The sequence below is a fragment of the Neptunicoccus cionae genome, from assembly GCF_002860325.1.
Classification (GTDB): domain Bacteria; phylum Pseudomonadota; class Alphaproteobacteria; order Rhodobacterales; family Rhodobacteraceae; genus Amylibacter; species Amylibacter lutimaris.
This window is the reverse complement of record NZ_PKOJ01000001.1, coordinates 1,020,728-1,078,398: the sequence shown is the minus strand read 5'-3', so window position 1 is coordinate 1,078,398 and position 57,671 is coordinate 1,020,728. Positions and strand designations below refer to the sequence as shown.

The window sequence follows — 57,671 nt, the reverse complement described above, 5'->3', positions numbered from 1 at the left end:
CAGAGGATTGCGGCCAAAGGCGTGACAGTGCTGGATGATGGCACCCTGCCCGACCGCCGTGGCTCTATCAGTTTTGACGATGAAGGCACCCAAAGCGGGCGCAATGTTTTGATCGAGGACGGTATCCTCGTCGGGTATATGCAAGACCGCCAGAACGCGCGGCTGATGGGGGTAGAACCGACAGGGAACGGGCGCAGGCAAAGCTACGCCCACGCGCCGATGCCCCGTATGACCAACACCTATATGCTGGGCGGCTCGATCAAACCCGGCGACATCGTGGCCGATCTGAAAGACGGTATTCACGCAGTCGGGTTCGGCGGCGGGCAGGTGGATATTACCAACGGGAAGTTCGTTTTTTCCTGTACCGAAGCTTACCGCGTGAAAAACGGTGTCGTCGGTGCGCCGGTCAAGGGCGCGACCTTGATCGGGGACGGGGCGACTGCCTTGAAGCATATCCGCGCAATCGGAGATGACATGGCGCTTGATCCGGGCATGGGAAATTGCGGCAAGGCCGGACAGTGGGTGCCTGTGGGTGTCGGCCAGCCCAGCCTGCTGATCGGCGGGTTGACCGTTGGTGGCAGCGCCGTTTAACGGCTTTGACCGAAATACATTGCAGGAGGGGGCTGCCGCCCCCTCGGCTGCGCCTCACCCCTGCGGATATTTATAGAAAATGGAACAGGGATTTTAACACTTCACAGGTTGTTAACCTTCAAGTGACAGCCTGAGCGTATGAACACCCCGAATGTGATTCCTTTAGACACGACAGGCAGGCACGACTGCTTGTGCCTGATCCGCAGCAGGCGGGTCGGGCCGGCCACGTTCTACCGTTTGCTCGACGAACACGAAACGCCTGCTGCCGCACTTGCCGCCCTGCCCGAACTTGCGGCAAAAGCCGGTGTCCCGGATTACGTCCCTTTCAGTCACAAGGCCGCCTATGACGAGATGGCCGCGGGCAGTGCAATGGGCTTGCGAATGGTCTGCGTAAACGAACAGGACTATCCCCCAGCCTTGCGCCAGATGCCCGATCCGCCGCCGGTTCTGTGGATGCAGGGCAACATGGTTCTATCAAAAAAGCCTGCGATAGCTATCGTCGGCGCGCGCAATGCCTCCAGCCTCGGAACCCGCATGGCGCGGTTACTCGCGCGGGAGTTGGGCGAAGCAGGCTATAGTATAGTGTCCGGCATGGCGCGCGGCATTGATGCGGCGGCTCATGATGCCTCCCTGCCGACCGGAACGCTCGCGGTGCAGGCGGGCGGTATAGATGTGATCTACCCGAAGGAAAATACCGGTTTGTTTGCGCAGGTTGCGAAGATCGGTCTTTGCCTTTCAGAGCAGCCGCTGGGGCTTGTACCACAGGCACGGCACTTCCCTCAGCGCAACCGGATAATAGCCGGGCTGGCCGAAGCGACGCTTGTAGTTGAGGGCGCGATGCGATCAGGTTCGCTGATCACTGCAAGGGATGCCGCTGATTTCGGGCGTGAGGTCATGGCTGTGCCGGGAAGCCCGCTTGACGCCCGCGCTGCAGGTTGCAATGCCCTGATCCGGGACGGTGCCTGCCTGATCCGCTCCGCACAGGATGTGATTGACGCGTTGCAAAAAATTGCACCGGCCAGCCCCGTTCAACAGGAACAGACGGTACAACCTCAACAACCACCCGAAAACCTCGGCAGGCGCATTCTCGAACGGCTCGGGCCAAATGCGGTTCCGGAAGATTGCCTGATACGCGATTTGGGGCTGACGGCGGCGCAGATCACTCCTGTCCTGACCAGTCTTGAACTGGAGGGCCGGATACTGCGCCATCCGGGCGGTTTTCTGGCTATCGCCGGCTAAGGGATTGTGCAGTTAATCGGCTCTCCCCGGCACAGTTAAAACCACAGCCCGCAAACCAAATGCGCGACCCCCATTGACAACCCTCCCCGCAACAACACATTTTCCGCACGCCTCAAATCGGGCAGCACCTACACTGATTCACAGGAAATAATATGCCAGTTGTCGTCGTCGAATCTCCGGCTAAGGCCAAGACAATAAACAAATATCTGGGCGACAACTTCACTGTTCTGGCGTCTTACGGACACGTGCGCGACCTGCCTCCCAAGGATGGTTCGGTGGACACGGACAACGATTTCGAGATGAAATGGGAGGTCGCCAGCGACAGCCAGAAACACATTCGCGCCATTGCCGAGGCCCTTAAAGGTGATGACGAACTGATCCTCGCGACTGACCCTGATCGCGAAGGAGAAGCGATCAGCTGGCATCTGGAAGAGGCGCTGAAAAAGCGTAAGGCGATCAAGAAATCCACCAAAGTGGAACGGGTTGTTTTCAACGCGATCACTAAGGATGCGGTGACAACGGCGATGAAAAACCCCCGTCAGGTGGACATGGAACTGGTAGAGGCCTATCTCGCCCGTCGTGCGCTGGATTACCTTGTAGGGTTCAACCTGTCTCCGGTGCTGTGGCGCAAGCTGCCCGGCGCGAAGTCTGCCGGACGGGTGCAATCCGTCTGTTTGCGTCTGATTGTAGAGCGCGAAATGGAAATCGAGGCGTTCAAGCCCCGCGAATACTGGACCGTCAAGGCGATCCTTTCCACCCCGCGCGGTCAGGAATTCGAGGCACGTCTGACGGTTCTGGGCGGCAAGAAGCTCGACAAATTTGACATCGAGACGTCCGAGGCAGCAGAAATCGCAGTTGCGGCGATCAATTCACGCGATCTGTCCGTCGCAAGCGTCGAGGCAAAACCCGCCAGCCGCTACCCCTCTCCGCCGTTCATGACATCTACCCTGCAACAGGAAGCCAGCCGCAAGTTCGGCATGGGGGCACGGGCCGCAATGTCCACGGCGCAACGGCTCTATGAAGCGGGTTATATCACCTATATGCGGACCGACGGCATTGATATGGCTCCCGAAGCCGTGACTGCCGCGCGCAAGACCATCGGCAGCTTGTTCGGGGATAAATACGTTCCAGAAAAACCCCGCGTTTACAAGAACAAAGCCAAGAACGCGCAGGAAGCCCACGAATGTATCCGCCCGACGGATATGGATGTGACCCCTGAAAGTCTGTCCCGTCTGGAAGCCGACCAGCGCAAGCTTTACGATCTGATCTGGAAACGCACCCTTGCCAGCCAGATGGAAGCAGCGCGCATGGAACGCACCGTGGTGGAAATCGCCTCTGCCGACGGTCAGGTTGGCCTGCGTGCCAACGGGCAGGTTGTGCTGTTTGACGGATTCCTCAAGGTTTATGAAGAAGGCCGCGATGATGTGGCCGACGGGCAGGTTGTGGATGACGATGACAAGCGTCTGCCACAGATTGCCCAAGGGGACGAGACCAAGAAATCCTCTGTCACACCCGAACAGCACCACACACAACCGCCGCCCCGTTACACCGAGGCGACACTGGTTAAGCGGATGGAAGAGCTCGGCATCGGGCGGCCCTCCACTTATGCCAGCATCGTAACCACGATCCAGACCCGCGAATATGTGCGCAAAGACAAGAACCGCCTGATCCCCGAGGATAAAGGGCGGTTGGTGATTGCCTTCCTAGAAAATTACTTCCGCCAGTATGTCGGGTATAATTTCACCGCGAAACTGGAAGACGAGCTGGACGATATTTCCGGCGGCCGCGAGGATTACAAGGCTGTTCTTTCCCGTTTCTGGCGGGATTTCTCGGCTGCGATTGCGGAAACCGCCGATCTGCGCATCACCGAGGTTCTGGAAAAGATTAACGAGGTTCTCGCGCCCCATTTGTTCCCCGCGAACGAGGACGGATCAGACCCGCGCATTTGTAAAGCCTGTGGCAACGGCAAATTGTCCATGCGTACTGCACGCTCCGGCGGGGCCTTTATCGGCTGTTCCAACTATCCGGAATGCCGCTACACCCGCCCGATCTCGGGCGAGGTCGAGGGCGGCGATATAGCCGGACCGGATGGCAAGCAGCTTGGCTTTGACGATGACGGCGAACCGATCACACTGCGTTCTGGCCGCTTTGGCCCCTATGTGCAGCGGGGCGAGACCACGGAAGAAGTCCCCAAACCGCCACGGGCCTCCATCCCTAAGGGCACGGATCTGAGCGCGGTTGACTTGAAACTGGCGCTGGACCTGTTGTCCCTGCCCCGCTTTGTCGGCACCCATCCGGAAGGCGGCGATATTACCGCTGCTATCGGGCGGTTCGGTCCTTATGTAATGTGGCAGATGCCGCTGGAAGAAGGCAAGAAAACCACGCGCAAGATTTATGCCAACATGAAAGACCCGACGGAAGTGTTTACCGTCGGGATGAACCGCGCGGTCGAGCTGATTGCCGAGAAAGCTGCCAAAGGCGGACGCGGAGCAGCTGCGGAACCGCTGAAGGAACTGGGCGAACATCCCGAACATGGCGGCGCGATCAATGTGATGGACGGGCGTTACGGGCCCTATGTAAAATGGGAAAAGGTTAACGCGACCCTGCCCAAGGAAATGGAGCCGACCCAGATCACACTGGAAGAAGCTGTTGCGCTTGTGGATGCGAAAGCGGCCACAAAAGGCAAGAAAAAGGCCGCGCCGAAGAAGAAGGCAGCGGCCAAGAAACCGGCAGCGAAGAAAACCGCGGCGAAAAAGCCAGCGGCCAAGAAGACCGCCGCGAAAAAGGCTGCCCCCAAGAAGGCCGCCGAAGACAAACCGGCTGAATAAACAAAAAAAGCCCTGCACTATTATGGTGCAGGGCTTTTTAAACCGATTTGACAGTGTGGTGTCCCTTTAATCGAGGTTACTCACCGCCGCGACAAACGCATCCCCGCGTTTTTCAAAGCTGGTGTATTGGTCAAAGCTGGCGCAAGCCGGTGCCAGCAGCACCACATCGCCGGCCTCTGCGTCTGCGGCGGCACGGGCGACGGCCTGCTCCATCGTGCCGCAGATTTCAAACGGCTGCCCGTCCAGTTGTCCGGCAAACTCTTCCGCTGCTTCTCCAATCAGATAGGCTTTGCGCAAGCGCTCGAACTGGGGCTTGAGCGCGGCAATACCACCCTCTTTGGCCTGCCCGCCCGCGATCCAGCGGATGTTTTTGAAAGCCATCAGCGCCTTTTCTGCTGCATCTGTATTGGTTGCCTTGCTGTCATTCACAAACAGCACGCCGTTACGTTCTGCGATGATCTGGCATCTGTGAGGGAGGCCACCATAGCTGGCCAGATGGGTTTCCACCACACGGGGAGCCAACCCGATGGACCGGCACGCCGCATAGGCAGCACAGGCGTTTTGATGGTTATGTGCGCCGGGCAGTCCGCGCATGTTGCGCAAATCGATCGACGCAACCTGCCGCCCTTTGCGCCATTCCGCGAGAAAACCTTTGCGGGCAAAGACCGACCAGTCGTCGCCTTGTAGTTTGCGCTCGGCGGAAATGCGGATCACAGGCTCTCCGCTGTTCTGGGTTTCGCGTAGTTGCGCTGCGAGATAGCGGCCTTCCAGTTCGTCCACACCGATGATGGAACGGTCCGGCCCACCGGCAGTGAACAACCGCGCTTTGGCTGCAAAATAGCCGCCCATCCCGCCGTGGCGGTCCAGATGGTCGGGGCTGAGATTCATGAAAATTGCGATATCCGGAGCCAGTGAACGGGCCAATTCGGTTTGATAACTGGACAATTCCAACACGGTGATCTGTCCGTCCGATGCCGGCTCCAGATCCAGAACACCCCGACCGATATTTCCGCCCATCTGCACGTCACGACCTGCTTCTTGCAGGATGTGGTGGATCAGCGCTGTGGTCGTGGACTTGCCATTGGACCCCGTCACACAAATCACCCGTGGCAAGGTTTCAAATCCGTCCCACTCCGGCGTGCCATAGCTACGAAAGAACAGGCCCACGTCATTATCGACAACGGCACCCATCTCCCATGCCTTCGCAATCACCGGATGTGGTGCAGGATAGAGATGGGGAATACCCGGCGATGTCACCAGACAGCTGATCCCTTCCCAATTGCGGTCTTTGCCAAGGTCCGCCACCAGAAACCCTTCGGCGCGGGCGCGGTCCTGTGCTGCTGAGTTGTCGTCCCAGCACACCGGAACGGCACCGCCTGCCACCAGCGCTCTTGCAGTGGCAAGACCGGAACGGCCCAAGCCCAAAACGCCGACAGAATGGCCTTCATATCCACGAACTGGAATCATCTCACGGTCCTCTAACGCAGCGCATTGGCTGCTATTTCTAGCTGGTTAATTCACAGGGACGGAGCCTGCCCCCCTTCAAAGCCGGTCTTTTAGCGGATTTTCAAGGTGGCCAGCCCGATCAGCGCGAGGATCAGGGAAATGATCCAGAAGCGGATCACAATTTGCGGCTCTGCCCAGCCCCGCTTTTCAAAATGGTGGTGGATCGGTGCCATCAGGAATACCCGTTTACCAGTGCGTTTGAAGTAGAGCACCTGAATAATCACCGACATTGCCTCAACCACGAACAATCCGCCGACAATCCCGAGCACGATCTCGTGCTTGATGCTGACCGCAATCGCGCCCAACGCGCCACCAAGGGCAAGTGACCCGGTATCGCCCATAAAGACCGCTGCAGGTGGTGCGTTATACCACAAAAAGCCGAGCCCGCCGCCAATCAGCGCGGAGGTAAAGATCAGCAATTCCCCCGTGCCCGGTACATAGTGCACGTCAAGATATTCGGTGAAGTCGGTCCGCCCGACCACATAGGCAATTACGCCCAAGGTCGCCGCGCAGATCATCACCGGCATAATCGCCAGACCGTCAAGCCCGTCCGTCAGGTTCACCGCGTTAGCGGCCCCCACAATGGTGATCATCGCAAACGGGAAGTAGAACAGCCCTACCCCGATCAGCGCATCCTTGAACACCGGTAGTGCGATTTGCCCTGACAGGGCTTCGGGATGCAGTGTGGCCACATAGACCGACGCAATCAGGGCAATCACAAAGCCCAACGCCAGACGGGCCTTGCTGGAAAACCCTGCGACCGTCTGTTTCGTGACTTTGAGGTAGTCATCCATAAAACCGATCAGTGCGAAACCGATGGTCACAAGCAAAACCGCCCAGACATAGCCATTATCACTGCGCGCCCACAGCAGGGTGCTAAGCGTCATCGTGCCAAGGATCAGCACACCGCCCATTGTCGGTGTACCGGCCTTTTCAAGCAGATGGCTTTCAGGACCGTCCTCACGGATCGGCTGGCCCTTCTTCTGGCGCAACTTAAGGTAGTTAATCAAAGGCTGCCCGAACAGGAAGCTGAGAATCAGCGCAGTGAAAAACGCCCCACCGGCCCGGAACGTGATATACCGGAACAGGTTAAAAAAGTCGCCACCATCACTGTACTGGCTTAGAAAATACAACATTAAACGCTACCGCCTTATTTTTCTGCTGTCTGGCCCAGCGCTTTGATCGCTGTTACAACCTGCCCTACTTTGGACCCTAGCGAGCCCTTTACCATAGCAACGTCGCCGGAATCCAGCAGCCTGTTCACCCGTGCAGCCATAAGGTCGGCCGTCTCGAAATGCTGACCGCGTTTGCGATCCGGCAGGGCATTATGCAGGGCAGCCATAAGCGGGCCGCTGGTATGGATCGTGTCAACGGATTCAACCGCGGGATGATCCGCCAGCCCGCTGTGGAACTCTTCTTCCTGCGGCCCCAGTTCCAGCATATCACCAAGCATTGCCACCCGCCGTCCGCCTTCAGGCTTGCTGTCGGCCAGTACGCTTAACGCTGCGGCCATAGATGTGGGGTTCGCATTATAGCTTTCGTCGATCAGTTCCAGCACGCCGCCGGTATCGCCGCGGGTTACGGTGAAGCGCTGGCCACGACCGCTGGGCGCATGCCACTGGGCCAGCGCCAGCATGGATCGGGCAGGATCGGCGCCCACGGCTTGCACTGCCCCCAGCACAGCCAAAGCGTTCATCGCCAGATGGTGGCCGGGCGCGCCGAGTTTGAACAGGATTTCCTGTCCGTCGAGCAACGCTTCTACCGTCGTCACTGTTTCGGTGGTACGGGCTGCAATCAGCCTGAGGTCCGCCCGATCGGTTTCGCCAAACAACCGCATGCGCACGCCTTTGGCTGCATCAAGCAGGATCGGAAGTGTGGGAATGTCTGCGTTCAGAACCGCCACGCCCTGCGGACCGAGCCCTTCAAAAATCTCGGCTTTTGCCTGTGCAATCTGGTCGACGCTATCAAACGCTGCCATGTGAACCGCCGCAACGGTGGTGATGACCGCCACATCAAGTTGCGCCATGCGGGACAGCGGGCCGATTTCGCCCGGATGGTTCATACCGATCTCGATCACGGCAAAATCCGTGTCCTGCGGCATCCGCGCCAGCGTCAGCGGCACGCCCCAATGATTGTTGAAGCTTCGCACGGCAGCGTGAACCTTGCCCTGCGGGGCAAGGGCAGAACGCAGCATCTCTTTGGTGCCGGTTTTGCCGACCGAGCCTGTTACACCGATCACTTTTGCAGCGGTGCGGGCGCGCGCCGCCTGCCCCAAAGCTTCAAGGGCCTTCAGCACATCCGGCACAACCAGCAGCGGCGCGTCTTCCGGTACGTTCTTTGGTCGATGGGTCACCAGCGCTGCTGCTGCACCGGCTTGCAGCGCTTGCGCAACAAAATCATGCCCGTCGCGAACGTCTTTCAGGGCAACAAACAGGTCGCCCTGTTCCAGCTCTCGCGTATCAATCGACACACCGTTCGCAACCCAATCGCAGTTGGTTTGCCCGCCCGTCGCGGCGGCCGCATCCTGACTTGTCCATAGATTTTTCATGCGCCCAACCCGTCCAGAGCGTGAACCGCTACGCTGGCCTGTTCTACATCGTCAAAGGGAAGCACATCGTCTCCGATGGTCTGTCCCGTTTCATGGCCCTTGCCTGCAATCAGCAGGGCATCGCCCGGTTGCAACGCGTCAACGCCTGCAAGAATGGCATGAGCGCGGTCGCCGATTTCTGTGGCTTCAGGGCATTCTGCCAGCACCATGCGCCGGATCAGGGCAGGATCTTCGCTGCGTGGATTGTCGTCCGTAACAAAAACAACATCGGCATTTTCCCGCGCCGCTGCCCCCATCAAAGGCCGTTTCGCGGTATCACGATCGCCGCCAGCGCCAAAGACGACGATCAACCGTCCGAGCACGTGGGGCCGCAACGCGCGGAGTGCGGTTTTCAGTGCATCCGGTGTATGGGCATAATCCACAAACACCGACGCGCCGTTGGCCCGTGTTGCGGCCAGTTGCATTCGGCCCGGAACAGTTTGCAGTTCCGGCAGACAACGGAAAACTTCGGCGCTTTGGGCCCCGCAGGCAATGGCAAGGGCCGCCGCTGTCAGAACATTTTGTGCCTGAAACCCGCCGATCAGGTTTAACCGCGCTGTGTGCACCGTGCCGTTCCAAGAAAACCGCACTTCCTGTCCGGTGGCATCAAATCGCCCCGACAGGATCTGCATGTCCCCCTGCCCCGTGCCAAGGGTTACAACATCCTGTCCACGCGCTGTTGCCATATCCACAAGGGTCGCGCCCTTGGGATCGTCAATATTGATGATAGCAGAGCCTTCGGGGGGAAGTACCCGTGCGAACAATCCGGCCTTGGCGTTGAAATAAGCCTCGAATGTCTCGTGATAGTCCAGATGGTCCTGCGTGAAATTGGTAAATGCCGCGGCCGTCAGCCAGACTCCGTCAAGGCGGCGCTGATCCAGCCCGTGGCTGGACGCCTCCATAGCGGCATGGGTAATGCCTTCACTATCAAGGGTTTTCAGCAGCTTGTGCAGGGTTACAGGCTCTGGCGTGGTGTGGCTCATCGGGGCGGTATAGGCCCCTTCTACCCCTGTTGTGCCAAAATTCACGCCTTGCAGGCCCAGAAGCTCCCATATCTGGCGGGTAAAATTTGCGACTGAAGTCTTCCCGTTGGTCCCTGTTACTGCCACCATGGTTGCAGGCTGTGCGCCATAAAAACGGGCCGCTGCCAGCGCCAGTGCGCGGCGCGGATCGTCAGAAACCACAACAGGTATAGAAATTTCGCCGACGTCTGCCAGCGCGATTTCATAGCCTTCGGCGTCGGTCAGAATAGCAGCCGCTCCCATACGCAGCGCGTATTGAACAAAGGCACCGCCATGCACCGCCGATCCGGGCATGGCGGCAAACAAATCGCCTGTTTTACAGGTACGGCTGTCCACACAAATGCCGCTGATGTCCGCATCCGTTTTTGTGCCGTGTTTCGCTGTCAGGCCCAGTTTTTGCAGGGTAATAATGGTCATGACAGCGTCTCCTCGTCCGGGGTCAGTTTCCTGACGCGGTGTATTGAAGATTTCCCGCAGACGCAACATTGGGGCGCAATCCCAGAACCGGCATGATCCGCGCAACCAGCTCTGCGGCAACGGGCACCACGGTCCAACCCGCTGTGCGGCGTTCTTCGCCGTGCGCCTTGATCGAAGGTTCGTCCAGTGTCACCACCATTACGTATTGCGGATCGCTTGCAGGAAAGACGCTGGCGAAGGTGGAAATCACCTTTTTCTTGTAATAGCCACCACCGGGTTTGGGTTTATCCGCACTGCCGGTCTTGCCAGCAACTTCATAGCCCTTAACCTCTCCGAAAGAGGCGGTGCCCCGTGTCACCACGGCGCGCAGCATCTTCACCAGCTTGGCAGACGTTTCTTCCGAAATAATCTGTTCGCGGTCCGAAGGGATACTGTCCCGTTTCAGCAGGGTTGGTGTTACCTTGTAACCGCCGTTGCCCATCACCGCATAAGCAGAGGCAAGATGCAGCGGGGTTGCTGCGATACCGTGACCGTAGGAAATCGTCATGGTGGACAGCTCCGACCAGCGTGGCGGCAGCAAGGGTTTGGCATTGCGTGCCTCTGGCAGTTCCACCGTCGCCACATCAAAGAAACCCAGCTTTTGCAGCATCTGCTGCTGCGCCTGAGTCCCGGCTGCCATGGCCATCCGTGCGGTGCCGATGTTGGAGGATTTGACGATAATATCAGTGACCGACAGCTCTTTACCATAGTCGTGGAAATCACGGATCTTGAACTTACCCCAACGCAGCGGGCCGCGGGTATCAATCATGGTGTTTTCATTGGCCAGCCCGTTTTCAAGGCTGATCCCTGCGGCAAATATCTTGAAAGTCGAGCCGAGTTCGTAGACGCCCTGACTGGCGCGGTTGAACAGCGGGCTGTCGGACTGGTCACCCGACGTCAGGACGCGGGGCCGGTCGTTCGGATCAAAGTCGGGCAAGGACGCCATCGACAGGATTTCCCCTGTGTGAATGTCCATCAGGATCGCCGCCGCGCCCTTGGCCCCCATCAGGTTCATCCCGCCCGCGAGAACTTCGCGCATGGCGGATTGGGCGGTCAGGTCGATTGACAGCTCCAGCGGCTGCCCTTCACGGGCCGGATCGCGGAGGGTTTCGTCAAAATACCGTTCCACGCCGGCAACACCGATCACCTCGGCGGCGTTCACACCTTCCTTGCCAAAGCTCGCACCGCCAAGGATATGGGCCGCAAGACGGCCGTTAGGGTACAAACGCATCTCTCGCGGGCCGAACAGCAGACCCGGCTCGCCCAGATCGTGAACAGCCTGTTGCTGTTCGGGACTGATTTTCTTCTTGATCCACAGGAACTTGCGCTTGCCGGTAAAGTCTTTGGTCAAACGTTCCAGATCAAGGTCCGGAAACACGCTGACCAGACCTTTGGCGGCCTCGACAGGGTCAACCATCAGGGGCGGCTGGGCATAAAGTGCTGTCGTCGCCAGATTTGTTGCCAGAACCTCGCCGTTGCGATCCACGATATCTGCCCGCTGGTTGGCGATCTGCGGGATGGAGGCTGCAGATACAGGTTCGGACGGTTGAGAGGCAGACAGGCTGCCCATCCGGAAGCCGACAGTCATGAAGGCTGCAAAGAAGAAGATACCCAGTATCAACAACCGGCTTTCCGCACGGCGGCGCATTTTCATCTGGGTTTTTACGTTACGAAGGGCCCGTTCGTGGGCCTCGATCATATCGGGATCTTCACCCTTTTCACGGGCATCCAGAACACGGGCGAGCGGGCGTAGCGGCGTTCTCATTACGGGAATTCCTTGTCCGGTCCGGGTGTCGGCACGCTGCTGACGGAAACCGGATTCACCAGTTCGTTCGCCTCGATTTCAACTTGCGGATAGGCCACGAGTTCGACTTCGGCGAAATGTTCGGGCATCAGGGGTACCAGCCCCAATTCACCAAAGTTCAGGTCAACCAGATCCCGCAGGCGGTTGGGACGGTTCAGATAGGCCCATTCCGCCTTGAGCACAGAAATTGTCTCCCGCTCATGGGCAATCTGGCGCTGCAACTCTGCCACGCGGCGCAAACTGGCCTGCGTGCGGTAGTTTTCCTTGTAGGCCCAATAAGCGACGCTGATCACCACGCCACAACAGATCATATAGAGAAATGTTTTCATTGACTTACACTCTTCAAACTTAATCGGGGCAAACCCAGCCCGCCATAATCCACATCCCCGACAGGGGCATCGGTGCGCCGTGCCAAACGCAGTTTTGCAGAACGGGAACGGGGGTTTGCCGCCAGTTCGTCCTTATCGGCTGTCACTGCCTTGCGTCCCATGACTTCGAAACGGGGCGCATCGGTTTGAGCTTCCGGAGCCCAGCGGTTACCTTTGGGGTTCAACCCGCCGCGTGCTGCCAGAAACCGCTTTACGATCCGGTCTTCAAGGGAATGAAAGGTCACAACAGCCAGAATACCGCCCTCGGCCAGAACCGACTCGGCAGCATAAAGCCCGCGCACCAGTTGCCCCAATTCATCGTTCACCGCGATACGCAGGGCCTGAAATGTACGGGTCGCAGGATGGGCCTGACCAGGCTTGCCTTTGGGCAGCGTGGATTCGATGACATCCACAAGCTGGAAGGTGGTTTTGATCGGCGCAGTCTTGCGCGCAGCCACAACCGCCTTTGCGATCCGGCGTGAGGCCCGTTCCTCGCCGTATTGAAAGAATATATCGGCCAGTTCTGCCTCGGAGGCACCATTAACCACGTCGGCGGCTGTTTCTCCGGACTGGCTCATCCGCATGTCGAGAGGCCCGTCCTTCTGGAAGGAAAAGCCGCGCTCTGCCTGATCGATCTGCATGGAAGAGACGCCGATATCAAGCACGACACCGTCCATTCCAGCGGGCACAAGGCTGTCCATATCCCCGAAAGTGCCGTCTACCAGATGCAACCTGTCACCGTAGGTGTCAGCCCAGGCTGCCGCCCGCTCGAAAACTTCAGGATCGCGGTCAATCGCATAGACCTCTTCAGCACCGGCATCGAGAAAGGCACGGGTATAGCCCCCGGCCCCGAAGGTGCCATCCACCCAGCGCCCCTGCATTGGCGCGACCGCTTTCAGAATAGGGGTCAGCAACACGGGAATATGCGGGGAAGCAGTAGGCTCGTCCTGTTGCATTTCCGCGATTACCCCTCTGCCGTTTCCATATCCAACAGGATCAGAGGATCAAAATCCTCGTCCTCTTCGTCCATCCAGTCTTCCAGTGCTGCCGCGTGTTCTTCATAGGCAGAAGGTTCCCAGATCTGGAAAGTGTCCCCTGTTGCAACAAACGTCGCCTCATTGGAAATGCCGATCTTGCTGCGCAGTTTCGGGGACAGTACCAAACGCCCTGTTTCATCCACGCTCATCTGCACCGACTGGCCAGAGAACATATGCTCCAGCGCACGACGGCGCTTGGACCCGCGGGGCAGTGCAGCGATCTTGTCGTCCACTTCCTCCATGGAGGTCATTGTGTAGCCTTCGATAAAATTGCGGGCCTTGCCGCCGTAGACCAGAACAAGATTGGGGTTCTGACCTTCTTCCCAATCCGGATCGCCTTCCTCCAGAACACGACGAAAGGCCGCAGGGATCGAAACCCTGCCCTTGGCGTCCACTTTATGGACACTCTCGCCTCTGAACCGTCGTGCCACGAAGGGCGCTCCTTCTGTCCGTTGCCCAAGAAAATCAGGGGCTTAAAATGATAACGGCGAACCAAGCTGCTGCCACTGCTTGATCCGCCGCCCTCGTCCCGATTATGGGCCGCCCGACTGTGGTGCCACCTTTGGGGGGTGTCTGCTCGCATTCCACGTCGGATCTCATGTTCGATGTAGCTGGGCGCCTGTATGAAACCTGGTTTGGTCTAGCGGGATCTTGATGTCCCTTTTTCGTTCCCAACCTCATCTTGCAGTTAGGTATTACATGGGAATTTATGGAAACCAAGCCCTTTTTGTGGGAACGCTTGGTCGGAACCAGAGAATACAGCTCCAAACCGCCACATTATCGACAAAATTGAGAGAGATTTTAGCCGTAGTAGTAATTCCCAGCAACTACACCACTATATCTGGTATGGGGGAAAAGTTCCAATTTTTTCCCATATGATCCCATGACACCACAGTTCACTTTAGAACATACTGAGAACATAGAGATATTGTGAAAATCTTTCGATTCGCAAACGCGATTCTCGATCCGAATCTGGAATTTACCCGTCTATATATTGCGAGCAGGTCAGTTCGTCCCATAAAGTACCATAATAGCCATATCGGCACCAAAGCAGGTCGCCCAAATCACGCTATTTGCCACGAAGATCCTGTGTGTGCTTAGGGAAGGTAGCGTTTCGCCTCGGCTCCGCGGCCAAGTGTCTGCAACACCTCAGCCAGCTTTTGGCGCAGCTGGGGGGCGCGGGGTTCAACCGCCAGCGCCTCTTTATAGGCCCGCGCAGACGACTCCAACGCCCCTTTTTCTTTTTGCAAGTCACCAATCAGCCGCCACGCAGGCCAAAGTGTGTGCCGTTCCTCAAGCGCCTGATGCGCCTGTGCCAAAGCCCCGTCATAATCCTTTAGATAGGCAAGGAGCAGCGCCAGATTGAACCGTTTGTCCGCCTGCCCCGGCCCTCCGTCAGCCACTTGCCGGAACAGACTTTGCGCGGCGTCGATATTCCCTAGCTTGGTATGCGCCGCCCCCATGAGACCCAGAACTTGGGGATGGCTGGGGCTATATCGCAACGCCCGCTCTCCTGCCTGTAGGGCTTGCGCGGGCATATCCCGTTGTAACAGGCTTTTAGACAGCTTTGCCCATGGGGTCGCCTGTGGAACGGATTGCGCGTTCAATGTGCGGCGCAAAGCATCCGAGGCACCCGAGTCTCGCCCCCCTGTATAATCCAGAATTCCCATGGTCTTGTAGATCAGCGCTTCGGAGGGGGACAGGTTCAGGGTTTTGTCATAAATCGAAACACCCCCGACGACCGCAGGCTCCTTGGCGATCCGTGCAGTCGGATCGTCTTGGGGCCGTGGAATCTGGATACGGTGATCAGTCATGGTGACTTCGATCACGTCCTGCGTACGGCGTTCGGGCATGTGACAACTGGTACAATCGGGATTATCGCCCAGCGCAGGGTGGTTTTTTTCGGCTGCCCTCAACAAAGGCAATCCTGCCGCAGTGGTTTCATGACAGGACAGACAGGCGTTGCGATAGTGTTCCGCCCGTTGTTCCGCAGGCAGTTTCACATGGGGGTCATGACAGTTCAAACAGCCAAGCTGCCCTTCGCTTTGAAGGAAACATTCGCTTTGTTCCAGCCGATAGGGATGGTGGTTGATGTCAAAACGGTCCTGCTTGGCGCGGGTCATATCCTCGATATCCAAAAATACCTTATAATCGGAAACCAATTCGCCAGGTCGAAAAGAATAAATCCCGCGCCCCATGCGCAAGGGCGACGGGATCGCCACGCTTGGTTGCATGTGGCAGCCGTAGCAAATGCTGTAAAGCTGGTCACGGGGCAGTTTTGCGGGTTGAACAATAGCGGCGTGGATTTCATCCAGCTCTGCTTCACCGGAAATGGCTATGGCCACGTGGTTTGCTCCTGGCCCATGGCAGCGCTGGCAACCGATCCCCTGTGGCAGATCCACAGGAAAGGTATCTGGCTGGCCTTCGTTATCGCTGCCAGCAGGCACGTCGGGAAAGGCATTGTGACAGGCCATGCAGCGCCGTTTCACTTCACGCAGCACCCCCGTCTGGTCAAAAAATTCAAATCCTGGTGCCATCGCCCATTTGCTGTCTTGCGTGTACCATGCCAGCGGCAACTGATACATCAACCCGTCGTTTGTGCGATACAGATACACCCGCGAGTGATGGCCGGATCCCAGAACCCAATCCACCTTTTGTTCAAAGCGGTTGATCTGCACCCCGTCAGGCGCGATCTGATAGCGGATGAACCAATAGTCTTCGCCGCGCAATTCCATTTCGTAATGACGGTCGGACGGGGCGTGATAGTAGTGATTGTTCTCAAAATCCTCGATCACCGTGGCGCGGCCGGGCTTGTGAAAACTTTTGCCCATCCCCACCTGCTTAAAGCTTTCGGCTTTGTCGGAATGACACATAGCGCAGGTGGCGTCGGGCACATAGCCTGCGGCCGCGCCAGCGGTAACGGTAATGTCAAATTCCGCCAGCAGGTCTTTGGTGGCCGGATCAACTGTTTGGGCAAAGGCGCTTGGGGCCGACAGCAACACGCAAAACACTTTTGCCAGTTTACGCAGAAACACCGCAGAACCCATGGATCACACCCTGTAAAATCGGTTGCTTTGAATGGGATCAGCCTAGGCCCGCGCCCTGCACACTGCAACCGGTGCATCGGACCCAGACGGGGATTATTTTCGCGGATGGCCTGTAAGCCGGATTTTGTCCCGGGGTTGCCCCCTTAGACGACCATTCATCTGGGCCTGCTGTCACCAACAGGCTCTTGCAACCAACCCGGACCTGCTAGGGCAAAAGCGGCCCCGGATGTTGCCATCCACGCGGTCCCTATTTGGTTTTGCTCCAGGCGGGGCTTGCCATGCCAATGATGTTACCACCACCGCGGTGGGCTCTTACCCCACCGTTTCACCGTTACCCGTGCACGCACGGGCAGTCTTTTCTCTGTGGCGCTTTCCCTCGGGTTGCCCCGGGCGGGCGTTACCCGCCGCCTCTGCTTTTTGGAGTCCGGACTTTCCTCACTAACGTGCAGCCGTCCAGCCATCCGCGAAGCCTTTCTCTACCGTCCCATGCCCCCCGAGGTCAACGGCCTGGCAAGGCCATTGCTGCGCGAGCCGCACAATTAGCCCTACATCCAGAGCATCAAGCGGGCCGGAATGGAACGGGCGGAACCGCAAGCGAAAGGCCGACAGGACGGTTTCCCAACTTTGTCGCGTATCATCCGCCGCACGGTAGCCAAAATAGAACGCCGCCGCACGAAAGGCCGACCAGTCCGCACAACACTGTGCGGGATGCGGCCAGATCGAAAGCCCCCGCGTTGCAAGATCCTTCCAATCAAAATAGGGGCCGGGATCAATTTTGCGACCGGGTGCCATATCGGAATGGCCGATAACACGTTCAGGCGGAATGTTGTGCCGTTCGAGTATGGAAGAAAGTAATTCCCGAAGCGCCACCATCTGTGGTTCGGGGAAATGCGGGGTATCACTGTCAGGGCCGCGATTGACGATTTCAATACCGATCGAATGGGAATTCACGTCCGTAACCCAGCCCCACTGTCCGGCCCCTGCATGCCATGCACGCTCTGATTCCGCCACGAGCTGCGTGACCGCGCCTGTTTCATCTATGACGTAATGGGCCGAAACCTCTGCTTCGGGGTCGCACAGCCGGTCAATCGCCGCCTGTGCTGTTTCCATTCCGGTGTAGTGGAGAACCACCATATCCGGCTCAAGACCGTGCCGCCGCGCGCTACAATTGACCGAGCTGCGGGTCGCGTATTGCATTAGCTCGGCAGAAGGTTGCGATAAAGGTCCGGGTTCCAGCCACAGGCGAAGCCGTCACCATCCGTGTCCAGATTATTGCGGTCCCGTTCCGGACCACCGGATTCAAGGAACCGGCGCTGTGCTGCGTCCGGATCGTTCCGGTAACGGCTACAGTTTGACATGTTGCTGCTGGAACGGTTGTAGGTGCGCACGCCCACAGCCTGCTTTTGCGAAATCGCATAGGCGGCAAGGTTCACATCATCGCGCCGCTGGGGCAACGGTTCCGGGTCGACCACAGTGTAAGACTGGCGCAAAGCGGCAAGTTTAGCTGCATCCGACGCAATGGATTCCTGTTCGACCACGGCTTCGAAGTCCTGAGTATTGGAAATGCCGCTTGGAAGATTCTCCGGGGCAGCCCCTCCTCCGTCAGCAGGAAGCTGAACTGTAGAAACACCACCCTCGGCAGTAGCCAAGCGCTGGTTTTCCGTCTGAAGCGCAACAGGATCCGGCGTAATATTATCGAAATACTGGTCCTGATCATTGGGGGACTGCGTTGTGCATCCCGCAACAAGACCTGCCGCCAAAACTGTAAATACCAAACTGCGCATCTTACTTTCCTTGTTTAAAACCCAGAAAACCTACCACCATTTTTCGGCCTTGGAAACAAAACCGGCGGATTGCTCCAGCGCGTAGGCAGTGTTCAGCATATCCGCTTCTTCCCAAGGCTTCCCGATCAGTTGCAGGCCAAGCGGCAGACCCTGTGAATCCAGTCCTGTCGGAACAGAAACACCGGGCAGGCCGGCAAGGTTCACCGTCACGGTGAAAACATCGTTGAGATACATTTTTACCGGATCCGCATCCGCCATTTCCCCCAGCCCGAAGGCCGCGGAAGGCGTTGCCGGAGTCAGGATCGCATCTACACCGCTGGCGTAGACATCTTCAAAGTCTTTCTTGATCAGCGTGCGCACCCGCTGGGCGCGGCGGTAATAGGCATCATAGAAACCTGCCGACAGCACATAGGCCCCGATCATGACACGGCGCTGCACCTCGGGGCCGAAGCCTTCGGCGCGGGTGCGGGCATACATTTCGTGGATGCCCTCGCCTTTTTGCAGCTTCGCGCGGTGGCCATAGCGCACCCCGTCGTAACGGGCGAGATTGGAGGAAGCCTCCGCAGGGGCCAGTACATAATAGGCCGGAAGCGCGTATTTTGTGTGCGGCAGGGATACGTCAACGATCTCGGCACCTGCATCGCGCAGCATATCCGCCCCGTCCGCCCAGAGCTTTTCGATCTCGGCGGGCATCCCGTCCAGACGGTACTCCTTTGGCAAACCGATCTTGCGACCGCGAATATCGCCTGTTAGCGCAGCTTCAAAGTCCGGCACGGCCATATCCGCACTGGTGCTGTCTTTGGCGTCGTGTCCGGCAATGGCATTCAAAAAAATTGCACTGTCGCGCACGGTTTTCGTCATCGGCCCTGCCTGATCCAAAGAGGAGGCAAAGGCGATGATGCCCCAGCGGGACACACGGCCATAGGTGGGTTTCACGCCGACGATACCGGTAAAAGCGGCGGGCTGGCGGATCGAACCACCTGTGTCGGTGCCAGTCGCAGCCAGACACAGATCGCCGGAAACAGCTGCAGCGGAACCGCCCGAAGACCCGCCCGGTGTCAGCGGTGCATCAGAACCTTGCCGCCGCCACGGATTGACTGCGGCACCATAAGCGCTGGTTTCATTGGACGACCCCATGGCAAATTCGTCCATGTTCAGTTTGCCCAGCATCACAGCACCGGAGTCCCACAGTTTGGTGGTCACGGTGCTTTCGTATTCAGGTTTGAACCCGGCCAAAATGTTGGAGGCTGCCTGACTTTCTACACCTTTGGTGCAGAACAGATCCTTGATCCCGAGCGGGATACCACACAGATCGGGTGCATCCCCTTGCCCCAACCGCGCATCAGCGGCTTTAGCCTGCTCCAGCGCCATTTCCGGTGTTTTCACGGAATAGGCGTTCAGCGCATCGGAACCCGCAACTGCGGCGTTACAGGCTTCGGTCAGTTCAACGGCAGAGATTTCCTTGCTGCGCAGCTTGTCGCGTGCATCCGCAATGGTCAGGGTGTTCAATCCGCTCATGTCTTACTCCACAACCTTAGGCACTGCGAAAAAGCCTTCCCGCGCATCCGGCGCGTTGGACAGAATCTTGTCTTGCTGATCCCCGTCCGTCACCACATCGGCGCGGCGTTTCAGACGCATTGGCGTGACAGAGGTCATCGGCTCTACACCGTCAACGTCCACTTCGTTCAATTGTTCCATAAAGCCGAGGATTCCATTCAATTCTCCGGCCAGCGCATCAAGCTGGTCTTCGGGAACTTCAATACGGGCCAGATGCGCCACTTTGCGCGCGGTGTCTTTATCAATGGACATCGGGGTCATCCACTTTCTGTGTCACGGATATTTCAGGGCGAACCTTTATCCCCGCACAAGGGCCAAGACAACCCGTCAATCCGTAGGCCGACAGTTCTTTGCCATATATGCCTTATAATAGTGCAGGCCGGAACTGGCGCTATCCCCGCCGACCGGCGAAAAACTCCCGCAGCAGGGCAGCAGAGGCCGTTTCCTGCAATCCGTCATAGATTTCGGGGCTGTGGTGGCACTGGGGGTGGTCAAAGATGCGCGGGCCCTGCGCCACACCGCCGGATTTCGGATCAGCAGCGCCATAGTATAGTCGCGCGATCCGGGCGTTAGAGATCGCAGCCGCGCACATGGGACAGGGTTCCAGCGTCACATACAGATCCGCCCCCACCAGCCTTTCGGATGTTTGGGCTGCGCAGGCTTCACGGATCACCAGCATTTCTGCATGGGCTGTCGGATCGTTCAATTCCCGTGTGCGGTTGCCGGCACTCGCGAGCACAACGCCATCCCGCACAAGAACCGCACCGACGGGAACCTCTCCGCGCACAGCAGCCGCCTGCGCCTCTTTCAGCGCCACATCCATATAAGACGTAAACTCCATTCCCCTGCCATAGCGTGACGGGTTCCCTTGGACAAGCACGCCGATCCGCCCTATAGCGGGGCCATGAGCAATGAAATCACAGCCGAAGGCGAGCGTATCGCCAAATTCCTGTCCCGCGCAGGTGTCGCATCCCGTCGTGACATCGAACGGATGATCGAGGCCGGCCGCATCACCCTGAACGGCGAGCCCCTGACCACTCCTGCGATCAAGGTCACAGAGAAAGACAGTATTCTTGTGGACGGCAAGCCGGTTGCCGAAAAACAGCCCCCGCGCCTTTGGCTATATAACAAGCCGACCGGACTGGTCACATCGGCAAAGGACGAAAAAGGGCGCAAGACCGTTTTTGACGATCTGCCCGAAACCCTGCCCCGCGTGATGTCTGTCGGGCGGTTAGACCTGAACTCCGAAGGTCTGTTGCTGCTGACCAACGACGGCGAGATCAAGCGCAAGCTGGAACTGCCCTCAACAGGGTGGGTCCGCAAATACCGCGTTCGGGTCAAAGGCACTCCCACGCCCGACATGATCGAGCCACTGCGCAAAGGGGTCACGGTTGACGGAGAGCGCTTCCAGCCGATGGAAATCAGCATCGACAAACAGCAGGGCGCTAACGCGTGGCTGACCATTGCCCTGCGCGAAGGCAAGAACCGCGAAATCCGCCGCGCAGTTGAAACGGTTGGCCTGACAGTGAACCGCCTGATCCGCACCTCTTACGGCCCGTTCCAGCTCAAGACGCTCGGCTCGGGTGAGGTAGAAGAGGTGCGCGCCAAGGTTCTTCGGGATCAACTGGGGCTGGAAACGCCTCCGGCCCACGCCAAGAAGAAAGACACCCGCCGCGTGTCCCGCACAGTCAAATCCGGAGGTGCGAAATCCGGCGGCGCGAGCAAGTCCGGCGGACCAAAATCCAGAGCCGCTAAATCAGGCAACAAAAACGCTCCGCGGAAACCGCAGCGTTAACCGGAACAAAACCCGGGTGCGGCACGCCCGACGGGCGGCGCTGCACCTGCGAATTATTCGCTGAGCGAAAGATTTCCGGCCATTTGCCGGCCGTCTACCCCGTCAACCATTTCAAATTCAATCGGCTGGTTGTTTTCCAGTGTCTGCAATCCAGACGCTTGAACCTGAGAAATATGTACAAAAATGTCTTTGCCACCACCTTCGGGTTCGATGAAACCGTAACCCTTGTCGGCGTTGAACCACTTGACCATGCCTTTGGCCATCGCTGTATTCCCTTCACATTCGCCCGCAACACTTTGCTGCGGTTTTCCCGCATCGCCGCAAAAGGCGCGTCTGAACATAAATTGCAGCCCATGAGCGCGAGTTTATGACGCCACGTCACTTCAGCTTAGCCCAAGCCGCGATTCCTGCAAAACATAAAAGAATAGGCGAATTCAGGTGGTTAAACGGGGTGTTCCCGCATCCGCTTCACCCCTGCCCCATCTTATGCCGATAAATTGCCAGACAGGGACAACGGGAACCAAGTGTTAGCAGGATCGTTATAGTCAGGATGCGCGATAGCTTGCCCTGTGCAGGTTGGTTGCGTTAAATGCACATAAAAACCAATTTACCTTCAGGGGACATACAGCCATGGCAGAACTGCTGACATTTGAGAATCTGGCCAATCTGGGGGTTCTCATCTTCCTTCAGGCCGTGCTCGGCTTTGATAACCTTCTCTATATTTCGATCGAGAGCCAACGGGCGCCCAAAGAATACCAGAAATCCGTACGGTTCTGGGGCATCATCATCGCAGTAGCGCTGCGGATCATCCTGTTGTTCACAATGATCCAGCTTATCGACGCCCTGAAAGATCCGTTCTACATCTTCGACTATCCGGGCATCATCACTGGCGGCGTTAACTTTTCGACCGTGGTCTTCATCTTTGGTGGGGTATTTATCATGTACACCGCCTTTAAAGAGATTACCCACATGCTTTCCGTGCACGAACTTGGTCATGAAGGCGGGACGAAGGATGCGAAATCGGCCCGTCAGGTCGTGATGCTTATCGTTATGATGAACCTTATCTTCAGCTTTGACTCAATCCTCTCGGCTCTCGCGATTACGGATGTTTTCCCTGTTCTGGCAATTGCGATTCTCAGCTCCGGTCTGGCAATGTTGCTGCTGGCAGACGGAGTGACGACGTTTTTGCAGAAGAACCGCATGTATGAGGTGCTCGGCCTGTTCATCCTGCTGATCGTAGGCGTGGTGCTTCTGGGTGAGGCGGGTCCTGCCGCCGCCCACGCCATGCATAACGACGATCTGCAAATCCGCATCTTCGGCTATGCTTTGTTGCCAATGTCCAAGACAACTTTCTACTTCTCGGTTGTGGTGCTGGTTTTGGTTGAAATCGTCCAAACCGGCTACCAGCGCAAACTGGCAGCAGAGCGTCAGAGGGGCGGACATTAAAGGGACGCCCGATCCGGCAGAACAGTGCCATTTCTTTGGGCATCAGGGGCAGTTTTCCGCCGATCAGGCGGTGCTGCCCCTGCTATCTTACGGAAAAACCAGCGCAAAAGCCTAGTAACCACGGCCCTGCCCTCATATATTAAAAAGACAGAGACTTAAGCGGGACCAACACCGTATTGACGGGGGAAAGATGTCTGCACCAACCTTGCAGTGGCTATCATATATCGTACTTTGTTTTGCGATCCTGACGGTATCCCTTGGCAGCTTGGGAAGCCTGTCCTGATGGCGCAGAAATTCGGTGGCGCCCACAGCCCCGCAGGAAGCCCGGACAATGCCGCCCCTGCGATGACCCCGTCCAATAAATTTCGTGGCCGCAAGGTGCACAAATCGGACATCCGTTCAAAACTGCTGTTTGCCCTGCCCCTGCCCCTGCTGTTCTCGGGCATCGGCGAAATGCGCGCCCAGAACGCGGGCGGGATGCTGGCGGAATTCGGGGCGCTGGCCATTTTACTGCTGGCAGCCTGGCTGTTGCGGGACGGTTTGCGCGCACAGCAAGCGTATGACAGCCGCAAGATCGCCCGCCCCCCTGCCATTCCGCGCAAGATGTTTGCCAGCGCCTTGACCGGTGTAGGCGTCTTTGTGGCGGCTGCTTTTGGGATGGGGGCCAGCCTGCCCGCGGCAATTGTTTATACACTCATCGCAGTTGCAGCCCATTCATTCAGTTTTGGCATTGATCCCCTGCGTAAAAAGGGCATGGAAGGCATGTCCGATTTCGAAACAGAGCGCGTCGCCAAAGCTGTCGACAAGGCTGAAACCCTGCTGTCCGAAATGGTTGCCGCTGCGCGGCGCATCGGGGATCGGGGCATCGAGCAGCGCGTAGACGCGTTGGCGGCTTCGGTGCGCGATATGTTCCGCACTGTGGAGGATGATCCCCGAGACTTGTCCGGCGCACGCAAGTTTTTAGGCGTTTACTTGCGCGGTGCGCGGGACGCGACCATCAAATATGCAGATCTCGCCAGCAAAACCAGCGATGCAGAGGCAAAGGCAAAATACGAATCCTTGCTTAGCGATCTGGAAGCCAGCTTTAATACCCAACGTGAAACGATGATGTTGGACAACCGCACCGATCTTGATGTGGAAATCGAAGTTCTGCGCGACCGACTGAAACAAGAAGGCCTGAAGGCCAGTTAACAGGAGACCCCCCTATGTCCAACATCCGCGATAAGGCAGAAAGCTCGTTGAAAGATGTGGAAGAAGTCAACGCCGTGGTCCTGCCCGAGCCCAGCAACGAGCTGATCGTCGTGTCCGATGTCACGCCGGACATGCAGAAATCCATCAAGTCGCGGATGGACGAAATCAACATGGACAACACCCAGTCCATCATTGAATTCGGTTCCAAGGCACAGGCAGAGTTGCAGGAAATCAGTCAGGAAATGCTGTCGGGCGTGCGCAACAAGGATGTCGGCCCTGCCGGTGAATCCCTGCGCAATATGGTCTCTTCCATCCGCGGGTTTTCCATCGACGAGTTGAACCCCAACCGAAAGTTATCCTGGTGGGAAAAGCTGCTGGGCCGTGCGGCCCCTGTCGCGAAATTCATGGCTAAATACGAAGATGTTCAGGGCCAGATCGACAAGATCACGGACGAGTTGCTGGAGCACGAACATGTGCTGCTAAAAGACATCAAATCGCTCGACAAACTTTATGGCAAAACGCTCGCATTTTATGACGAACTGGCGCTTTATATCGCTGCGGGTGAGGAAAAGCTGAAGGAACTGGATTCCAAAACCATTCCGGCGAAAGAGAAAGAGGTTGAGAAAGCCTCCAAGGACAAGGGTGTTCTGCGCGCACAAGAACTGCGCGATTTGCGCGCTGCACGGGATGATCTGGAACGCCGTGTCCACGACCTGAAACTGACCCGTCAGGTCACAATGCAGTCCCTGCCCTCTATCCGGCTGGTTCAGGAAAACGATAAATCTTTGGTAACAAAGATTAATTCCACACTGGTGAATACGGTGCCGCTTTGGGAAACCCAACTAGCGCAAGCAGTGACAATCCATCGTTCCCGCGAAGCTGCGGAAACCGTGCGACAGGCCAACGACCTGACCAACGAACTGCTGGAAAGCAACGCTGCCAACCTGCAACAGGCGAACCGCGAAGTGCGCAAGCAGATGGAACGGGGCGTGTTTGACATTGAAAGCATCAAGAAAGCCAACCAGTACCTGATCGACACGATCCAGGAGAGCCTGGCCATCGCGGATGAAGGCAAGGCCAAACGGGCCGAGGCGGAGAAAGAACTGGTTACAATGGAAGCAGAGCTGAAAAGTACCTTGGCTGCGGCCAAGGCAAAATCCACCGGAACCGGCGATACTATCGGCACCAGCACCGATTCTTAGGCGCAGGACAGGGCAAGCCATTCAGATATGAAACTATCGCGATTATTCCTACTGGCCGCCCTCTTCGGGGCAGGGTGCGACGTGGCAACAGCTCCGCCGCCGCCCGAACCTGCGCCCGTCCCGCAACCTAAACCGGCAGAGCCGGCGGTTTCCGAAGAAAGCAAACGGATCGCAGCCTATTACGCTTCGGTGCAGGCGCGGCTGCTGGCACAGGGTAAACTGCGGCAGGATTTCAATCCGCCGGATGCGCCGTTCAATGCCGACACTCTGGTGCGCAACTTTGAAAAAGTAGCGCTTTACGACGAATACACCAATCAGGAAGGCGTATTTATCGAAGAACAAACATCTTCCTACCTGCGACGCTGGCAAAAACCCGTGCGGATCGGGCTGCATTTCGGCAAATCCGTCACACCGGCCCAACGCCGCGAAGACCGCAAGTTCGTCAGCGCCTATGCCGCCCGTCTGGCGGGACTGACAGGTTTGAACATCCGGCTGACCAGCCTCAAGAACGCAAACTTTGTCATGCTGTTCCTGAACCGCGACGAACAGAAGGTCGAGCCGGGCAAGCTGGCAGCCGACGTGCCACAATTACTGCCTTCCATCGTGCGGGAAATCGAAACCAGTCCGCGTAATATTTTCTGCGTCGCCTATGCCCTGTCCAATGCGGATAACCCGACCGATTATTCCGGCGCGGTCATTCTGGTGAAGGCGGAACACAGTGACATCATGCGCAAATCCTGCATCGAAGAAGAAATGACCCAAGCGCTGGGTCTGGCCAATGACGATCCCACGGTGCGCCCTTCCATCTTCAACGACGACGAGGAATTCGCCCTTCTGACGCGCCACGATGAAATTCTGCTGAAAATGCTCTATGATCCCCGTCTGCGGGTCGGGATGACGCCAGAGCGCGCCCGCCCGTTGCTGCATGCTGTGGCGCAGGACGCATTGAAGCAAAGCCATATTTAACTGGAGACTGACCCATGGGTATTTTTGACTTTCTGACCGGAGAATTTATCGACGTCATCCACTGGACCGATGACACACAGGACACGATGGTCTGGCGGTTCGAACGGGAAGGCCATGAGATCAAATACGGTGCAAAGCTGACAGTACGCGAAGGTCAGGCGGCAGTGATGGTGCATGAAGGTCAACTAGCGGACGTGTTCCAGCCGGGGCTTTATATGCTTGAAACCAACAACATGCCAATCATGACCACCCTGCAATACTGGGATCACGGCTTTGAAAGCCCGTTCAAATCTGAAATCTATTTCATCAACACAACCCGTTTCACCGATCTGAAATGGGGTACCAAAAATCCTATCATTTGTCGTGACCCCGAATTCGGCCCCGTGCGGCTTCGTGCATATGGCACCTATGAAATCAAAGTAGCCGATCCCGCGCGGTTCATGTCTGAAATCGTCGGCACCGACGGTGAATTCACCATGGATGAAATCAGCTACCAGATCCGCAATATCATTACTTCGGAATTTTCCGCCGCGATCGCAGGCTCCGGTATTCCGGTTCTGGATATGGCTGCAAATACGCTTGATCTGGGCAAGCTGCTGGCCAAGAAGATTGCACCGGCACTGGCAGAATACGGTTTGGAACTTCCGGGACTTTACATCGAAAACATCTCGCTTCCCCCCAAAGTGGAAGAGGCTCTGGACAAGCGGACGTCCATGGGGCTGGCAGGCGATCTGGACCAGTTCATGAAATACTCTGCTGCTGAAGCCATGAGCAATCCGGCATCCGCAGCGGGCGGTTCCATGGCCGCTGGCATGGGGGCCGGAATGGGGCTCGCTATGGCCCAACAGATGCAGGCGCAACAGGCTGCAGCCGGCCCTTGGGGCGCACGTCCAGCTGCGGCCGCTGCACCCGCTGCCCCACCGCCCCCGCCAGTGGAAAAAGTCTGGCACACGGCCAGCAACGGACAGACAAGCGGGCCATATTCCCGTGCAACACTGGGCCGCATGGCTGCTGACGGTAGCCTGAGCCGCGACACCCATGTCTGGACAGCCGGACAGGACGGCTGGAAACGGGCCTCAGAGGTTATGGAACTGGCACAACTGTTTACGGTCATGCCGCCACCGCCACCCCCTGCAGATTAACCCGCTTATATAGAGACATCATGCCCCCCGCTCCTCCTACCGCACCGACAGAACACCGCTTTTCGTGCCATACCTGTGGCTCTGACATGCGGTATATGCCCGGCACCGGACAGTTGCTCTGTGACCACTGCGGCGCAACGGAGGAGATTACCCCGCCACAGTCCCGTTCAGCGATTAGCGAGCAGGATTTCCAACAGGCCCTGCGCGCCCAACTGCCCGCTGCCGAAACCGAAGAAATCCGCACAATCAGCTGTGAAAACTGCGGGGCGCAGGTAGAATTTGACAGCAAGACCCACGCCGCCGAATGTCCTTTCTGCGCGACACCGATTGTCACAGACACAGGCTCCCAGCGCCAGATCAAGCCCCGCGCACTGGTGCCCTTTGCCTTGACCGAACCAAAGGCACGGGAGCGGATGACAGAATGGCTCGGCTCTTTGTGGTTTGCACCCAACGGCTTGCAGGAATACGCCCGCAAGGGGCGCGCCATGCAGGGGATTTACATCCCTTACTGGACCTATGACGCAGACACGAAATCCCGCTACAGCGGGGCGCGGGGCGATGTCTATTACGTAACGCAACGGGTGCAGGTCAAACGCGACGGAAAGATGGTGACAGAGACCCGTCAGGTTCCCAAAACCCGCTGGACCCCGACAGCCGGGCGGGTGGCCCGTTTTTTTGATGACGTGTTGGTTCTTGGCTCGAAATCCTTGCCCAAAACCTACACCGACGCACTCGCACCTTGGGATTTGTCGCAACTGGAACCCTACGACCCGCAGTTCCTCGCGGGTTTTCGCGCAGAAAGCTACACTGTCAAGCTCGACGAAGGTTATGCAGAGGCGCGCGATTATATGGACAGGATGATCCTGCGGGACGTAAAGTTCGACATCGGCGGTGATAAACAGCGGGTGACGAGCGTGGACACCTCGGTTAGCGACGTGACATTCAAACACATCCTGCTGCCGGTCTGGCTGGCCGCCTACAAGTATCGTGGCACAACCTACCGGTTTGTCGTGAACGGACAAACCGGCACCGTGCGCGGAGAGCGGCCCTACTCCAAGGTCAAGATCGCCATTGCTGTCATCATCGGGCTGATAATCGCTGCGGCTGCCGGCGCCTATTTCGCAGCAAACGGCTGATCCGTGTTTCCGATCCGCGATCATAATCCGTCCCGCCGCACACCCTTCGTCACCTATATTCTTTTGGCCGCAAATATCCTCATCTTCGTTGCCTATTATCCGGCAGCCAGTGGCAATGAATATGCGCTTGCGGCTGTCTGGCAGGATTGGGCTACGATCCCGCGCAATGTAAGCTCGGGATCAGATCTCCATACGATCTTTACTTCTATGTTCCTGCACGGCGGCTGGATGCATCTGGCGGGGAACATGCTGTTCCTGTGGATTTTCGGCGACAATATGGAAGACGCCTTCGGCCATTTGAAGTTTCTCGGATTTTACCTGCTTTGCGGCGTCGCTGCCGATCTGTTGCAGGTTTTCGCCGACCCTTACGCGTTGGTTCCTGTGGTCGGGGCCTCCGGAGCGATAGCCGGAGTGCTTGGAGGATACCTTTTACTCTATCCCCGAGCGCGGGTAGATGTGGTGATCATCTTCATCATTTTCTTCAAAACCTTTGCGCTACGTGCATGGATCGTGCTCAGCGCTTGGCTGGCCCTGCAACTCTTTGGCGGTTTTGCAACACCAACGGATGGCGGCGGCGTTGCCTATTGGGCACATGTCGGCGGCTTCATTGCGGGCATTGCTCTTAGCCTGCCTTACTGGATTTCGCGGGGCGGTCCGCGGTTCTGGTCCGCCACGGAAGGGCACCCTCCCCATCCGCCGACACCGACACCACTTGTGCGCTCGCGCGTGCCTGTTGTGCGACGCAAACGCCGTTAGCCGGCAAGAGCTATCAACAAGAGATTCACACTCGCTCTGCTTTTTGCACCTTAATAGACCTGAACCCGAAGGAATCATGCGCGCATGAAAAAACGCCCTGCGCAGAACAGAGCGTTTTTCAATAAAGTCAAAAGCTTACGCTAGGTCAGCTTAGGCCGCTTTCGCAGCTTGCTGGCGCTCGCTTTCTTCACGGCTCAGCGCAACAGAGGTGCGAACACCCCGGTCAACGAATTCCATCATGCCTTTGACGCAGCGCTCTGTCGGTTCGATACCGGCGCACATCAGCACTTCACGGCCATCGCGAGAGCGGGCCCAACGGGCAATGGAATCCACGCCGTTTCCGTATTTCTTGTCGTCCGCAATGGCATCATCCAGAGCGGCGAGCACAACGGCAGCGAAAAGCTTCTGCGAGCGTTTTCCCTGATCGTTATTAATAGCAGTCTCATCAACGTAATCGAACATCACGTCCTCTTTACTTTTTTGTTTTACCGGCTGTTAACGCAATATGGCGTTTCTGTGACGATTCGATAGGCCCGCAAACGCAAGAGAGCCATGCAGCAAACACATACCTATCGAAGCGCATCCATCGCACCAATCACCACCGTACAGCGGGTTGAATTGCGCATTGGCACAATATATAGGGTTGAGGGTCCAAAAATCAACCGCGCAAAGGGTAAAATGCATGCCAAAAATCAATGGCAACGAGATCAAACCAGGAAACATCCTGGAACATAACGGCGGCCTGTGGATCGCGGTCAAAGTGGACCATGTGAAACCGGGCAAAGGCGGCGCGTTTGCCCAGGTAGAAATGAAGAACCTGCGGAACGGCTCGAAACTGAACGAACGCTTCCGCTCTGCCGATAAGGTAGAGAAAGTCCGGCTGGATCAGAAGGACCAGCAGTTTCTTTACGAGACGGACGGAATGCTGGTATTCATGGATATGGAAACCTACGAGCAGATCGAACTGCCCGCAGATATTCTGGGCGACCGGCGCCCCTTCCTTCAGGATGGTATGACAATCCAGATCGAATATTACGAAGCTGAAGCAATTTCCGCGGCCCTGCCCCAGAAAGTGACCTGCACGGTGGTAGAGACCGAACCAGCCGTGAAGGGCCAGACAGCAGCCAACAGCTTCAAACCTGCGGTTCTGGATAATGGCGTGCGCGTCATGGTGCCTCCCTTCGTCGGACAGGACGAAGCTATCGTCGTTAACACGGAAACGATGGAATACGCCGAACGGGCGTGAATCAGTTCCCGCATCGGGAATCTGCAATTTATGGTAGAGAAGAGGGTCCGGCATTCGGGCCCTTTTTCGTCTCTGGGTTGAAAATATGTATTGTTGTCAAAAACTTCACCGGTTTTTGACGAACTATTCACGGGATAGTTAACAAGATATAAGTTACTTTAAGTCAACGACGCGGTGTCGTTGTATTTGAGTACCTATACCTTTTCAAAGATAGGGGCAGCTCTCCCGGGGCTGCTCCTATTTCTTTGTGCGCCGCTCTCTTCTCTGATGCCAAAACGAAAAAAGCCGCGACGGATCGCGGCTTCTTTAACAAAAGAGATCGGATCAATTACTTGATCTTGCCTTCTTTGTACTCGACGTGCTTGCGCGCGACGGGGTCATATTTTTTCACGACCATTTTTTCAGTCATAGTGCGCGAATTTTTCTTGGTCACGTAGAAGTGGCCGGTGTCCGCTGTGGAATTCAGGCGGATTTTGATCGTGGTTGGCTTAGCCATCTGATATCTCCTCGGCAGGCAGCGCTGCGAAATCTCGAATTGGCCTTCTACACCACTCCTGCCCCCTGTCAACCCAATCGGGAGCAACAAGAGGAGGGAAATCCGGTTTTCTGTAAAACGGCGTGAAATTTACCGGAAATTGCCAGCAATTTGCCCCCATTTTACGGCCTCCCTTACGCTTCAGGCGGTTAAACAGGGATCGGTCTGTCAGAGTGACCTTTCCCCGACGAGCGACAGAATCGGATATTTTCAGGCCAGAAGAAGCAGGCCGTACAAATAAAAACGCTCCGGCCCGCGAGAACCAGAGCGCCTTTCAGAATGCGGCCTTCGGCCTGTATACCCGCACCGTGCACCATCCAAAGCACAGTTTGGTTAAAGAGAGTTTAAGCCATGCCGCCAGCAACGAGTCGGGCGGCAATTTTTGCATAGGCTTCAGCATGAGGCGAATCTGTAGCCGCAATCGGAGTGCCGCCATCGCCGGCAAGACGGATGTCGATGTTCAGCGGGATTTCTCCAAGGAACGGCAGGCCCAGTCGCTCCGCCTCTGATGCGGCACCACCGTGGCCGAAAAGATGTTCTTCATGGCCGCAATTCGGGCAGATATAGGTGGACATATTCTCGATCATGCCCAGCACGGGCGTTTTGGTCTTTTCAAACATGTTCAGCGCCTTGCGCGCATCTAGCAGTGCCACATCCTGCGGAGTAGAAACGACAATCGCCCCTGTCACCTTCGCCTTTTGCGCCAGAGTCAGTTGCACGTCCCCCGTTCCAGGTGGCAGGTCGACGATCAGAACGTCGAGTTCTCCCCACTCTACCTGCCCCAGCATCTGTTGCAGCGCCCCCATCAACATTGGCCCCCGCCAGACAACAGCCTGATCCTCTTCCAGCATCAAACCGATCGACATGATGGTCACGCCGTGATTTTTCAGTGGAATGATGGTTTTCCCATCCGGAGAGCTTGGCCGTTTGTTCACGCCCATCATTCGGGGTTGGGACGGGCCGTAGATATCTGCATCCAGCAGCCCCACACGCCGCCCCTGGCGCGCCAGCGCCACGGCGAGGTTGCTGGACACTGTGGATTTCCCGACGCCGCCCTTGCCCGATGCAATGGCCAGAATCCGGTCTACCCCTGCAACCGGTGCCTGATCTGCGCTTGGCTTGGGGTGGCCACCGATTTTAAGCTGAGGCGGCTCCTTGGATGGAGGCGCAGCTTGGGCCGGACCATGGGCCGTCAGCAGCACGGAAGCTTTTTCGACACCGTCCAGTCCTGACACGATCTTTTCCGCAGCCTGCCGCAGGGGTTCCATCGTCGGGCCCAGTTCAGGCGGCACTTCCAGCACGAAACGAACGGTTGTACCTTCAATCGAAAGCGCACGCACGTAATCGGCGCTGACAACATCGCGTCCGTCCTGAAGCTTCAGGGTTTTCAGCGCGTCGAGAATTTCTGCTTGTGTCGCGGCCATGGTGCTATTCCTCTGTTCTGCGGTTGCGCTTTCGCGCCATTCGACCTTAACTTGTCCATCACAGACAAAAGGGCAAGAGGCATCCGTCAAAAGCGGTGTTGGAAACGGCATGGATATACTTTCTACCGCAGTGTCGTTGATCCTGTCTGCCGACCGCGACCTGTTTGCGATTATAGCGCTGTCCTTGCAGGTCAGTCTGACGGCCACCTTGATCGCATCACTGGTTGCCATTCCTGCCGGCGCAGCACTGGCGATCCTGCGTTTTCCCGGGCGGAGGCTTTTGCTGGTGGTTTCCACCGCATTTATGGCGCTGCCTCCTGTCGTTGTCGGGCTGGCGGTCTATCTGCTTTTGTCCCGTTCCGGCCCTCTGGGGACGCTTGGACTGTTGTTCACACCAACGGCAATGGTCGTGGCACAAAGCATTCTGATCCTTCCAATTGTGTTATCGCTCACTCATCAGGCGGTAGAGCCTTTGCTGCGGGATTACGACAGGTTGTTCACCGCCCTTGATACACCGCGCCATTTGCAGGTCCGCACCCTGATCTGGGACGCCCGTTTTGCTGTAGCTGTGGCAGTTCTTGCCGGTTTCGGCCGGGCTTTGGCGGAAGTCGGGGCAGTGATTGTTGTTGGCGGAAACATTAACGGGCTGACCCGGGTCATGACCACCACGATTGCGCTGGAGACCTCCAAGGGCAATCTTACGCTGGCGCTGGCGCTCGGGCTGGTCCTGATCACCATCGCTTTCGCGGTCAACCTGTTGATCCACGCGGTTGCCAGACGGGGCGAGATTTACCAGATGGTGCGCAAATGATCCGGTTGCAGATTGATCGGGCAAGCCTCAGCTTTAAGGGCACACGCAGGCTCGGGCCTCTTGATCTTGATCTGGCACTGTCAGGAATCACAGCCGTGCTCGGGCCGAATGGCGCGGGCAAGTCCCTGTTCCTTGCCCTGTGCCACGGCACATTGAAACCGGATCGCGGGTCGGTGCGCTGGCAGGGGCAGCCCGCCCGGGACAGCCGCGCAAACCGTGGCGTCATGTTGCAATCCCCCGTGGTGCTGCGCCGCTCGGTCGCTGGAAATATCGAGTTTGCGTTACAGTCACGGGGGCTGCGAAAATCCCAGCGGCGGGAACGGGTCGAACAAGCTTTACGCACGGCGCGGCTGGAAGACCGCGCCCATGCGCCCGCCGCCACCCTATCGGGGGGTGAGTTGCGCCGGATGAGCTTTGCCCGCGCTCTTGTAACCGGCCCCGGTGCCCTGTTGCTGGACGAACCCTTTGCCGGGCTTGATCCCGCGGCCAGTCAGGTAATGGAAACGATGATTATCGAGGCAGCCAAGACCACGCCGGTCCTATTGTCCAATCATGACCTTGTCCAGACCCGCCGGATTGCTCGACGGGTTCTGTTCTTCTCCAAAGGGCAGATGCTGGAACAGGCCGATACCGCCACCTTTTTCACCGCACCGCAAAACGAGATGGCCCGGTCATTCCTTCAGAGCCAGTTGCTTTAATCAACGGGTGCCCCGCGCAGCGACAGCCATGCAGATTCTGCATAGCGGGGTTGAACAAACGGGTCTTTCCCATCTGGCGATCAAACCCTAGATAAGCCTCAACGCTTCGGTGAGCTTTGAAAACTTGCAGTTCCTCCCAATCCACGCAAGTGGGCAGTTTTCACAAGGCTCCCAAGCTGTCAGCCAGTATCGGCTGAACCAACGGATCGCCTTTTTCCTCCCTGTTGGGGCGATCCGAAGAATAACGGCGGTGCGCCCTCCCTCGCACCGCCGTTTATTTTTTGAAAAGACATCCATGCGTTTAACGCATAGCGGTTTTGACCAAATGCGGTCTTCTCCGAGGAGCCTGAATGATTAGGTTCCGCTCAAGAACACGAAACGAGATATACATAACGCCGGAAAGGATCTTCCAATGGCTTCGATCACTACGAATACAAACACACGTGACACATTCTTCGCAAACCTGCGCGCTTCTATTGCAGACGCTTTCCACGCAGCCGTTCAAATGCGCCAGTACCGCGCAACCGTGACACAGCTTTCCGCCCTGTCTACACGCGAACTGGACGATCTGGGCATTGCCCGTTGCGAAATCAAATACGTTGCCCGCACAGCGGTTTACGGCGTATAAAAACGCTCCCTCCCGAGGGAATTGAACAAAGGCGCTGCGGTCGATCCGCAGCGCCTTTTTGTTTGTCCGGATCAGAAAAAGCTTGTTTAAAACGGAATATCATCCGCACTGGTGACAAAGCTTGCGACGACTTTTTTCACGCCGGCCTTTTCGAAAGAGACTTCCAGTTTGTCCCCTTCGATCCCGGTTACCGCACCATAGCCGAATTTCTGGTGGAACACGCGGTCGCCAAGCTGATGAACCGAAACCGCCTTGCTGTCGATCACCAGCCCTTTGGCTTCACGCGGTTGCGATGTTCCACGTTGACTGGACCGCGCCTGCATCCGTTTCCAACCCGGTGAATTATAGGCATCCGCACGGCTGGCCTTGTCCATCAGGTCAGAGCCCTTGCTGACCCCGTCAAACGTCTGGCTGCTGGCAGCAGCACCGAAACCGCCCCCGTACAGACCGGGCGGTGTCAGCACATCAACGTGTTCTTCAGGCAATTCATCAATGAAGCGGCTTGGCAAAGAGGACTGCCACTGCCCGAACACCCGCCGGTTTGCGGCAAAGCTGATGGTACAGAATGCCTCGGCACGGGTGATTCCCACATAGGCAAGGCGGCGTTCTTCCTCTACCCCCTTGAGGCCGGTTTCATCCATAGAGCGTTGCGAAGGGAACAACCCGTCTTCCCAGCCGGGCAGAAACACCACAGGAAATTCCAGACCTTTGGCCGCGTGAAGGGTCATGATGCTGACCTTTTCCACGTCGTCTTCCTGTTCGTTTTCCATGATCAGGCTGACATGTTCCAGAAACCCTTGCAGGTTTTCGAACTCTTCCAGCGCCTTTACCAGTTCTTTGAGGTTTTCCAGTCGCCCCGGTGCTTCGGGCGTTTTGTCGTTGCGCCAGTGGTCGGTATAGCCCGATTCTTCGAGCATCTGCTCGGCAATTTCGATGTGGCTGGTCTTGTCCTCACGGATCAGGGCGGACCAGCGGTCGAACCCTTCGATAAGTTCACGCAAGGCGGCGCGGGCTTTCGCAGATAATCCGCCTTGGGAGACCACGATTCGCGCCCCTTCCAGCAGGCTGACACCGTTTTCACGGGCGGCCATCTGGATGATTTGCTGGGCCTTGTCCCCGATTCCCCGCTTGGGCGTGTTGACGATCCTCTCAAACGCGAGCGCATCGTCGGGGCTGACGGCCACGCGGAAATAAGCCATCGCATCGCGGATTTCCATCCGTTCATAGAATCGCGGACCACCAATTACGCGGTAAGGCAGACCAATGGTCAGGAAACGGTCTTCAAACGCGCGCATCTGATGGGAGGCACGCACGAGAATCGCCATGCTCTCGGGACTGATCGGATCATGCCCCCGTGTGCCACGCTGGAAATTCTCGATTTCCTCACCGATCCAGCGGGCCTCTTCCTCGCCGTCCCAATGGCCGATGAGGCGGACCTTCTCGCCCTCGGGCCGGTCGGTCCAGAGCGTTTTGCCAAGGCGGTTTTCATTGCCCGCGATCACACCGGAGGCCGCCCCCAGAATATGGGGCGTCGAACGATAGTTCTGTTCCAGCCGCACGGTCTTGGCGCCCGGAAAATCCTTCTCAAACCGCAGGATGTTGCCCACTTCCGCCCCGCGCCAGCCATAGATCGACTGGTCGTCATCCCCGACACAGCAGATGTTCTTATGCTCCGCCGCCAACAGGCGCAGCCACAGATATTGGGCTACGTTGGTATCCTGATATTCGTCCACCAGAATGTAGCGGAACCATTTCTGGTATTTGGCCAGCACATCGGGGTACTTCTGGAAGATTACCACCATATGCAGCAGCAGATCGCCGAAATCACAGGCGTTCAGCACCTTAAGGCGGTTTTGATAGGCCTCGTAGAGATCGCTGCCCTTGTTGTTAAAGGCCCCCGCTTCGGCGCCCGGAACCTTGTCCGGCGTGAGGGCACGGTTTTTCCAACCGTCAATCAACCCTGCCAGCATCCGGGCCGGCCAGCGTTTGTCATCAATGTGTTCGGCCTGAATGAGCTGTTTTAACAGACGGATCTGGTCGTCCGTATCCAGAATGGTAAAGTTGCTTTTCAACCCCACCAGTTCGGCATGGCGGCGCAGCAGTTTCACGCACAGACTGTGGAACGTACCAAGCCACGGCATGCCTTCGACCATTTCACCAAGCAGGCCGCCCACGCGGTTCTTCATTTCCCGCGCGGCCTTGTTGGTAAAGGTTACTGCCAGAATTTCATTCGGCTGCGCCCGCCCCGTGTGCATCAGATAGGCAATCCGCGCCGTCAGCGCCTTGGTCTTGCCGGTTCCCGCACCGGCCAGCATCAAAACCGGCCCGTCCAGCGTTTCGACAGCGTCCCTTTGTGCCGGATTCAACCCGTCCAGATAGGGCGCAGGACGTGCCGCCATGGCACGCTGCGACAAAGGAACTGCGGCGGCCGCCTCAAAGGCGTCTGATTCTTCCCAATTGCTCATTGAGGTATCTTACTCCCATCCCTGCACAAGTTAAAGCGCGTGTTCACAAAATGTTCCACCCGAATATCAAAACAACCTTGAAAGATCTGCACAAAAATATCGCTTTTGTTGCACTGCAGCATTTTCCACGTTACCCATTTGTGACGAATTGTCAGAATTGACACAGGCCAGCCCGAAAAGGACCAAGCCCAGATGAAAAACTTCTCCAAAATCCTGATTGCCAACCGTGGTGAAATCGCCATTCGCATTATGCGTGCCGCCAATGAGATGGGAAAACGGACGGTGGCCGTTTATGCCGAGGAAGACAAGCTGGGGTTGCATCGGTTCAAGGCGGATGAAGCCTACAAAATCGGAGAAGGGCTTGGCCCCGTTGCCGCCTATTTGTCGATTGAGGAAATCATCCGCGTCGCCAAGATGAGCGGCGCTGATGCAATTCATCCGGGCTATGGGCTGCTGTCGGAAAACCCCGATTTTGTTGATGCCTGCACCGATGCGGGCATTACTTTCATCGGCCCCAAGGCGAAAACCATGCGTCAGCTTGGGGACAAGGCCAGCGCGCGGCGTGTTGCGATCGAGGCTGGCGTGCCGGTTGTTCCGGCCACCGAAGTGCTGCCCGACGACATGGATGAAGTCCATCGAATGGCCGCCGAAGTGGGTTATCCCTTCATGCTCAAGGCAAGCTGGGGCGGCGGCGGTCGCGGAATGCGGCCCATCATGTCTCCGGACGAACTGGAAGAAAAGGTGCTGGAAGGCCGCCGCGAGGCGGAAGCCGCCTTTGGCAACGGTGAAGGTTATCTTGAACGGCTCGTACAGCGTGCCCGCCACGTGGAGGTTCAGATCCTTGGCGACCAGCACGGCGAGATTTATCACTTGTGGGAGCGGGACTGCTCGGTCCAGCGGCGCAACCAGAAAGTGGTCGAACGTGCCCCTGCCCCCTATCTGTCGCAAGAACAGCGCGAGGAACTTTGCGCATTGGGCCGCAAGATTTGCGCCCATGTCGGCTATGAATGTGCCGGCACTGTCGAATTCCTGATGGATATGGATACGCAGGAGTTCTTCTTTATCGAGGTCAACCCCCGCGTGCAGGTGGAACATACCGTCACCGAAGAAGTCACCGGCATTGATATTGTGCGCAGCCAGATCAAGATTGCCGAGGGTGCGACACTTGCCGAAGCCACCGGTGTTGCCAGTCAGGCGGACGTGCAATTGCGCGGCCATGCCATGCAGTGCCGTGTGACAACCGAAGACCCGCAGAACAACTTTATCCCCGATTACGGCCGCATCACCGCCTATCGCGGCGCGACCGGCATGGGGATCCGTCTGGACGGCGGCACCGCCTATTCCGGCGCGGTCATCACCCGCTATTACGACTCCCTTCTTGAAAAAGTCACTGCATGGGCCCCGACCCCGACCGAGGCTATTGCCCGTATGGACCGCGCCCTGCGGGAGTTCCGTATTCGCGGTGTGTCTACAAACATTGCCTTTGTGGAAAACCTGCTGAAACATCCGACATTTCTGGACAACAGCTATACCACCAAATTCATCGACTCCACGCCCGAGCTGTTCCGGTTCAAAAAACGCCGTGACCGTGCGACGAAGATCCTGACCTATGTGGCCGACATAACCGTAAACGGTCATCCCGATGTGGAAGGCCGCCCTAAACCCGCGGCCACCGCCAAGGCACCCAAGCCCCCCGCGAACCGCGCGGATGCTCCGGCCTATGGCACCCGCAACCTGCTGGAAGATAAGGGCGCACAGGCCGTAGTGGACTGGCTCGGCGAACAAAAACAACTGCTGCTGACAGACACCACCATGCGCGACGGGCACCAGTCCCTGCTGGCGACGCGGATGCGCTCCCACGATATGATCGCGGTGGCCGAAGCCTATTCCCACAACCTGCCGCAACTGTTCAGCATGGAATGCTGGGGTGGTGCGACCTTTGACGTGGCCTACCGGTTCTTGCAGGAATGCCCGTGGCAGCGCCTGCGGGATCTGCGGGCCCGTATGCCCAACCTGATGACCCAAATGCTGCTACGGGCCAGCAATGGCGTGGGCTACACCAACTACCCCGATAATGTGGTGCAGGAATTTGTCCGTCAGGCCGCAGAAACCGGCGTTGATGTGTTCCGCGTGTTTGACAGCCTGAACTGGGTGGAAAACATGCGCGTTGCGATGGATGCCGTTGTAGAAAGCGGCAAAATCTGTGAGGCCACAATCTGTTACACCGGCGATATTCTGGATGCGGACCGCGCCAAGTATGATCTGAACTACTACGTCAATATGGGTAAGGAACTGAAAGCCGCAGGTGCCCATCTGATTGGCCTGAAAGACATGGCTGGCTTGCTGAAACCCGCAGCCGCCCGCGTTCTGGTCAAGGCGCTGAAGGAAGAGGTTGGCCTGCCGATCCATTTCCACACCCATGACACCTCTGGCATTGCCGGGGCCACAGTGCTCGCCGCGGCCGAAGCCGGTGTAGATGCGGTTGATGCAGCGATGGATGCGTTCTCCGGTGGCACCTCCCAGCCTTGTCTTGGCTCCATCGTAGAGGCCCTGCGCCACACCGACCGCGACACCGGACTGGACATCAAGGCCGTGCGCGAGATTTCGGATTACTGGGAAGGGGTTCGCGGCCAATACGCGGCCTTTGAATCCGGTCTGATGTCCCCCGCGTCCGAAGTCTACCTGCACGAAATGCCCGGCGGCCAGTTTACCAACCTCAAGGCACAGGCCCGTTCCTTGGGGCTAGAGGACCGCTGGCACGAGGTCGCCCAGACCTATGCGGATGTGAACCAGATGTTCGGTGATATTGTAAAGGTAACGCCCAGCTCCAAAGTGGTTGGGGATATGGCGCTGATGATGGTCAGCCAGAACCTGACCCGTGCCGAAGTAGAGAACCCCAAGACAGACGTGGCCTTTCCCGACAGTGTCGTCGATATGATGCGCGGCAACCTCGGCCAGCCTCCGGGGGGCTTTCCACCGAAACTGCAAGCCAAGATCCTGAAAGGCGACACCCCTGCCACCACCCGTCCGGGCGCACACATGCAGCCTGTTGATCTGGACGAGGTCCGTGCTGAACTTTCTGCCGAGCTGGAAGGCTACGAAGTGGACGGTGAGGACCTGAACGGCTATCTGATGTACCCCAAGGTCTTTCTGGATTACATGGGCCGCCACCGCACCTATGGCCCTGTGCGTACATTGCCCACTCGCACCTTCTTTTACGGGATGGAGCCGGGCGAACAGATCAGCGCAGAGATTGACCCGGGCAAGACGCTGGAAATCCGCCTCCAAGCTGTGGGTGAAACCGATGAAGGCGGCGAGGCGCGGGTGTTCTTTGAGCTGAACGGCCAGCCGCGCACCGTGCGTGTCACCGATCGCAAAGCGGCTGCAACTTCGGCCAAACGGGCCAAGGCCGAGGCCGGAAACCCTGCCCATATCGGCGCTCCGATGCCCGGTGTGATCTCTTCTGTGGTGGTGAGTGCTGGACAGGCGGTGAAATCGGGCGATATGTTGCTGACCATTGAAGCCATGAAAATGGAAACTGGTATTTACGCGGAAACGGACGGCACAATCAAAGCCGTTCATGCGCCAGCCGGATCGCAGGTTGACGCAAAAGATCTGTTAATCGAATTCGAGACCTGACCTTATGCACAAACTTCTGGCCTTCACCGACATTCATATGAAACCCGAAGGCCAGAAGATCATCGGACTTGATCCGTTTGAGCAATTCCAACGGGCGCTGGACCATGGATTGCGCCACCACCCAGACGCGGAGCGCATCATTTTGATGGGCGATCTTGCCGATACCGGCGCGCCGGAAGAATACGACCGCGTGCAACGCATCCTGCAGGATGTTTCCGTCCCCGTCACGCTGATGGCAGGCAACCACGATGTGCGGGACAATCTGGTTCAAAAGTTGCCACAGGCTGTTTGTGATGCTGCGGGTTTCCTCCAGACCAGCCACACCTACGGACCTGTGCGGGTTCTGACGCTCGACACGCTGTTCGGGCCCCCTGTGGTCTCCTACGCCCATTTCGGCGCTTATTGTGACCAGCGGTTTGATTGGCTGACAAGTCAGCTCTCAGAGGCGAAAGCGGCGGGGCAGCGGGTTGCCCTGTTTTCCCACCATCCGCCGTTTAGGGTGGGGTTCAAGGGAATGGACCAGATACGGATGCGCGATGATGCGCGGCTGCTGTCCGTACTGAAAGACTCGGGCGTTCCGGTGCATCTGATCTGTGGTCATATCCACCGCACGATTTCAGGACACTGGGACGGATTCGGCTTTTCCATGCTGAAGAGCACCTGCCACCAGATGCCTCTGGCGATTGATACCGCCGAAATGACACTGGGCACCACGGAACCTGCGGCTTACGGGGTTATCCTGCTGACAGATGACGGGATCATCGTGCATTCAGAAGACTTCGATCTGGTGCAGGAGACCTTGCACACCCACACAGAAACCCCTGTTTCCTAGCGTTTGCAGACAAGTGATCTTTTTTCGATTTTTTGTTCATTTTTCCCTTGTGCAGGGTCTCTGTTTCTCGCTATACGCTGCCACACGAAAGGGACGCGGGCGTAGCTCAGGGGTAGAGCATAACCTTGCCAAGGTTAGGGTCGTGAGTTCGAATCTCATCGCCCGCTCCAATTCGTAACCTGCTCCGGCAGGATGATACAAAGGCCGCCTTCGGGTGGCCTTTTGTGTTTTCGGTGTTCGACATTCTTTCCCCTTGTACAGGGTCCGGGTTTCTGGCTATACGCTGCCACACGAAAAGGACGCGGGCGTAGCTCAGGGGTAGAGCATAACCTTGCCAAGGTTAGGGTCGTGAGTTCGAATCTCATCGCCCGCTCCAATTCGTAGCCTGCTTCGGCAGGATGATACAAAGGCCGCCTTCGGGTGGCCTTTTGTGTTTCGGTGATGCGGTTAGGCAATTTCAGCACCGCATAACACACCACCAACTGTGAGTGCTAACGCCTGATGCAGCTATGCCGCATTCCATCCAATATCGCTTTCCAGATGCAAGCGTTGTCATAAATTGCTCCCGATATTAGTCTTTTTAAAGCAATAGGTTTCTGACCGCCGCCGCGGCGCATTTGGAGGTCAATGTTTTTCGAGAGGTTTGCCATGTCGAGATTGCTTCTGACCGAGCAGGAAATTGAAAGTTGGGACTTGGCGACCCTTTTGGAATATGGCCGCGAGGGTTTGCGCAGCTTTTCGGGCGATAAAGACGAACTCATTCAAAGGCGCGATGTACTGATCACGTCAAAGTTCGGAGATTTGAACCCTGTTCTGCGAGAGGTGGCCATGCTGTCTCTGGCTGCAGAGGACATGACCGCTGTGCACAAAATTGTCGGCTGGCTGGAAGACGCCGGTGATCCTGCAATGGGCTACTATGTCTATCAGGCGATGGCAGATTGTGGCGAAGCAGGTCAAGCTGAAGGGTTCCTGATCTCGGCCGCATCCCACGGCCACTTTCCTGCGCAACGTGTCCTGTCGGACCGTAAGGCCAAACAAAACGGAATCTTTTCGCCTTTCTTTTTCTGGGCAAGCAGGGTCGTCCATGCGTGGCGTGTCTATTTGGTCGCCCGACAAAACCCGAACGACCTGCGACTCAAATAGCGGACCTTTGCGCAATCTACGTGAACGTCCGTTTTTCCGTACAGCCGACTTCCAGCGCAGAACACCTTCGAAGATTCCTTCGCGTGCCATGACAGGACAAAGCTTCATCATTACTACGAGGCTCGGCACGGATTGCTTCAGGTAATGCTGAGGGCTGGTTCTTCGATGTCTCCTGCCCTTTCCGTTTAGAAAAGGCCGCCTGCGGGATCACAGACGGCCTTAATAGGTGTTAGAGCTGTTGTGGTACAGCGTCAGCCCGAGATCACCTTGGGCAGCCATGTCACGATCTGGGGGAACAGGAACAGGCAGGCAATCGCCACGATTTGAAGCAGGACAAATGGCAGGATGCCCTTGTAGATTGCGGAGGTTGGCAAACCGTCCGGCGCCACCCCGCGCAGGTAGAACAGCGCAAAGCCGAAGGGCGGGGTCAGGAAGGATGTTTGCAGGTTAACCCCCACAATCACACCCAGCCAAATCGGGTCCACGTCTAGTGCCAGCAGGATCGGAGCGGTGATCGGAATCACGATGAAGATAATTTCGAACGTGTCGAGGATGAAGCCGAGCACGAACATGATCGCCATCACTACCGCCACCGCCATCAGCGTTCCACCAGGCAGGTTCGACAGGAATTCGTGCACCAGATCGTCCCCGCCCATCAGACGGAACACAATCGAAAACACTGATGCACCCATCAGGATTACAAACACCATACTGGTAATCGTTGCCGCAGAAATCACTGTATCCTTCAGCACCGCAAACGACAGCCGCCAGCGTAGCGCCGCCAGCACCATCGCACCTACAGCCCCGACAGAGGCCGCTTCGGTCGGGGTGGCGATACCACCAAGGATGGACCCGAGCACTGCCATGATCAGCAGGAACGGCGGCACCAGCGCGACAAAGACCTCCCGCAAAAGGCCTCGCTTCTCTTCCTCGGAAACCGGCATCGCAGGGCAGCTTTGCGGGTCGGTAAAGGCTTTGAAGGCCACATAGGCCAGATACAGCCCGACCAGCAGCACACCGGGCAGCAGGGCTCCGGCAAAGAGATCGCCAACAGACACAGGAGTCGGTGCAAAATTGCCCTTGGCCATCTGCACCTGACTGTTAATGCCGGACAGCATATCGCCCATAAAGATCAGCACTGTAGAAGGTGGAATAATCTGTCCAAGCGTGCCGCTGGCACAGATCACTCCTGTCGCAAGTTTGGGATCATACCCCGCCCGCAGCATCGCTGGCAGGGAGATCAGCCCCATAGTCACCACAGTCGCCCCGACAACCCCAGTAGATGCCGCCAGCATGGCCCCAACGATCACCACCGAAAAGCCGAGACCGCCCCGCAGGGAGCCGAACAGCTTGCCCATTGTCAAAAGCAGTTGCTCCGCAATGTTGGAACGTTCCAGCATCACGCCCATAAAAATGAACAGCGGCACCGCCACCAGAACCTCGTTCGTCATGAAACCGATATAGCGGTTTGGCAAAGAACCGAAGTTACTGGGGTCAAACACCCCGAAAGCCATCCCCATCAAGCCGAACAGCAAAGAGACCCCTGCCAGCGTAAAAGCCACAGGAAATCCGAGCAGGAGAAAGCCGATAATGCCAAAAAACATCAGCCCCGAGAGGAGCTCGCCGATTAGTACTGGATCCATTGGATTTCTCTCTTACACGTCTGGGGTTTCGGCTGCGGCTGCGCCATAGCGGATCTGTGGCGGCACAAGTTCGGGCCGCCCGCCAAGCACGAGGATCGAGCGCACCACCATTGCCACCCCCTGAAGGGCCAGCAGGATTGCAAAACCGATGATAAAGCTCTTGAGGATGAACAGGCCGGGCATCCCGCCCACATTGGCCGAAGCTTCGTAATAGCCCCACGCCCGCGTCACAAAAGGCATACTGTAGGTGTAGACCACCCATGTGAAGGGCAGCAGAAACACGACAACCCCTGTCAGATCAATGATTGCCTTGGTGCGGATACTGGCTGGGCGATAGAAAATATCCACCCGCACATGATCATTCCGCAGCAGGGCAAATCCGGCCACCCCCGTAAACATCGCCCCGTTCAACCAGATATAGAGGTCCTGCATCCAGACGTAGCTGATCGCAAAAACATACCGCTGCACGACCACTGTAAAACAGACCAGAACGATGCCAAGGGACAGCCAAGCAAAGGCTTTCCCCAAACCGTTGTTTATATGGCAGATGATGCCCGCACAAAGCGCTAAGAATTGCATAAAGACGCCTCCTCTTTCGCTGCCTTTTCCCCGCTGGTGCAGGGTGATGCAAGAGCGAGAAGGCGTAAAAATACGGGTTTTGATGGAAAAACACTGCTTTTCTGTAAGAAGTCACGGCTCTGTGATACAACCTGCGCCACGGCCCCTTTCAGCAACGCTCCAAACGGAAAACACCCGCCGGGGGGCCCGGCGGGTGCTGTTCGGATCAAAAGGATCGCGCGGCGGTCAGGGACCACTGTCCCGCCAGCCGCGCAATCTTCTCCGTGATCAGATTTTAAAGTATTTTTCCCGCGCGTTTACGAAAGCCCCGTCGGTAGACTGGGAGCGCTGGCGCAGGATGTTGAGGGATTCGATGAAGCTCTCTGCTGTCCGTTTGACCAGCGCATCGTCGGAATCCCGCATACCCGCCATGATCTCGCTCGCAGCATCTGCACCGGCTTTCAGGATTTCTTCGGGGAACTGACGGATGTTCACACCATGCTCGTTAACCAGAGTTTGCAGCGCCCGTGGGTCATTGGCATAGAAGTCAGAAGCAAGCTGGTCGTATTCAGCCTGACAGACATCGCGCACGATGGCTTGCAGGTCTTCCGGCAGCGCTTGATACTTTTTCTTGTCCACAACCAGTTCGGTGGCCAGACCCGGCTCTGTGAAGCTCGGGAAATAGTAATTCTTCGCAACCTGATAGAAGCCGAGCGCCAGATCGTTGTAAGGACCAACGAATTCGGCTGCATCAAGTGTACCGGATTGAAGCGCTTGGAAAATTTCGCCAGCCGCCATGTTTGTAACGGTCGCGCCAAGTTTTTCCCAAACACGTCCGCCCAGACCCGGCGTGCGGAAACGCAGGCCGGAAACGGAATCAACGCCGGTCAGTTCGTTCTTGAACCAGCCACCCGCCTGTGTGCCGGTATCGCCGGACAGGAAGCCCTGAAGGCCGAACTGGTCGTAGATGTCGTCCCAGATTTCCTGACCGCCCATGTAACGGACCCAAGCTGTCAGTTCGCGGGAGGTCATACCGTAGGGTACACCGGTAAAGAAGGTCAGGGCCGGAGATTTGTTCTGCCAGTAGTAAGCCGCACCGTGGCTCATCTCTGCAGCGCCGTCGATGACCGCATCAAGGCTTTGAAGCGGTGGAACCAGTTCGCCAGCAGAATAGACCTTGATCGTCAGACGGCCCGCAGAAGCAGCGGTAATCCGATCTGCCAGACGCTGTGCGCTGACGCCGAGGCCCGGAAAGTTCTTTGGCCAGGTTGTGACCATGCGCCATGTGATGTTGCCCTGCGCAACTGCAGGCGCCGCCAGAGTCGAAGCCGCAGCCCCCACACCCAGCACACCGGCTTTAGAGATAAAAGAACGACGATCCATAAACGATCTCCTTTGGTATTGGATACGCACTGCGCAGTAGCCGACAAATGGTCTGGTCCTGCGCGTTACCGATTTTCGGGGTATTGGCAAAATTGGCCGCCATTGTCCATGCCAATAGCGTAGCCATACGAAGGGGCGCCGACGGGACGGTGCGTCACGCAGAATTCATCGCCTTGCCAGCGCCTTAACAGTAGCTTGCACAGCAATTGGCAGGTGTCAAAGCGGCGCCGTACGGCCCCGATTATTGTTGCAACACCGCGTTCACCTGTCTTGTTAAACTGACCGGATCTGTTTCCGCACTGGCGGCATCGTGGCCGAAATCCCGCGAAAGTTTTCGCGTAAAAGCAAGCAGTTTCGTCGTCGTTTCCCCCTCGGGGTCAAGATCAATCATCCCTGTCGGGCCGATGGCTGTCACACATAATTGCAAAGCGCCAGTATGGTCGAAAACCGGCGCTGCCACGGCGGAGACTCCGGGAATTGGCATGTCCTGCGTGATCGCATAGCCCGCATCTTTGGTTTCGGCCACAGACTTCTCATAGGCAGCTGCGTCTATCTCGAACAGGGCACGGCGGCGAAAATCCTCGTCCGCCATCTCACGGTCGATCACCGGTGCCGTCATGGTTTTCGGCAGGAAAGCCGCAAATACACGTCCGGTGGCGGTGACTGTCATGTTATACACCCCTCCCACCTGTACATTCGCATGGATCCGCGACGCAAATTCCTGAACATAAGTAATGGTCGGCCCCTGCGCCCCCCAAACAGCAACCGACACCATCAGCCCGAGACTGTCGGCCAGATCTGCCACCTGCGCTATCGTATCGCGATAGGCATTCTGTCCACGCAGGCGCGCCAATCCGATATGCAGCGCAAACGGTCCGAGTTGATAGGTTCCACGGGCTGTCTGCTCCACCATCTCCATAGCCCGAAAGCTGACCAGATAGGGATGAAGCTGTGCCGGAGCCACGTTCAACTGCTCTGCCAGATCCCGCAGTTTGATCGGCCCCTGCGCATTTGCCAATTCCCGCAGGATACGGCCCCCCGTTTCAATGGATTGCACCCCCCGCGAGGCAAGTTCGGTTCTGGCGGATTTGGGCATGATCGGGCCTTACGTAACAGAGCCGGTCAATACCGGCCAATTCCACTTTATTATACTTTAAACGCATAAATTCCAAAGGGTTTGCGACTGGATTCGCCTGCTTTCGGGATGTTGCGTTACGGCAATTTGAGCGGGAATCGGTCTTAAACGTCTCTGTGTTCCCTATTGGGAATTAGACTGCTCTGCGACAATCACCGGTCCCGCGATCGAAGCTCTGAAAACTCTTGCAGCAGATCCAGTAACTGCTCCATTTTTTCGGCACTGAAGCGTTTTTCAATTTCACTGTACATGTCGTTCGACGCCTCAAGGCAATCTGCCATCAGATCATGCGCCTTTTGCGTCGCTTTTACCCAGGAACGGCGCGAATCATGGGGGTCACGCCAGCGTTCAATCATTCCAATGTCTTCCAGCACCTGCAAAATACGTGTTACGCTTGGCATGTGCATTGCCGTGGCTTCCGCCAAGCTGCTGATATCAATACGATCTTTCTCGGCAACCACACGCATCACCCGCCATTGCTGTTCGGTAAAGCCGATTTCGGTCAGCTTCGGCCGCCAGTAGTGCAGCAAAGTATCCCGTGCGCGGGACAACAGTATTGGAAGTGTTCTGTTCATCGGCCTAAACCCAGCCAAGGCATTTCGATCTTGCATGATCGTCAAACCTTCTGTGAGGGCGCCAGCATCGTCCGTATTCAACAAATCGACGCAATAAGCCTTTCTGAATCAAAGGGCTGCACCGGAAAGACGCATAAAATCTTTGTTAGTTGAAAGGCGTGGAATACTATAAATGATAATCATTTCTTTGCAAAATGCAATGCTTTTCGGCTTTAAACGCCTTATTTTCTTGGCTCCATCGCCTGTCTCGCAACCGACGCCAAAAGCCACACACGCCAGAAAACCGCTGTAAATTATTTACAAATGCCCGACGACAGCTAGATTCCCACTATCAGTAAAGGGAACACTATGAAACGACGCGAATTTATAGCTGGAACAATTGCCGTTGGGACCTGCGCAGCAAGTCCGGTTTTTGCTTACGACAATACAATTGCGAACGAGCCGCCAATTCCGGACGTGCTTGCCCCACGGGTTGTGAACATCAAGGGCGGTGCACCCGGTGAAGTCCACGTGGTACCCGACCATTATTCGCTCTACCTGATGCTGGAAGATAACAAGGCAATCCGCTATTACGTAGGTGTTGGCCGCGATGCCCTTTACGAAAGCGGCAGTTTCTTTGTGGGCGCCAAGAAGAAATGGCCAAGCTGGACGCCAACGCCCGAAATGATCGAGCGTGATCCCAAATCCTACAAACAATTCGAAGACGGAATGCCGGGCGGGCCGAACAATCCGCTGGGAGCACGCGCGCTTTACCTGTTCTATCCGGGCCGCGGCGACAGCTTCCTGCGCATCCATGGCACCAACAAGCCTAAGACCATCGGGCTGGATGTCTCAAACGGCTGCGCCCGTCTGGTGAACGCCCATATGGTGGATCTTTACCAGCGCGTGCAAATGAAATCCAAAGTGGTGCTGCACCCCAAGGGGCTCTATCCGAAAAAGCCGATAGGGTCTGACGTCACGGGTTGAACCGCTGATAAGAAATAAAAAAAGGCGCGCGAGGTTTATACTTCGCGCGCCTTTTTTGTAACGTCTTCCGGATCAGCTTTCTTGCGGCAACACCCGAAGGCCCAATTCGCGGAGCTGTTCGTTTGTCGGCTCGGACGGTCCGCCCAGCATCAGGTCTTCGGCCCGCTGGTTCATCGGGAACATGATGACCTGACGGATGTTGTTTTCATCGGCCAGCAGCATCACCAGACGGTCGATCCCTGTGGCACAGCCCCCGTGGGGCGGTGCGCCATAAGTGAAGGCGTTGACCATACCGCCGAAACGTTTGTCCACTTCCTCTGCCGGATAGCCTGCAATTTCAAAGGCTTTGTACATGATTTCCGGCTTGTGGTTCCGGATCGCACCGGAGATCAGCTCGTAGCCGTTACAGGCCAGATCATATTGATAGCCAAGAATGTCCAGCGGGTCCTTATTCTCAAAATCCGCCATTCCGCCCTGCGGCATGGAGAACGGGTTGTGCGAGAAATCGATCTTGCCGGTTTCTTCGTCTTTTTCGTACATCGGGAAATCGACGATCCAGCAGAACTCGAATTTGTCCTTGTCTGTCAGACCCAGTTCTTCACCGATCACGTTACGCGCACGCCCCGCAACACCTTCAAAAGCACTTGGCTTACCGCCGAGGAAGAAGGCTGCGTCACCCACGCCAAGGCCTAGCTGCTGGCGGATGGCTTCGGTGCGTTCGGGGCCGATGTTCTTAGCCAGTGGCCCAGCCGCTTCCATGCCTTCGCCCTGATCGCGCCAGAAGATGTACCCCATGCCGGGCAGGCCTTCTTGCTGGGCGAATTTGTTCATGCGGTCGCAGAACTTGCGGCTGCCACCTGTCGGGGCCGGAATGGCGCGGACTTCGGTGCCCTCGTTTTCCAGCAGGGAGGCGAAAATCTTGAAACCGGAACCGGCGAAATGTTCGGACACCACCTGCATCTTGATCGGGTTGCGCAGGTCCGGCTTGTCCGAGCCGTACCACAGCGCTGCATCTTTGTAGCTGATCTGCGGCCACTCCTGATTGACAGGACGCCCGCCGCCGAATTCTTCCATCACCCCCTTCAGCACGGGTTCGATGGTGTCGAACACATCCTGCTGGCTGACGAAGGACATTTCCATATCCAACTGGTAAAAGTCGGTCGGGGACCGGTCGGCGCGGGGATCTTCATCGCGGAAACACGGCGCGATTTGGAAGTATTTGTCAAAACCGGCCACCATGATCAGCTGTTTGAACTGCTGGGGGGCTTGTGGCAGGGCGTAGAACTTGCCCGGATGCAGACGGCTTGGTACGAGGAAGTCGCGCGCCCCTTCAGGGCTGCTGGCGGTGATGATCGGGGTCTGGAATTCGTTGAACCCCTGCCCTTCCATACGACGCCGGATGGACGACACAACCTTTGAACGCAGCATGATGTTTTCGTGCAGGCTTTCACGGCGCAGGTCGATAAAGCGGTATTTCAGGCGGGTTTCCTCAGGGTATTCCTGATCCCCGAATACCGGCAGCGGCAGTTCGGCTGCCTCACCGAGCACTTCCAGATCACGGATGAACACTTCAACCTCGCCCGTGGGCAGCTTGGGATTCACCAGTTCGGGAGAGCGTGCCATAACGGTGCCATCAATACGGATCACCCATTCGGAGCGGACTTTTTCCACGTCCTTGAACACAGGGCTGTCGGGGTCGGCCAGAACCTGCGTGATGCCATAGTGGTCCCGCAGGTCGATAAACAGGATGCCGCCGTGATCGCGGACGCGGTGTACCCAGCCCGAGAGCCGCACGGTATCACCCACGTTCGACGCGTTTAGTTCGGAACAGGTGTGGCTGCGATAGGCGTGCATTTGGATATCCTTCAGGCGTCTTTGTACAGGGGTTAAATCACTCTGCGCATTGACCGCGTCAAAGCCCTGTTGTCAAGGGAACCTTGGGGTTTTGCCCTGAAATCCGCGCGAAACCTTGCAATTCCCGCCCATTCTGGCAATCCTGCCCCCATGTCGGAAAAAAGATCCTCAACAGAGCTTCTGGAAGGTGCCTACCAGATAGAGACGCCACAGGATTCCGTAGGTTATTACCAGGAATTCGCGGATCACTACGATACAGAATTCGCGCAAAAGCTGGGTTACGTTTATCCCCGCATCATTGCCGATCATTATCGCAGGGCTGCCACCCCTTTCGACCGGCCGGTTGCAGACATCGGTTGTGGCACCGGACTGGTGGCAGAAGCCCTGAACCTGCCTCGCGCCGAAATCGAAGGCTTTGACATTTCACCCGAAATGCTGGAGCGGGCACAGGGGAAGGCGCTCTATGGGGGGTTACATCAGGTGGATCTGACAAAGCCGCTTATCCCACCGACTGCCCCGTTCGGCGCGGTCGTTTCTGCGGGCACCTTTACCCACGGGCATCTGGGACCGGCGCCTCTGGAAAACCTGCTGGCCCTTGCGCAAAAAGATGCCCTGTTCTGTATCGGGGTCAATGCGCAGCATTACAAGGCGCGGGATTTCGGTGCATTCTTGGAAAAACTGCGCCGCTCTGGCCGGATCACAAGGCCGAAACTGGAAAGCGTGCCAATCTATTCCGATCCGGACAGCGCCCATGGCGCGGATACAGCGCAAGTGTTGATCTATCGCAAGCTGTAGCCTGGGTCAGACAATCTGCGCAGGGATCAGACCGCGCAGGGAATTTCCTACAAAAACCGGATTGTCTTGAAGGTCCGGCACCCTCAACACCGCCTCTTGCGCGCGGCCTGTTTCCAGCAGTTCCTGCCGCAATACGCCCGCCAGCAGACCGCAGGAGAGCGGCGGCGTCAGCAACTTACCGTCCCGTTCAACGAAAAGATTGGTAATGGTCCCTTCGCACAATTGCCCGTTTTCATTCAAAAACAACAGTTCGTCCACGGTATCAGGCATCGTCTCCCGAGCGGCATCATAGACCGCCCTGTTTGACGTTTTCACCTGCAACCACGGATCATCCGAGCGCAGCGCCACTTCGCTGATGCCGACCCGCCAGATCGTTGGCGGCGTTGTTGTCTCGCTGGTGCTGACACCGATACGCCCGTTCAGATCAATCGTCATACGCACCCGCGCAGGCAGCATATCCACAGAGGTGCCCAGACTGTGCAGCGCTTCTCCCCGATCAAAGGGAATTTCCAATTGCGCACAGGTGGCTTCGGCGCGGTCCATATGCAGGCCAAGCCGCACAAATCCGTCCTTGGGCGAATACCCCAGCGTTTCGATGACTACCAAACCGGCGGGAGCAAGGTCGCGTAACGTGCCTTCCATAGGGCTTCCTCATATTCGGACGGAGCGGTGCTGTCATAGACCACCCCGCCCCCTACATTCAGGCGCGCTGTACCATCTTTGACCAGCGACAGGGTGCGGATGGCCACGTTAAAGGCCGCCACACCATCCGGTGCGATCCAGCCGATAGAGCCACAATAAATGTCGCGCGGTCCCTGTTCCAGATCGTTGATTACTTCCATCGCGCGGATTTTCGGGGCTCCGGTAATGGAACCACAAGGAAACAGGGCGGAAAACAGGGAGAACAGGTCTACATCCTGCCGCATCTGCGCGGTGACAAGTGATGTCATCTGATGCACGGTGGCGTAGCTTTCAACGGTGAACAGCTCTGGCACTTTTACCGTGCCGAGTTCCGCGACGCGGCTGATGTCATTGCGCAAAAGATCGACGATCATCAGGTTCTCGGCCCGATTCTTTACGTCATTGCCCAGAAACGCTTTCAATTCCGCATCCTCGGCCTCTGTCTTGCCGCGCGGCACCGTGCCTTTCATCGGGCGGGTGGTAATCTGTCCGCTGTTATCTACGCGAAAGAACAGTTCGGGAGAGCGCGAGACAATAGCATCCCCGACCCCGAGATTGACAATCCCGCCGTAATTCACCGGCTGCACCCGCGCCAGAGCACCGTATAACCCTTCCGGCGTGCCAGACCATTTGGCCCGCATCGGAAAGGTCAGATTGGTTTGGTAGAAATCGCCCGAGCGGATGTATTCAGCCACCTGATCAAACGCCTGCCCGTAGGTCGCCCCGTCCCAGAGCGGTTCGGGCGCTGATAATCTGGCACGGGGTTCGTCATTGCGGGATTTTTCCAGCACAGCCGCGGTTGCGGCCTCATCCGGCCCGTCAAAGACCCCGAAACACAACAAGGGCGCACGGCGGTCCTGCGGCAGGCGTTCGGCCAGTTTGGGTTCCAGCACATAGCCGAGTTCGTAACTGGCGAAACCTGCCAGCCAGTAACCGGCGTCCTTGGCATTCTGAAGCGCTGCAAAGGCGGCGGGGATTTCTTGCGGATCACGGGCCACTATCAGGTCAAGTGGCCGCGCAAAGGCCTGCGCCCTGTTATCAGGGCCGAAATCCACGAGTATATAAGGCGCGTCAGTCATTCCACTGCCATAGCCCAAGGTGCGGGCTTTGGGAACAGGAACAAGCGACCTGTCAGGACACCAATCCGGTCTCTTCCAGCATCCCGCGCCGTTTGGCCTCGTAGTAGTAGCCGCGCGAGTACCATTTTACAGCCGTGCCGTGATCGCCATCAGACAGCAGCCAGGCCCCCCGCAGATATTTCACGGCGTATTTCAGGTTGGTATCTGCATCAAGAAGGTCTGACGGCTGGCCGCGAAACCCCATGGTGCGTGCGGTCTGTGGCAGGATTTGCATCAACCCGTAATAGGGACCGTTACGGGCATAGGGGCGGTGGGTGCTTTCCCGCACGATCTGGCGCTGTACCAGAGCAACCGGCACTTCATAATGACGGGCCCATTTTACGATCAGCGCCCGCAGTGCCGGTGTTTCGTTCGGATAAAGCGGTGCGGCATAGGCCTTTGAAACCTGCGCACGGGTCACGCCGGCATCACGCCCGCCTCCGCACCCTGCCAGACCGAATGCGATCAGACCAAGCGCTGCTCTTCTGGAAACCTTGTCCATAATTTCCTCTTGTACACGTCTCTAAAAACCCGAGTTGTGTACCATCCTGAGAAGATCGGAACAGACTTAAATCAAAGTACGAGCATGAACCCGCTCAGGCAGGTCGAGATGGGGAGTCGCGCAAAATTGCAGCAGGTGCAAATCTTCACCGACCATTTCGAATTTATGAACAGATGTATGGGCAATGCGCAGGAAAACTTCGGACTTGCGCCGGATGTCCAGATCAAGTGCAACCGCCATCAGGGTTGCGATCACTCCGGTCGAACTGACGACGATCACACGATCCTCCGCCCCCGCAATATCACGCACCGCCCCAAGTACACGACCACGGAAATCCGCATAGCTTTCCAGATCGTCCCCGACCTCTGCGCGGGACCACGCCCCGAGCACTTCGGCCACATGGGTCTGGAATTCCAGCTGGCTGGTGGGGGCGGCCAATCCGTGGGAGTTTTCCAGAACACCGGCCAAACCGAAATAATCCATTTCGTTCAGTCGTGCATCAGTCTGATAATCGACCCCGTCCAGCCCCATCGAAAGACCGGTTTGCATCTGACGGCGCATCTTGCCGGTTACAACGCGGTCAAAAGCGTGATCCGCACCCAGATATTCCCCCAGCCAGCGGGCCTGCTGATGCCCCAGATCCGACAGGTTGTCATAACTTGTTTCGTCTTTTGCCCCGGTCTGCGCCTGTCCGTGGCGCACCATGATAATCTCTGCCATTTTATCCTGCCAATTACTTATGCGGCTTCTTGCCAAATTAGCAGGGAATCCACAACCAATTCCCCTTGAACCGTCCGTCTTGTCCACTATAACCACGACAATTTGCAATCGCCCCCCGAATCCGCCGCGCATTTCTGCGCAGTGATGACGGGCGGGCCAAGCCTTGGGGCCGTCCATGCCAAAAAGAACCGATATCGACACCGTAATGATCATCGGAGCCGGGCCTATTATTATTGGTCAGGCCTGCGAGTTCGACTATTCCGGCGCACAAGCCTGTAAGGCACTGCGCGAGGAAGGCTATCGCGTTGTGCTCGTGAATTCCAACCCAGCAACCATCATGACCGACCCGAATATGGCGGACGCCACCTATATCGAGCCGATCACGCCAGAGGTTGTCGCCAAGATCATCGAGCGCGAGACCACAGCCCGCCCGAACGAGAAACTGGTGCTGCTGCCAACTATGGGCGGCCAGACTGGTTTGAACACCGCGCTGGCACTGGATGAGGACGGGACGCTTGAAAAGTTCGGCATCGAACTGATCGGCGCAGACCGCAAAGCCATTGAAATGGCGGAAGACCGCAAACTCTTCCGCGAGGCCATGGACCGTTTGGGTATCGAAAATCCCCGCGCCACAATCGCTGAAAGCATGGAAGAAGCGATGGCGGCAATTGACGAAGTCGGCCTGCCCGCGATTATCCGCCCCGCCTTTACCATGGGCGGCACCGGCGGTGGTATCGCCTATAACCGCAAGGACTATGAAGAAATCTGCGCCAGCGGTCTGGATGCCTCTCCGGTGAACCAGATCCTGATCGACGAAAGCCTGCTGGGCTGGAAGGAATACGAAATGGAAGTGGTCCGCGACAAAGCGGATAACGCCATTATCGTTTGTGCCATCGAAAACGTGGACCCGATGGGCGTGCACACAGGCGATTCCATCACCGTGGCCCCCGCCCTGACCTTGACGGACAAGGAATACCAGATGATGCGGACCCACAGCATCAACGTGCTGCGGGAAATCGGCGTGGAAACCGGTGGCTCCAACGTACAGTGGTCTGTAAACCCTGCGGATGGCCGTATGGTTGTTATCGAAATGAACCCGCGCGTATCCCGTTCCTCGGCGCTGGCCTCTAAGGCGACGGGCTTCCCGATCGCAAAGGTCGCGGCGAAACTGGCCGTCGGTTACACGCTGGACGAACTCGACAACGACATCACCAAGGTCACGCCGGCCTCTTTCGAGCCGACCATTGACTATGTCGTAACCAAGATCCCTCGGTTTGCCTTCGAAAAATTCCCGGGCGCCGAGGCCACGCTGACCACGGCAATGAAATCCGTTGGCGAAGTTATGTCCATCGGCCGCTCCATCCACGAAAGCATGCAAAAGGCGCTGACGTCGATGGAAACCGGGCTGACCGGCTTTGATGATATTGCCATTGACGGTTGTCCTCCGCTGAGCAGCTGCGTGCGCGAAGATGATCCGGATCAAAGTCTGCCGTTCATCCTCCGCGGTGCCAATGCGGACGATCAGACCGCCATCGACAAATCCGTAACCCGCGCGCTGGCCCTGCAAACCCCCGACCGGATGCGCACCATTGCACAGGCAATGCGCTATGGTTTCTCCGACGATGAAATCAACGAGATCACCAGCTTCGATCCTTGGTTCCTGCAACGCATCCGCGAAATCATCGCTATAGAAAAAGACATTCTTCTCAACGGCCTGCCCGAGAGCGCCAAAGAACTGCGCCGGCTGAAAATGTTCGGCTTTACCGACGCACGACTGGCCAAACTGACCGGTCAGAGCGAGCGGGACGTCCGGATCACCCGCACCAAACTCGGCGTAACAGCCGTCTTCAAACGCATCGATACTTGTGCTGCCGAATTCGAGGCGCAGACCCCTTATATGTACTCCACCTACGAAATGGATGCGATGGGCGAGGTCGAATGCGAAGCCCGCCCTACCGACCGCAAGAAAGTGGTCATTCTTGGCGGTGGTCCGAACCGGATCGGTCAGGGGATCGAGTTTGACTACTGCTGCTGTCACGCCTGTTATGCGCTGACGGATGCGGGTTACGAGACAATCATGGTCAACTGTAACCCTGAAACTGTCTCCACTGACTATGACACCTCGGACCGTCTGTATTTCGAACCGCTGACACTGGAACATGTTCTGGAAATCCTGCGGGTCGAACAGGAAAACGGCAGCCTGCACGGTGTGATTGTGCAGTTTGGCGGCCAGACGCCGCTGAAACTGGCGAATGCGCTGGAAGAAGAAGGCATTCCGATCCTCGGCACGACACCGGATGCGATCGATCTGGCCGAAGACCGCGAACGCTTCCAGAAGTTGCTGGAAGACCTGAAACTGAAGCAACCCCACAACGGGATTGCCAGCACCGCTGAAGAAGCCTTTGAAATTGCCAAGGACGTCGGCTTTCCGCTGGTGATCCGCCCTTCCTACGTACTGGGCGGGCGCGGCATGGAAATCGTGCGCGACCAACCCCATCTGGAGCGCTACATCAACGAAGCGGTTGAGGTCTCCGGTGACAGCCCTGTGCTGCTGGACAGCTACCTGTCCGGCGCGGTTGAGGTGGACGTGGATGCCCTGTGTGACGGGGAAACCGTACACGTGGCCGGCATCATGCAGCACATCGAGGAAGCGGGCGTACACTCCGGCGACAGCGCCTGTTCGCTGCCGCCCTACTCGCTCGGTCAGGATATCATTGACGAGCTGAAGCGCCAGTCCACCGCAATGGCGCTTGCGCTGAATGTTGTGGGCCTGATGAACGTGCAGTTCGCGATTAAAAACGGCGAGATCTTCATTCTGGAAGTGAACCCCCGTGCATCGCGGACCGTGCCTTTCGTGGCC

At 57.2% G+C, this 57,671-nt stretch carries 49 protein-coding genes, 2 tRNA genes, 1 other RNA gene and 1 pseudogene (2 of these 53 running past the window's edge); 23 read left to right on the top strand and 30 right to left on the bottom strand.

Annotation, left to right across the window (positions count from 1 at the left end; all coding sequences use genetic code 11):
• From tldD to topA, 3 genes are all read left to right on the top strand, one after another.
• Positions 1-591, top strand: partial view of a metalloprotease TldD gene (gene tldD / locus C0U40_RS05205; protein WP_101654838.1) — the end only. The gene continues 837 nt to the left of window position 1, outside the view; the window shows 591 of its 1,428 coding nt (coding positions 838-1,428); its start codon lies off the left edge, out of view; the stop codon is at positions 589-591.
• A gap of 138 nt (positions 592-729) precedes the next feature.
• The gene (dprA, locus tag C0U40_RS05200; protein ID WP_101654628.1) at positions 730-1,830 is read left to right on the top strand and encodes a DNA-processing protein DprA; all 1,101 of its coding nucleotides are present in this window, start codon (positions 730-732) and stop codon (positions 1,828-1,830) included.
• Between the two features lie 152 nt (positions 1,831-1,982).
• Positions 1,983-4,658: a type I DNA topoisomerase gene (topA, locus tag C0U40_RS05195; RefSeq protein ID WP_101654627.1), complete on the top strand. Its 2,676-nt coding sequence runs from the start codon at positions 1,983-1,985 to the stop codon at positions 4,656-4,658.
• 66 nt (positions 4,659-4,724) lie between these two features.
• On the opposite strand, the gene murD is transcribed toward topA, so the two are convergent.
• The 15 genes and pseudogenes from murD to C0U40_RS05120 all read right to left on the bottom strand — a co-directional run bounded on the left by murD (position 4,725) and on the right by C0U40_RS05120 (position 20,667).
• Positions 4,725-6,125 (bottom strand): UDP-N-acetylmuramoyl-L-alanine--D-glutamate ligase, encoded by a 1,401-nt coding sequence (gene murD, locus C0U40_RS05190; protein ID WP_101654626.1) that lies wholly within the window; start codon positions 6,123-6,125, stop codon positions 4,725-4,727.
• Between the two features lie 89 nt (positions 6,126-6,214).
• Positions 6,215-7,300 (bottom strand): phospho-N-acetylmuramoyl-pentapeptide-transferase, encoded by a 1,086-nt coding sequence (gene mraY, locus C0U40_RS05185; protein ID WP_101654625.1) that lies wholly within the window; start codon positions 7,298-7,300, stop codon positions 6,215-6,217.
• A gap of 14 nt (positions 7,301-7,314) precedes the next feature.
• The gene (locus C0U40_RS05180; protein ID WP_101654624.1) at positions 7,315-8,712 is read right to left on the bottom strand and encodes a UDP-N-acetylmuramoyl-tripeptide--D-alanyl-D-alanine ligase; all 1,398 of its coding nucleotides are present in this window, start codon (positions 8,710-8,712) and stop codon (positions 7,315-7,317) included.
• Positions 8,709-10,190 carry a UDP-N-acetylmuramoyl-L-alanyl-D-glutamate--2,6-diaminopimelate ligase gene (locus C0U40_RS05175; RefSeq protein ID WP_101654623.1) on the bottom strand — a complete coding sequence of 494 codons (1,482 nt, stop codon included), beginning with the start codon at positions 10,188-10,190 and terminating at the stop codon, positions 8,709-8,711. The genes C0U40_RS05180 and C0U40_RS05175 overlap by 4 nt, the downstream gene beginning before the upstream one ends.
• 22 nt (positions 10,191-10,212) lie before the next feature.
• The gene (locus tag C0U40_RS05170) at positions 10,213-11,994 is read right to left on the bottom strand and encodes a peptidoglycan D,D-transpeptidase FtsI family protein (protein WP_101654622.1); all 1,782 of its coding nucleotides are present in this window, start codon (positions 11,992-11,994) and stop codon (positions 10,213-10,215) included.
• Positions 11,994-12,362, bottom strand: a complete 369-nt coding sequence (gene ftsL / locus C0U40_RS05165; protein ID WP_101654621.1) for a cell division protein FtsL — start codon at positions 12,360-12,362, stop codon at positions 11,994-11,996. The genes C0U40_RS05170 and ftsL overlap by 1 nt, the downstream gene beginning before the upstream one ends.
• Positions 12,359-13,357 (bottom strand): 16S rRNA (cytosine(1402)-N(4))-methyltransferase RsmH, encoded by a 999-nt coding sequence (gene rsmH, locus C0U40_RS05160; RefSeq protein ID WP_101654620.1) that lies wholly within the window; start codon positions 13,355-13,357, stop codon positions 12,359-12,361. The genes ftsL and rsmH overlap by 4 nt, the downstream gene beginning before the upstream one ends.
• A gap of 8 nt (positions 13,358-13,365) precedes the next feature.
• On the bottom strand, positions 13,366-13,869 hold the full coding sequence (gene mraZ / locus C0U40_RS05155) for a division/cell wall cluster transcriptional repressor MraZ (RefSeq protein WP_101654619.1): 504 nt from the start codon (positions 13,867-13,869) through the stop codon (positions 13,366-13,368).
• Positions 13,870-14,535: 666 nt separating this feature from the next.
• Positions 14,536-16,485, bottom strand: coding sequence for a tetratricopeptide repeat protein (locus tag C0U40_RS05150; RefSeq protein ID WP_101654618.1), 1,950 nt, complete (start codon positions 16,483-16,485; stop codon positions 14,536-14,538).
• Positions 16,486-16,582: 97 nt separating this feature from the next.
• An RNA gene (gene rnpB / locus C0U40_RS05145) (RNase P RNA component class A) lies at positions 16,583-16,950 on the bottom strand.
• Between the two features lie 48 nt (positions 16,951-16,998).
• Positions 16,999-17,619 (bottom strand): annotated as a pseudogene (locus tag C0U40_RS20455) (N-acetylmuramoyl-L-alanine amidase); the annotation flags it as partial.
• A gap of 62 nt (positions 17,620-17,681) precedes the next feature.
• Complete coding sequence (locus C0U40_RS05135) at positions 17,682-18,269, bottom strand: hypothetical protein (RefSeq protein WP_101654617.1); 588 nt, start codon at positions 18,267-18,269, stop codon at positions 17,682-17,684.
• Between the two features lie 30 nt (positions 18,270-18,299).
• The gene (gatA, locus tag C0U40_RS05130) at positions 18,300-19,787 is read right to left on the bottom strand and encodes an Asp-tRNA(Asn)/Glu-tRNA(Gln) amidotransferase subunit GatA (RefSeq protein ID WP_101654616.1); all 1,488 of its coding nucleotides are present in this window, start codon (positions 19,785-19,787) and stop codon (positions 18,300-18,302) included.
• Positions 19,788-19,790: 3 nt separating this feature from the next.
• Positions 19,791-20,078 (bottom strand): Asp-tRNA(Asn)/Glu-tRNA(Gln) amidotransferase subunit GatC, encoded by a 288-nt coding sequence (gene gatC, locus C0U40_RS05125; protein ID WP_101654837.1) that lies wholly within the window; start codon positions 20,076-20,078, stop codon positions 19,791-19,793.
• Between the two features lie 139 nt (positions 20,079-20,217).
• Entirely contained in the window at positions 20,218-20,667 is a 450-nt protein-coding gene (locus tag C0U40_RS05120; protein ID WP_101654615.1) for a nucleoside deaminase, read from the bottom strand.
• A gap of 63 nt (positions 20,668-20,730) precedes the next feature.
• On the opposite strand from C0U40_RS05120, the gene C0U40_RS05115 reads away from it, so the two are divergent.
• A complete protein-coding gene (locus C0U40_RS05115; protein WP_101654614.1) occupies positions 20,731-21,621 on the top strand; it encodes a pseudouridine synthase in 891 nt (296 codons plus the stop codon).
• 53 nt (positions 21,622-21,674) lie between these two features.
• Here C0U40_RS05115 and C0U40_RS05110 read toward each other — a convergent pair whose 3' ends face one another.
• Complete coding sequence (locus C0U40_RS05110; RefSeq protein ID WP_101654836.1) at positions 21,675-21,884, bottom strand: cold-shock protein; 210 nt, start codon at positions 21,882-21,884, stop codon at positions 21,675-21,677.
• A gap of 367 nt (positions 21,885-22,251) precedes the next feature.
• Between C0U40_RS05110 and C0U40_RS05105 the strand changes: the two genes are divergently transcribed.
• From C0U40_RS05105 to C0U40_RS05075, 7 genes are all read left to right on the top strand, one after another.
• On the top strand, positions 22,252-23,067 hold the full coding sequence (locus C0U40_RS05105) for a TerC family protein (RefSeq protein WP_101654613.1): 816 nt from the start codon (positions 22,252-22,254) through the stop codon (positions 23,065-23,067).
• A 282-nt stretch (positions 23,068-23,349) separates the two neighbouring features.
• Positions 23,350-24,258: a 5-bromo-4-chloroindolyl phosphate hydrolysis family protein gene (locus tag C0U40_RS05100; protein ID WP_101654612.1), complete on the top strand. Its 909-nt coding sequence runs from the start codon at positions 23,350-23,352 to the stop codon at positions 24,256-24,258.
• A gap of 14 nt (positions 24,259-24,272) precedes the next feature.
• On the top strand, positions 24,273-25,460 hold the full coding sequence (locus tag C0U40_RS05095; protein WP_101654611.1) for a toxic anion resistance protein: 1,188 nt from the start codon (positions 24,273-24,275) through the stop codon (positions 25,458-25,460).
• 81 nt (positions 25,461-25,541) lie between these two features.
• Positions 25,542-26,426: a DUF2927 domain-containing protein gene (locus C0U40_RS05090; protein WP_180957621.1), complete on the top strand. Its 885-nt coding sequence runs from the start codon at positions 25,542-25,544 to the stop codon at positions 26,424-26,426.
• Between the two features lie 14 nt (positions 26,427-26,440).
• Positions 26,441-27,568, top strand: coding sequence for an SPFH domain-containing protein (locus C0U40_RS05085; protein WP_101654609.1), 1,128 nt, complete (start codon positions 26,441-26,443; stop codon positions 27,566-27,568).
• A 20-nt stretch (positions 27,569-27,588) separates the two neighbouring features.
• Positions 27,589-28,704 (top strand): primosomal protein N' (replication factor Y) - superfamily II helicase, encoded by a 1,116-nt coding sequence (locus C0U40_RS05080; RefSeq protein ID WP_101654608.1) that lies wholly within the window; start codon positions 27,589-27,591, stop codon positions 28,702-28,704.
• Between the two features lie 3 nt (positions 28,705-28,707).
• On the top strand, positions 28,708-29,460 hold the full coding sequence (locus C0U40_RS05075; protein WP_101654607.1) for a rhomboid family intramembrane serine protease: 753 nt from the start codon (positions 28,708-28,710) through the stop codon (positions 29,458-29,460).
• Positions 29,461-29,610: 150 nt separating this feature from the next.
• On the opposite strand, the gene C0U40_RS05070 is transcribed toward C0U40_RS05075, so the two are convergent.
• Positions 29,611-29,922 carry a DUF6280 family protein gene (locus C0U40_RS05070; RefSeq protein WP_069300302.1) on the bottom strand — a complete coding sequence of 104 codons (312 nt, stop codon included), beginning with the start codon at positions 29,920-29,922 and terminating at the stop codon, positions 29,611-29,613.
• Between the two features lie 220 nt (positions 29,923-30,142).
• Here C0U40_RS05070 and efp point away from each other — a divergent pair, with 220 nt between their 5' ends.
• Positions 30,143-30,706 (top strand): elongation factor P, encoded by a 564-nt coding sequence (gene efp, locus C0U40_RS05065; RefSeq protein ID WP_101654606.1) that lies wholly within the window; start codon positions 30,143-30,145, stop codon positions 30,704-30,706.
• A gap of 328 nt (positions 30,707-31,034) precedes the next feature.
• Here efp and rpmG read toward each other — a convergent pair whose 3' ends face one another.
• Both rpmG and C0U40_RS05055 read right to left on the bottom strand, forming a co-directional pair.
• The gene (gene rpmG / locus C0U40_RS05060) at positions 31,035-31,202 is read right to left on the bottom strand and encodes a 50S ribosomal protein L33 (RefSeq protein ID WP_069300304.1); all 168 of its coding nucleotides are present in this window, start codon (positions 31,200-31,202) and stop codon (positions 31,035-31,037) included.
• A 383-nt stretch (positions 31,203-31,585) separates the two neighbouring features.
• Positions 31,586-32,665, bottom strand: a complete 1,080-nt coding sequence (locus tag C0U40_RS05055) for an Mrp/NBP35 family ATP-binding protein (protein ID WP_101654835.1) — start codon at positions 32,663-32,665, stop codon at positions 31,586-31,588.
• A 109-nt stretch (positions 32,666-32,774) separates the two neighbouring features.
• On the opposite strand from C0U40_RS05055, the gene C0U40_RS05050 reads away from it, so the two are divergent.
• The 3 genes from C0U40_RS05050 to C0U40_RS20275 all read left to right on the top strand — a co-directional run bounded on the left by C0U40_RS05050 (position 32,775) and on the right by C0U40_RS20275 (position 34,802).
• The gene (locus C0U40_RS05050) at positions 32,775-33,476 is read left to right on the top strand and encodes an ABC transporter permease (protein WP_101654605.1); all 702 of its coding nucleotides are present in this window, start codon (positions 32,775-32,777) and stop codon (positions 33,474-33,476) included.
• Positions 33,473-34,174, top strand: a complete 702-nt coding sequence (locus C0U40_RS05045; protein WP_101654604.1) for an ATP-binding cassette domain-containing protein — start codon at positions 33,473-33,475, stop codon at positions 34,172-34,174. The genes C0U40_RS05050 and C0U40_RS05045 overlap by 4 nt, the downstream gene beginning before the upstream one ends.
• A 412-nt stretch (positions 34,175-34,586) precedes the next feature.
• On the top strand, positions 34,587-34,802 hold the full coding sequence (locus tag C0U40_RS20275; protein WP_101654603.1) for a DUF1127 domain-containing protein: 216 nt from the start codon (positions 34,587-34,589) through the stop codon (positions 34,800-34,802).
• A gap of 86 nt (positions 34,803-34,888) precedes the next feature.
• On the opposite strand, the gene C0U40_RS05035 is transcribed toward C0U40_RS20275, so the two are convergent.
• Entirely contained in the window at positions 34,889-37,267 is a 2,379-nt protein-coding gene (locus C0U40_RS05035; protein ID WP_101654602.1) for an ATP-dependent helicase, read from the bottom strand.
• A gap of 192 nt (positions 37,268-37,459) precedes the next feature.
• Here C0U40_RS05035 and pyc point away from each other — a divergent pair, with 192 nt between their 5' ends.
• From pyc to C0U40_RS05010, 5 genes are all read left to right on the top strand, one after another.
• The gene (gene pyc / locus C0U40_RS05030; RefSeq protein ID WP_101654601.1) at positions 37,460-40,906 is read left to right on the top strand and encodes a pyruvate carboxylase; all 3,447 of its coding nucleotides are present in this window, start codon (positions 37,460-37,462) and stop codon (positions 40,904-40,906) included.
• Positions 40,907-40,910: 4 nt separating this feature from the next.
• Complete coding sequence (locus tag C0U40_RS05025) at positions 40,911-41,738, top strand: metallophosphoesterase (RefSeq protein WP_101654600.1); 828 nt, start codon at positions 40,911-40,913, stop codon at positions 41,736-41,738.
• A gap of 95 nt (positions 41,739-41,833) precedes the next feature.
• Positions 41,834-41,908 (top strand) — tRNA-Gly (locus tag C0U40_RS05020).
• A 131-nt stretch (positions 41,909-42,039) separates the two neighbouring features.
• Positions 42,040-42,114: transfer RNA gene (locus C0U40_RS05015), tRNA-Gly, on the top strand.
• Positions 42,115-42,386: 272 nt separating this feature from the next.
• Positions 42,387-42,881, top strand: coding sequence for a hypothetical protein (locus C0U40_RS05010; RefSeq protein WP_101654599.1), 495 nt, complete (start codon positions 42,387-42,389; stop codon positions 42,879-42,881).
• 251 nt (positions 42,882-43,132) lie between these two features.
• Here the strand turns inward: C0U40_RS05010 and C0U40_RS05005 are convergent, their stop codons facing one another.
• The 5 genes from C0U40_RS05005 to hpaR all read right to left on the bottom strand — a co-directional run bounded on the left by C0U40_RS05005 (position 43,133) and on the right by hpaR (position 48,256).
• Entirely contained in the window at positions 43,133-44,524 is a 1,392-nt protein-coding gene (locus tag C0U40_RS05005; RefSeq protein ID WP_101654598.1) for a TRAP transporter large permease, read from the bottom strand.
• A 12-nt stretch (positions 44,525-44,536) separates the two neighbouring features.
• Entirely contained in the window at positions 44,537-45,103 is a 567-nt protein-coding gene (locus C0U40_RS05000) for a TRAP transporter small permease subunit (protein ID WP_101654597.1), read from the bottom strand.
• A 267-nt stretch (positions 45,104-45,370) separates the two neighbouring features.
• Complete coding sequence (locus C0U40_RS04995; protein ID WP_101654596.1) at positions 45,371-46,465, bottom strand: TRAP transporter substrate-binding protein; 1,095 nt, start codon at positions 46,463-46,465, stop codon at positions 45,371-45,373.
• Between the two features lie 241 nt (positions 46,466-46,706).
• Positions 46,707-47,561: an IclR family transcriptional regulator gene (locus C0U40_RS04990; protein WP_101654595.1), complete on the bottom strand. Its 855-nt coding sequence runs from the start codon at positions 47,559-47,561 to the stop codon at positions 46,707-46,709.
• Between the two features lie 191 nt (positions 47,562-47,752).
• Entirely contained in the window at positions 47,753-48,256 is a 504-nt protein-coding gene (hpaR, locus tag C0U40_RS04985; RefSeq protein WP_145991887.1) for a homoprotocatechuate degradation operon regulator HpaR, read from the bottom strand.
• Positions 48,257-48,523: 267 nt separating this feature from the next.
• Between hpaR and C0U40_RS04980 the strand changes: the two genes are divergently transcribed.
• A complete protein-coding gene (locus tag C0U40_RS04980; protein ID WP_101654593.1) occupies positions 48,524-49,141 on the top strand; it encodes a L,D-transpeptidase in 618 nt (205 codons plus the stop codon).
• 72 nt (positions 49,142-49,213) lie between these two features.
• Here the strand turns inward: C0U40_RS04980 and aspS are convergent, their stop codons facing one another.
• Positions 49,214-50,995, bottom strand: coding sequence for an aspartate--tRNA ligase (gene aspS, locus C0U40_RS04975; protein WP_101654592.1), 1,782 nt, complete (start codon positions 50,993-50,995; stop codon positions 49,214-49,216).
• A 150-nt stretch (positions 50,996-51,145) separates the two neighbouring features.
• Between aspS and C0U40_RS04970 the strand changes: the two genes are divergently transcribed.
• On the top strand, positions 51,146-51,790 hold the full coding sequence (locus C0U40_RS04970) for a class I SAM-dependent DNA methyltransferase (protein ID WP_101654591.1): 645 nt from the start codon (positions 51,146-51,148) through the stop codon (positions 51,788-51,790).
• 6 nt (positions 51,791-51,796) lie between these two features.
• Here C0U40_RS04970 and C0U40_RS04965 read toward each other — a convergent pair whose 3' ends face one another.
• From C0U40_RS04965 to C0U40_RS04950, 4 genes are all read right to left on the bottom strand, one after another.
• On the bottom strand, positions 51,797-52,432 hold the full coding sequence (locus C0U40_RS04965; protein WP_101654590.1) for an aminotransferase class IV family protein: 636 nt from the start codon (positions 52,430-52,432) through the stop codon (positions 51,797-51,799).
• Positions 52,390-53,550: an aminodeoxychorismate synthase component I gene (locus C0U40_RS04960; RefSeq protein WP_101654589.1), complete on the bottom strand. Its 1,161-nt coding sequence runs from the start codon at positions 53,548-53,550 to the stop codon at positions 52,390-52,392. Before C0U40_RS04960 ends, C0U40_RS04965 begins: the two co-directional genes overlap by 43 nt.
• A gap of 52 nt (positions 53,551-53,602) precedes the next feature.
• On the bottom strand, positions 53,603-54,091 hold the full coding sequence (locus C0U40_RS04955) for a lytic transglycosylase domain-containing protein (RefSeq protein ID WP_101654588.1): 489 nt from the start codon (positions 54,089-54,091) through the stop codon (positions 53,603-53,605).
• 66 nt (positions 54,092-54,157) lie between these two features.
• Positions 54,158-54,811 carry a histidine phosphatase family protein gene (locus C0U40_RS04950; RefSeq protein ID WP_180957620.1) on the bottom strand — a complete coding sequence of 218 codons (654 nt, stop codon included), beginning with the start codon at positions 54,809-54,811 and terminating at the stop codon, positions 54,158-54,160.
• A 175-nt stretch (positions 54,812-54,986) separates the two neighbouring features.
• Between C0U40_RS04950 and carB the strand changes: the two genes are divergently transcribed.
• On the top strand, positions 54,987-57,671 hold the 5' portion of the coding sequence (gene carB, locus C0U40_RS04945) for a carbamoyl-phosphate synthase large subunit (RefSeq protein ID WP_101654586.1). It continues 651 nt past the right edge of the window; only the first 2,685 of its 3,336 coding nucleotides appear in the window; it begins with the start codon at positions 54,987-54,989; its stop codon lies off the right edge, out of view.

What these genes read in the sequence shown, in the direction of transcription:
- dprA (WP_101654628.1), top strand. Translation starts at nt 730, where the DNA reads ATGAACACCCCGAATGTGATTCCTTTAGACACGACAGGCAGGCACGAC.
- topA (WP_101654627.1), top strand. Translation starts at nt 1,983, where the DNA reads ATGCCAGTTGTCGTCGTCGAATCTCCGGCTAAGGCCAAGACAATAAAC.
- murD (WP_101654626.1), bottom strand. Translation starts at nt 6,125, where the DNA reads ATGATTCCAGTTCGTGGATATGAAGGCCATTCTGTCGGCGTTTTGGGC.
- mraY (WP_101654625.1), bottom strand. Translation starts at nt 7,300, where the DNA reads ATGTTGTATTTTCTAAGCCAGTACAGTGATGGTGGCGACTTTTTTAAC.
- C0U40_RS05180 (WP_101654624.1), bottom strand. Translation starts at nt 8,712, where the DNA reads ATGAAAAATCTATGGACAAGTCAGGATGCGGCCGCCGCGACGGGCGGG.
- C0U40_RS05175 (WP_101654623.1), bottom strand. Translation starts at nt 10,190, where the DNA reads ATGACCATTATTACCCTGCAAAAACTGGGCCTGACAGCGAAACACGGC.
- C0U40_RS05170 (WP_101654622.1), bottom strand. Translation starts at nt 11,994, where the DNA reads ATGAGAACGCCGCTACGCCCGCTCGCCCGTGTTCTGGATGCCCGTGAA.
- ftsL (WP_101654621.1), bottom strand. Translation starts at nt 12,362, where the DNA reads ATGAAAACATTTCTCTATATGATCTGTTGTGGCGTGGTGATCAGCGTC.
- rsmH (WP_101654620.1), bottom strand. Translation starts at nt 13,357, where the DNA reads ATGCAACAGGACGAGCCTACTGCTTCCCCGCATATTCCCGTGTTGCTG.
- C0U40_RS05150 (WP_101654618.1), bottom strand. Translation starts at nt 16,485, where the DNA reads ATGGGTTCTGCGGTGTTTCTGCGTAAACTGGCAAAAGTGTTTTGCGTG.
- C0U40_RS05135 (WP_101654617.1), bottom strand. Translation starts at nt 18,269, where the DNA reads ATGCGCAGTTTGGTATTTACAGTTTTGGCGGCAGGTCTTGTTGCGGGA.
- gatA (WP_101654616.1), bottom strand. Translation starts at nt 19,787, where the DNA reads ATGAGCGGATTGAACACCCTGACCATTGCGGATGCACGCGACAAGCTG.
- gatC (WP_101654837.1), bottom strand. Translation starts at nt 20,078, where the DNA reads ATGTCCATTGATAAAGACACCGCGCGCAAAGTGGCGCATCTGGCCCGT.
- C0U40_RS05120 (WP_101654615.1), bottom strand. Translation starts at nt 20,667, where the DNA reads ATGGAGTTTACGTCTTATATGGATGTGGCGCTGAAAGAGGCGCAGGCG.
- C0U40_RS05115 (WP_101654614.1), top strand. Translation starts at nt 20,731, where the DNA reads ATGAGCAATGAAATCACAGCCGAAGGCGAGCGTATCGCCAAATTCCTG.
- C0U40_RS05110 (WP_101654836.1), bottom strand. Translation starts at nt 21,884, where the DNA reads ATGGCCAAAGGCATGGTCAAGTGGTTCAACGCCGACAAGGGTTACGGT.
- C0U40_RS05105 (WP_101654613.1), top strand. Translation starts at nt 22,252, where the DNA reads ATGGCAGAACTGCTGACATTTGAGAATCTGGCCAATCTGGGGGTTCTC.
- C0U40_RS05100 (WP_101654612.1), top strand. Translation starts at nt 23,350, where the DNA reads ATGGCGCAGAAATTCGGTGGCGCCCACAGCCCCGCAGGAAGCCCGGAC.
- C0U40_RS05095 (WP_101654611.1), top strand. Translation starts at nt 24,273, where the DNA reads ATGTCCAACATCCGCGATAAGGCAGAAAGCTCGTTGAAAGATGTGGAA.
- C0U40_RS05085 (WP_101654609.1), top strand. Translation starts at nt 26,441, where the DNA reads ATGGGTATTTTTGACTTTCTGACCGGAGAATTTATCGACGTCATCCAC.
- C0U40_RS05080 (WP_101654608.1), top strand. Translation starts at nt 27,589, where the DNA reads ATGCCCCCCGCTCCTCCTACCGCACCGACAGAACACCGCTTTTCGTGC.
- C0U40_RS05070 (WP_069300302.1), bottom strand. Translation starts at nt 29,922, where the DNA reads ATGTTCGATTACGTTGATGAGACTGCTATTAATAACGATCAGGGAAAA.
- efp (WP_101654606.1), top strand. Translation starts at nt 30,143, where the DNA reads ATGCCAAAAATCAATGGCAACGAGATCAAACCAGGAAACATCCTGGAA.
- rpmG (WP_069300304.1), bottom strand. Translation starts at nt 31,202, where the DNA reads ATGGCTAAGCCAACCACGATCAAAATCCGCCTGAATTCCACAGCGGAC.
- C0U40_RS05055 (WP_101654835.1), bottom strand. Translation starts at nt 32,665, where the DNA reads ATGGCCGCGACACAAGCAGAAATTCTCGACGCGCTGAAAACCCTGAAG.
- C0U40_RS05050 (WP_101654605.1), top strand. Translation starts at nt 32,775, where the DNA reads ATGGATATACTTTCTACCGCAGTGTCGTTGATCCTGTCTGCCGACCGC.
- C0U40_RS05045 (WP_101654604.1), top strand. Translation starts at nt 33,473, where the DNA reads ATGATCCGGTTGCAGATTGATCGGGCAAGCCTCAGCTTTAAGGGCACA.
- C0U40_RS20275 (WP_101654603.1), top strand. Translation starts at nt 34,587, where the DNA reads ATGGCTTCGATCACTACGAATACAAACACACGTGACACATTCTTCGCA.
- C0U40_RS05035 (WP_101654602.1), bottom strand. Translation starts at nt 37,267, where the DNA reads ATGAGCAATTGGGAAGAATCAGACGCCTTTGAGGCGGCCGCCGCAGTT.
- pyc (WP_101654601.1), top strand. Translation starts at nt 37,460, where the DNA reads ATGAAAAACTTCTCCAAAATCCTGATTGCCAACCGTGGTGAAATCGCC.
- C0U40_RS05025 (WP_101654600.1), top strand. Translation starts at nt 40,911, where the DNA reads ATGCACAAACTTCTGGCCTTCACCGACATTCATATGAAACCCGAAGGC.
- C0U40_RS05010 (WP_101654599.1), top strand. Translation starts at nt 42,387, where the DNA reads ATGTCGAGATTGCTTCTGACCGAGCAGGAAATTGAAAGTTGGGACTTG.
- C0U40_RS05005 (WP_101654598.1), bottom strand. Translation starts at nt 44,524, where the DNA reads ATGGATCCAGTACTAATCGGCGAGCTCCTCTCGGGGCTGATGTTTTTT.
- C0U40_RS05000 (WP_101654597.1), bottom strand. Translation starts at nt 45,103, where the DNA reads ATGCAATTCTTAGCGCTTTGTGCGGGCATCATCTGCCATATAAACAAC.
- C0U40_RS04995 (WP_101654596.1), bottom strand. Translation starts at nt 46,465, where the DNA reads ATGGATCGTCGTTCTTTTATCTCTAAAGCCGGTGTGCTGGGTGTGGGG.
- C0U40_RS04990 (WP_101654595.1), bottom strand. Translation starts at nt 47,561, where the DNA reads ATGCCCAAATCCGCCAGAACCGAACTTGCCTCGCGGGGGGTGCAATCC.
- C0U40_RS04980 (WP_101654593.1), top strand. Translation starts at nt 48,524, where the DNA reads ATGAAACGACGCGAATTTATAGCTGGAACAATTGCCGTTGGGACCTGC.
- aspS (WP_101654592.1), bottom strand. Translation starts at nt 50,995, where the DNA reads ATGCACGCCTATCGCAGCCACACCTGTTCCGAACTAAACGCGTCGAAC.
- C0U40_RS04970 (WP_101654591.1), top strand. Translation starts at nt 51,146, where the DNA reads ATGTCGGAAAAAAGATCCTCAACAGAGCTTCTGGAAGGTGCCTACCAG.
- C0U40_RS04965 (WP_101654590.1), bottom strand. Translation starts at nt 52,432, where the DNA reads ATGGAAGGCACGTTACGCGACCTTGCTCCCGCCGGTTTGGTAGTCATC.
- C0U40_RS04960 (WP_101654589.1), bottom strand. Translation starts at nt 53,550, where the DNA reads ATGACTGACGCGCCTTATATACTCGTGGATTTCGGCCCTGATAACAGG.
- C0U40_RS04955 (WP_101654588.1), bottom strand. Translation starts at nt 54,091, where the DNA reads ATGGACAAGGTTTCCAGAAGAGCAGCGCTTGGTCTGATCGCATTCGGT.
- C0U40_RS04950 (WP_180957620.1), bottom strand. Translation starts at nt 54,811, where the DNA reads ATGGCAGAGATTATCATGGTGCGCCACGGACAGGCGCAGACCGGGGCA.